Source organism: Microbacterium nanhaiense, from assembly GCF_014646015.1.
In the GTDB taxonomy this organism is placed as follows: domain Bacteria; phylum Actinomycetota; class Actinomycetes; order Actinomycetales; family Microbacteriaceae; genus Microbacterium; species Microbacterium nanhaiense.
Window position 1 is genome coordinate 1 of the sequence record NZ_BMMQ01000007.1, and the last position, 56,306, is coordinate 56,306.

Sequence of the window (56,306 nt, forward strand, 5' to 3'; positions counted from 1 at the left end):
CCGGGGCAACTTCCCTACGCCACCACCACAATCTCTCGTTTAGGCGACAAGAGACAAACTTACCGGCCCATTCTGAATGAAACCTGAAGATCATCTCTTCCGAAACCCATCTCCTCTGAAGAGGATTCTGATTTCGTGTCGCCGTCTTGGGATGGGAGCCTGTTGGCTCAACCTCACCGCTTGGCGGCGACAAGGGATTACATTACGCGGATCCCGGGACCCCAGCAAGCGGCACCCACACCGGGCGTGTCGCGATCGCGGGCCCCGCGGCCCCTCGCCTGTTTGCGAGGGACCGCTTGCCGTCATGCTCTCAGCGCGAGCCACACGGTGTTCTCACCCGGCAGGCGTCCGTCGCGTAGCTCGCCGAGCACGATCCTGTTCGCCTCTTCACCGATCTCGTGCTCCGAGGTACCGAAGTTCGTGATCACCTCCCACCCGTTGGGCCGGCGGAACCGCAGCACATCGCTCCGGCCCGTGTCGACCCATTCGAGCCCCTCGTCGGTCTGCAGGCGCCGGCGCAGACCCAGCGCCCTCCGGTAGAGCGACAGCGTCGACGACGGGTCCGCGGCCTGGACCTCGACCGCCGCATCCGCGAACCACGCCGGCTGAGGGAGGTGGCTGCGCCCGGCGCCGAAGCCGAACGACTCGCCGCTCGCCGACCAGGGCAGCGGCACGCGGCATCCGTCGCGGCCGAGACCGTCGTATTCCCCGCCCCGGAAGAACGCCGGATCCTGGCGCTCGTCCGCGGCTATGTCGGCGACCTCGTGCAGGCCGAGCTCCTCGCCCTGGTATAGGTAGGTGCTTCCCGGCAGCCCGAGGAGCAGCATCGTGGCGGCCCGCGCGCGGCGCAGGCCCGTCTCGCGGTCGAGCTGGTCCTCGGGCCCGCCCGCGCGCACCCACGCCGCGCCCTGCTTCTCTGCGCGGCCGTTCAGCGGCGGCAGGCCGTAGCGCGTCGCGTGACGGGTGACGTCGTGGTTCGACAGCACCCAGGTCGTCGAGGATCCGGTCGCCGCGGCTTGCGCGAGGTTGTCCGCGATGATGTGGCGGAATGCTTCCGCGTCGAAGTCGGCCTCGAGCAGGTCGAAGTTGAACGCCTGCCCCAGGCTCTCCGCCGACGCGTACTTCGCGCGCCGCTCCGGGGTGCGCACCCACGCTTCGGCGACGGCCGTGCGCGGCGGGTCGTAGGAGTTGAACACCGCGCGCCACTCGGCGTAGACCTCGTGCACGTCGTCCCGGTCCAGCAGCGGGTGCGCGCCGTCCTGCGGCATCGCGTCGAGTTCGGCGCGGCTCGGCAGCGGATCCGGGAAGTCCTTGGTGAGCATGTGCGCGACATCGATGCGGAAGCCGTCGACGCCCCGGTCGGACCAGAAGCGCAGGGTGGTCAGGAAGTCCTCGCGGACCTCGGGGTTCGACCAGTTGAGATCGGGCTGTTCGACCGCGAAGTGGTGGAAGTACCACTGGCCGTCGGCGACGCGCTCCCAGGCCGCGCCTCCGAAAGTCGACACCCAGTCGCTCGGGGGCAGCGATCCGTCGGGGCCCGTGCCCTCGCGGAAGATGTAACGGTCGCGCGCCGCCGAGCCGCGGCCCGCGGCGAGCGCCTCCTGGAACCAGGCGTGCTGATCCGAGGTGTGGTTCGGCACGATGTCGACGACGACGCGGATCCCGCGGGCGTGCAGGGCCGCGACCATCCGGTCGAAGTCCTCGAGCGTTCCGAGCCGCGGATCCACGTCGCGGTAGTCCGCGACGTCGTATCCGCCGTCCGCGAGCGCGGAGGGATAGAACGGGCTGAGCCAGACCGCGTCGATGCCGAGTTCGGCGAGGTAGTCGGCGCGGGAGACGATGCCGGGGATGTCTCCGATGCCGTCGCCGTTCGCGTCCGCGAAGCTGCGGGGATAGATCTGGTAGACGGCGGCCTGGCGCCACCACTCGGCCGTGTTGTGGTCTGTCATGAATTCAGAGGCTCCTTACGAGAGTGGGTCGGTGCGTCAGCCCTTGACCGCGCCCTGAGTCACGCCCGCGATCACCCAGCGCTGCGTGAACAGGTAGGCGACGATCGCGGGTGCCATGGCCATGAGGTACGAGGCGAACGAGACGTTGTAGTTGTTGCTGAACTGGTTCTGGAACAGGTTTTGCCTCACCGGGAGCGTCTGCAGGGAAGGATCGGAGATGATCAGCGACGGCATCATGAAGTCGTTCCAGGCGTAGAGGAAGGCGAAGATGCCGACCGTCGCGCTCATGGGGGCCAGGAGCGGGAAGATGATCCGCCAGAACGTCTGCCAGGTCGAGGCCCCGTCGATGCGCGCGCTCTCCTCCAATTCGAGGGGGATCGAGCGCAGGAACGCCGTGAACAACAGCACGCTGAAGCTCAGCTGGAACATCGTGGCGAGGATGATCACGCCGCCGGGGTTGTCGAGGTGCAGCCGGCCGGTCAGCTGGATCTGCGGCAGCGCCACGACGGGGAAGGGCACGAACATGGCCGCCAGCAGGTAGAAGAACGACCAGCGGAACAGGCGGCGGTCCCAGTTGCGCACGATCGCGTAGGACGCGAACGCGGCCAGGAGGATCGTGGCGATGACGGTGCCCGCCGTGACGAGGAGCGAGATGCCGGCCGCGACGGGGAACTTCGTGAGGTTCCAGGCCTCGACGAAGCCCTCGATGCTGAACGGCTGCGGGAGCGCGAACGCCTTCCCGTCGACGGCCTGCGACGTCGTCTTGAACGCCATCGAGACCGTCACGTACAGCGGCACGAGCACCGTGAGGGTGCATGCGATGAGGATGACGGTGGTCGTCCAGTTAACGCGCTCCATGCGGATGCGCGGGCGGCGCGCGCCGGGGCGGTGGGTGGTGAGCGCCCGGGTGGCGTTCACGGGTTCTGGGGAGATCGCCTGCGTCGACATCAGAGCGCGTTCCTTCCACGGGTCATGGAGAGCTGAAGGAGGGAGATGAGCACGGCCACGATGAAGAAGATCGTCGCGTTCGCCATCTGGTAGGCGTAGTCGCCGCCGTTGAAGCCGGCGATGATCGTCATGGCGACGCTGCGCGTGGCGGTACCGGGGCCGCCGTTCGTGAGGCCGACGATGATGTCGTAGGCGTTCAGGAAGTTCTTGAACCCGAGGATCATGTTGATCACGACGTATCCGGCGACGAGCGGCAGCGTGATCCTCATAAGCTGCTGGATCCGGCTGGCACCGTCGATGTCGGCGGCCTCGTATACCTCGCCGGGAACGGAGAGCAGCCCGGCGATGTAGATCAACAGGGTCCCGGGGATCGCCTGCCACGCCGTCACGGCGACGATCGCGATCCATGCGAGATCGGGGTTGGCGAGCAGGCTCTCCTGCAGCCACCCGATGCCGAGCGCCTGACCCGCCGCGGGCACCGAGTTCGAGAACAGGAAGTTGAAGACGTACGCGATGATGATGCCGGAGATCACCATGGGGATCACGAAGATCGTGCGCAGCGCGGTGCGGAAGCGGATCCTCGCGGTCAGGCCGACCGCGAGGAGGAAGGCGATCACGTTGACCACGATGACGGTCGCGATGGAGAAGCCGAAGGTGAACAGGTAGCTCTGCAGGATCGCCGGGTCGGTCATCATCGCGATGTAGTTCGTGAGCCCGTTGAAGCTCCACGTTCCGATGCCGATCGAGTCGGTGAAGCTGAACACGATGCCCGTCACCGCGGGCACGGTGATCGCGAGAGTGAACAGCGCGAGGGTCGGGATGAGGAAGAGGTAGTAGATCGGCTCGACGCGGGAGGAGCCGCCGCGGTGGAGCACGCCCCGCTTCCCTGCCTTCCCCTGCGTGACAATCGTTCCGGTTGCGCTCATCGTGCGGACTCCTTCGTCTCATCCGCGGACGTGGGCGCGGGCGCGCGGTACGCGAGCCGTGCCCAGTCGGCGTCCATCGTGCGCAGCATGCTCCTCGCACCGGTTCCGAGCGCGATCGCCTGTGCGTAGTTCATGACGGGGATCACCTTGGGGACGAGCACGCTCGGCCCCTGGTAGGTGCGCCCGGCCTCGTAGTACGGCGCCATCCCCGCCAGGCGCGGATCCTCCGGATCCGGTGCGCCGTCCAGCGGCGTGAAGCCCAGCTGCGACGCGTTGTACGCCAGGATGTTCTCCGGCTGGTAGAGGTATTCCAGGAAGTCGCGCGCGGCCCGCTGATGCGCGGAGCCCTCCGGGATCATCGCGGCCAGGTCGACGTTGATGCGCACCCTGAGGTCGTCGGGATCGTCCGTCATCGGCAGCGGGAAGGTGCCGAGGTCGAGATCGGGGTCCGTCTTCTCGATCTCGCTGAAGGCCCACGGCCCCTGCAGATACATCGCGCCCTCGCCCAGCGCAAAGGCACGGTTGCCGTCGTTGTAGGCGCGGTTGGCGGCGTCGGGGTTCGTGTACTCGTCGATGAGTGTGGCCATGCGCTCGAGCGGTTCCGCGAAGTCCTTCTCGAACGACACGGCCGAGTCCGGTCCGACGTCGGCCCCCTCCGCGGCCAGCGCATCGAAGAAGTCGAGGACGTCGATCGATCCGCCGAGGGCGTAGTCGTACCAGCCCTGACCCACCGTCCAGTCGTCCTTGAGCGTGGCGTAAAACGGGGTGACGCCGGCGGTCTGGAGGGTGTCGGCGACCTCGATGAGTTCGTCCCAGGTCGTCGGTACCTCGACGCCGTGCTCGGCGAAGATCGCCTTGTTGTAGATCACGGATGCGCCCATGATCGAGTACGGAAGCGCGCTCTGCCGCCCCTCGCAGGTGCCGTACTGGTCCATCATCGGCTGCAGGTCGTCGCGCACCTCCGCCGCGCGGGCGGTGTCGGAGAGGTCGGTGAGCGCGCACCGCTGGATGAAGCGCGCGGTCTCGTAGTTGTAGTTCGCCAGCATGATGTCGGGCGGGTTTCCGCGCACGAAGCTCGCGGAGACGACGTCGACGCCCGAGGTGTCGAGCTCGACGACGACCTCGTCCTGCGAGGAGTTGTACGCGTTCACCACCTCGGTCATGAAGTCGATCGCCTCGCGCTTGCTGAAGGTGAATCGGATGTGCTCCGGACCGGATCCCGAGCACGCGGCGAGCCCCGTGCCGACGATCACGAGGCCGAGCGTCGCGGCGGCGGCGCGCGTCGTGCGTGACTTTCTCATTCGAACCATCTCTCAGACACCGTTGTCCTTCCGACCTGTATCCCCGGTCACTAAATTTAGTGATCGAATCTATTGGATTGGAGGCTACTATGACATCGAGCGCGAGAAGGAGTCAAGCCCCATGGCAGAAATCTCCACCGACCTCGGAACGGGCCGGGCCAGCGTCGGCGCCGCCCTCGACGTCGCGTGGTCGGCGGGCGAGTTCACGGCGACCGACATGATGTCGCGCACCGGCGTGACGCGCTCGACCGCGATCGACGCGATCGACACCCTCGTCGGGGCGGGCGTGCTCGAGGAGCTGCCGAACGCGCGATCGACGGGCACCTACCGGGCCGGCCGGCCCTCCCGACGGTTCGCGCTCGCGACGGATCTCGGCGTCGTCGTCGGGATCGACGCGGGACACGCCCACCTCGCCGTGTCGGTCTCCGATCTGACCCACCGCACCCTCGCGCTGCACCGCGCGGATCTCGACCCCGTCGCGGCACCGTCCGAGCGGCTCGCGGCGATCATGACCGGCCTGGAGCTGGCGCTGGCGGGCGCCGGCGCGGACCGCGACGCCGTCCTCGCGATCTGCGCGGGCGTCGCGGCCCCCGTCGATCGCGACGGACAATCACCGCCCCACCCCGAGGGCTTCTGGGAACGAACCAACCCCGGCCTCATGGCCGCGCTCCGCGAATGGACCCCCGCGGCCGACGTCAAGAACGACGCGACCCTCGCCGCGATCGCCGAGGGCGCGGACGGCGCCGCGAACGGATCCCGCGACTACGTCGCGCTCCTCGCCGGCGAGCGCTTCGGCGGCGGCGTCGTCGTCGACGGACACATCCTCCACGGCGCGCACGGCGGCGTCGGCGAGGGTGTCGTGTTCGAGCACGTGATCGGCGTCGATTCCACGGGCGGACTGCGCCGCGCCCTCGAGCGGGGCGCCCGCGAGCTGCTCGAGACCGGCAGCGCCTCACCCGCGAGCCGGCTCGCGGCGGCCGCGCCCGGCGGGCTGGATCCGCGCACGATCCTGAGGCTCGCCGCCGACGGCGACGCCGATGCCGCGCGCGTGACCGAGCGCGTGGGCGAGATGCTCGCGCGCATCGTCGGCGTCCTCGGCAGCATGTACGACCCCGAGCGCGTGATCGTCTGCGGATCCTTCGCGGACGCGATCGGCCCCGTGCTCGAGGCGACGCGGCGCTTCCTGCCGCGCGAACTGCACCTGCCGGCGCCCGAGGTCGTGGCCTCCCCTCTCGGCGCCGAGGTCGTCACGCGCGGCGCGCTCGCGACGGCGCGCCGCTCCGCACGGCGCATCTCGGTCCCCCAGCTCGCCGCCCGCCGCCTCGGAGACTGACGGCGGCGCGCCCCGGGCGCGGGTGCCCGGGACGCGCGCCGCGCGTCAGCCCTCGAACCAGCCGGCCGGGTGGTAGTCCGCCGTCAGCGGCAGGCTCGCGCCCGAGGGAGCGGCCCAGCGCACCCCGTTGGCGAGCACGCGACGGATCTCGGGCTGGTGGTACACGGGGAACTCCTGGTCGCCGGGCGAGAAATAGAACACGCGCCCGTTCCCGCGCCGATACGTCACACCCGAACGGAACACCTCGCCGCCCGCGAAGTTCGAGATGAACACCAGTTCGTCGGGCTCGGGAATGTCGAAGAACTCGCCGTACATCTCCTGCTCGGGGATCAGGATCGGGCTCGGCACACCGGCGGCGATCGGGTGGCGCGGATCCACCGTCCACACGAGCTCGCGCTCGCCGTCGCCGCGCCACTTGAGCGAGCAGGTCGTGCCCATGAGCCGCGTGAAGATCTTCGAGTAGTGGCCGGAGTGCAGCACGAGGAGCCCCATCCCGGCGTGCACGCGGCGGTACACGCGTTCGACGGCCGCATCGGACACCTGATCGTGGCCGATGTGCCCCCACCAGAGCAGCACGTCGGTGGCATCGAGCGCCTCCTCCGACAGCCCATGCTCCGGATCCTGCAGCGTCGCCGTGCGGACGTCCGCCTCGTCGCCCAGGAGCTCGCGCAGCCCCTCGGCGATCGCCCCGTGGATTCCCTCCGGGTAGAGGCTGTTCACGTGGGCATCCCCGCGCGATTCGTGGATGTTCTCGTTCCACACGAGTACGCGGAGCGTCATGGGATCCGCACCTCCTCGACCCGGCCCGTCGCGGCGGAGCGCGCGGCGGCCTCCATCAGCGCGAGGCTGCCGAGGTTGTCGCGCCCCGAGCTCTCGGGGGCGGGACCGCCCGACACCGAGGCCGCGAAGGCCCGGAGGCCGGCCGCGCGCTCGACGAGATCCATCTCCTCGAGCTCGACGTCCGTTGCCTCGTCCTCCCCCGCACGCAGGATCGAGACGCGGTCGCCGTCGATGTTGTTCGGTCCGTCGGCGCGGCTGGTGAACGACAGCTCGCCCTCCTCGCCGTCGATGCGCCATTCCCCCGCCCACGCGGTCGGCCGGCCGCGGCTCAGCCAACTCCCGCGGTAGCTGACGAGGACCCCGGATTCGAGCTCGATGATGAACACCGCCGACGCCTCTTCGTCGTACTTGCTGAACGACGGATCCGAGGTCTTGGCGAAGACGGAGACGGCCTCCTGGCCCGTGATCATGCGGAGCAGGTCGAAGTGGTGGATCGCCATGTCGTTGATCATCGGGTGCGGGAACGCGTAGTGCGGGTGCGCGCCCTTGGGCAGGTCGTTGTCCCAGCGTCGGAAGTCGATGCTGATCGCGGAGACCTCGCCGATCGCCTTCTGCGCGAGCAGGGACCGCACGGCCCGCGGCGCCGGGAAGAAGCGGTAGTTCTGGCTCACCTGCAGCACGAGCCCGCGCTCCTCCGCGCGCCGCGTCGCGACGAGCGCCTCCTCGACGGCGTTGGCGAAGGGCTTCTCAACCAGCACGTGCAGCCCGCGATCCAGCGCCTCGAGCGCGAGCGGAACGTGCGTGACGGCGGGCGAGGTGATGACAACGGCGTCGGCGTCGACGGCGTCGAGCGCCTCGGTCAGCGACGCGAAGCCGATGCTCGCGGGGAAGCCGACGTCCTCTGCCACCGCCGCGCGCGTGGGCTCGTGCGGATCGACCGCCGCGACCAGCTCGACCTCGGCGACGGCGGGGATCACGGTGCGGGCCCAGTTGCCGCCCCAACCGCCCAGACCGACATGGATGATGCGAAGTGCCATGGTTTAAATTTCCTCATCGAATTAAATAGCCGAGCCCATTCTTGCAGAGCCTGGGCGCGGCCGCAATCACTTCGGCATGCCGATTCTCACGGGCGCAGCGCGCCCGGACGTACAGGTCGACGCCGGTCATTCTGCTGTTTTCGTGCCACCCTCGATGCGCATGATGACAAGCAAACGGCGCCTCATTTGCGCATACCGATCCTCGAGCGGAGAATCGGAGGTGTGACCACCGAGATCCCCGTGCCCCACCCCGCCCCGCAGCACTCCGTGCTCGACGATGTGCTCGGCATCCTGTGCGGCACGATCGTGGTCTCGATCGGTCTCTTCCTGCTCCGAGCGGGCGGGGTGGTCACGGGCGGCACCGCGGGCCTGACCCTCCTGCTCGACTACACCACCCCGATCCCCTTCGGCGTGTGGTTCGTCGCGATCAACCTGCCGTTCTTCGTTCTCGCCATCCGGAGCAAGGGCTGGGGCTTCGTGCTCCGCAGCGCGCTCGCGATCGGTCTCGTCTCGGCCTTCGCGTCGTTCCACGCGCTACCCGGCGTCGGCACGATCGGCGACATCGAACTCAACCCGTTCTACGCGGCCGTGACGGGATCCGTGGTCGCGTCGGTCGGCGTCATCATCCTGTTCCGCCATGGTGCGAGCATGGGCGGATTCAACATCGTCGGCCTCGTCCTGCAGGACAAGCTGGGCTGGCGAGCCGGGTACACGATGATGGTCGGCGATGCCTGCGTCGTGCTCGCCTCGCTCGCGATCTCGACCTGGCCAGTGCTGCTGGCCTCCGCGCTCGGCGTGGTCACGATGAACGTCATCATCGCCTTCAATCACCGCCCCGGCCGCTACATCGCCGTCACCGCCACCCGCCGCACCACTCCCACCACCCTCCAGCCGTTCAAATGACACGTGTGTGGGGTTAGCGGGCCCGCACACCCACCAAAGGTGTCATTTCAACGGGGAGGGGTGGGGACGTACATCACCACGTGCAGATCCGTCGCGTCCGAGGGGACGAGGCGGTGGTGCTCGAACTCGACGAGCCCCTCACTCCGGTGCCGGAAGGTGCGCCGGCGCGAGGAGAAGCGTGAGACACCGAGCTCCGACCAGTGCGCCGCGAAGTCGGGGTTCGAGGCGCGCAGCCGCTCGACGACCGCGCTGTGCCTCGGCCCGCTGAGCCGCACGCCCGCCTCCGCACGGAACTCCGCGAGGAACCGGCGCGAATCCTGCTCCCAATCGGGCAGCATCTCCCGCAGCTGGGGATCCGTGTAGACGAGCCAGAGCAGGTTGCGGTCGGCCGGATCCAGCGAGGAGATCCGCGGATACAGCCACTCGTACGCGGGGTTCCAGCCGACGATCGCCCACTCGGTCGTCACGATGAAGGACGGGAAGTCGAGCGCGTCGACCAGCCGCTGCAGGTGCTCGGGCGCGTCCTCGCGCCGGGCTACCGGATCCGCACCGCGCTCGGCGAGCCCCTCGACATACGCGGCCTCGTCGTCGCTGAGCCGCAACACGCGCGCGACGGCGTTGAGCACCTGATGGGAGACGTTGATGTCGCGCCCCTGCTCGAGCCAGGTGTACCAGGAGGCGCTCACGCCGGAGAGCGTCGCCACGTCCTCGCGGCTCAGGCCCCCGTCACCGCGGCGCGCGTGCGGCGGGAGGCCGAGTTCGGATCGCGAGGCGGAACGTCGCCGCGCGGCGAGGAACTCGCCGAGTTCCTGCCGGCGGGGCGTGCGCGGCTGGATCATGCCTCGATAGTACCCGCAGTACTGGTATCAACCACATCGCCGAATGCGCATTTCTCGCACGTGAAGAGGAGGACAATAGCAACATGCCCAGTTATCGCTCACGCACTGTCACCCACGGCCGCAACATGGCGGGCGCGCGCGCACTGATGCGCGCATCCGGCGTCGACGGCATGTCGATCGGCCGCAAGCCCATCATCGCCGTCGCGAACTCTTTCACCGAGTTCGTGCCCGGTCACACCCACCTCGCTCCGGTGGGTCGCATCGTCTCCGCGGCGATCGAGAACGCGGGCGGCATCGCCCGCGAGTTCAACACGATCGCGGTGGACGACGGCATCGCGATGGGCCACGACGGCATGCTCTACTCGCTGCCCTCGCGCGACATCATCGCCGACTCGGTCGAGTACATGGTCAACGCGCACTGCGCCGACGCCCTCGTCTGCATCTCGAACTGCGACAAGATCACCCCGGGCATGCTGCTCGCGGCGCTGCGCCTCAACATCCCGACGGTCTTCGTCTCCGGCGGCCCCATGGAGGCCGGACGCGCAACGCTCGTCGACGGCACGGTCCGTTCGCTCGACCTCGTCGACGCGATCAGCGAGGCCGTCAACGAGAACGTCTCCGACGCCGACATCCAGCGCATCGAGGAGTCGGCCTGCCCGACCTGCGGATCGTGCTCGGGCATGTTCACCGCGAACTCGATGAACTGCCTCACCGAGGCGATCGGCCTGTCGCTGCCGGGCAACGGATCCGTGCTCGCGACCCACACGGCCCGCCGCGCCCTCTACGAGAAGGCGGGTTCGCTCGTCGTCGACATCACCAAGCGCCACTACGAGGGCGACGACTACTCGGTCCTCCCGCGCGAGATCGCGACGCCGAAGGCGTTCGAGAACGCGATGGCGCTCGACATCGCCATGGGCGGATCCACGAACACGATCCTGCACCTGCTCGCCGCCGCCCACGAGGCGGGAGTCGACTTCGGCCTCAACGAGATCGACGCGGTCTCGCGTCGCGTGCCGTGCCTCGCGAAGGTCGCCCCGAACGTCGCGAACGGCCGCACGTACTACATGGAGGACGTGCACCGCGCGGGCGGCATCCCCGCCCTGCTCGGCGAGCTGCGCCGCGGCGGCCTCCTGCATGACGACGTGCACACGGTGCACGCGACGAACCTCGGCGACTGGCTCGACGAGTGGGACATCCGCGGCGGCAAGGCCTCGGCCGAGGCGGAGGAGCTGTGGCACGCCGCCCCGGGCGGCAAGCGCTCGTCGACGGCGTTCTCGCAGTCGGAGCGCTGGGCCGACCTCGATGTCGATGCGGCCGGCGGCTGCATCCGCGACGTCGCGCACGCCTACTCGAAGGACGGCGGTCTCGGTGTGCTGCGCGGCAACATCGCCGTCGACGGTGCCGTCGTCAAGACCGCGGGCGTCGACGAGTCGATCTGGACCTTCTCCGGCCCGGCCGTCGTGTGCGAGTCGCAGGACGAGGCGGTGCAGCGCATCCTCAACAAGGAGGTCAAGGAGGGCGACGTGGTCGTCATCCGCTACGAGGGCCCGAAGGGCGGACCGGGCATGCAGGAGATGCTCTACCCGACCTCGTTCCTCAAGGGCCGCGGGCTCGGCAAGGCCTGCGCCCTCATCACCGACGGCCGCTTCTCCGGCGGCACCTCGGGCCTGTCGATCGGCCACGTCTCCCCCGAGGCCGCGGCGGGCGGCGTGATCGCGCTCGTCGAAGAGGGCGACATCATCTCGATCGACATCCCCACGCGCAAGCTGCAGCTCGAGGTGTCGGACGAGGAGCTGATCCGCCGCCGCGAGGCGCTCGAGAACGCCGGCGGCTACCACCCGAAGCAGGCACGCCCCCGCAAGGTCACGGCCGCGCTGCGCGCCTACGCGCACTTTGCGCAGTCGGCCGACAAGGGCGCCGCGCGCCTGGTCCCGTAAGGGGCGCGAACACGCAAAGAGGTCCTTCCCGAAACCGGGAAGGACCTCTTTGCGTGCCGCGAGCCAACCGCGACGGAGGAGTCCTCCTCGCGACCGGAAGCCCGGCGGCTTACGGGATGGGGCAGACCGCAGCGGCCGTCACGGCCTCGTGGGCCTGCTCGGCCGTCCACGGCAGCGCCGCGTCCTCGGGCCGGTGCGAGCCCTCGGCCGTCATCGCGATCGCGGCGAGCTCGCGCGCCAGCGCCCCCGCGATGGTGCCGCCGGCCGCCGAGTTGTTGAGGGTGACCGCGACGGTCACGCCCGTGTTGATGTCGCTGTAAGCGGCCGTGCTGTATCCGAGGGTCGAGCCCTCCTGGCCGACCATCGTGCCGTAGAAGCGGTCGCCGCCGGCGACGCGGATCCACTGGTCGCCCTCGGCGTCGACGGGCAGCAGGTCGGCCCACCGCGCCGGCGGGTCCTCGAGATCGCCGATCGACCGCGCGAGGCGCGCCGTGTAGTTGCCGAGGTCGTCGATCGTCGACACGATCCCGCTGTCGGCGTATCCCATCGACGACGATGCCGTCGTGAATTCGGTGGGCGGTTCCTCGCAGCCGGCCTGGCGGCTCGCGGAGGAGGTGTAGAAGCCGGGCAGCGGCTTCGAGCCGGGCTCCGCGGGCGCCGCGCCCGGCAGCTGCGTGTTCGCCAGCCGCTGCGGGTCGGTCACGTAGTTCCGGATCAGCTCGGAGAGCGGGGTGTGGGTGGCGTTCTCGAGCGCATAGCCCAGCAGGAAGTACGAGGTATCGGAGTCGTTCCAGGCGCCGGCCGTGCCCTGACGGGACCCGAGGCCCGCCGACACGAACTCGCGCGGCGTCCACTCGCGCTCCGGGTTCGGCAGGATCTGGGCCCAGTTCAGGTCGCCCGAGGAGCGCAGGCCCGCGTCGGAGTCGCAGAGGTTCTTGAGGGTGACGTCCTCGAGCTGGGGCACGCTCGGCACGTAGGCGGTGATGGAGTCGTCGATGCGCACGGCACCGCCGTCCATGGCGTACAGCACGTCGCAGGTCATCGACCGCGTGATCGTGCCGGCCCGGAAGGTCATGTCCATCGCGGGCTTCTCGCCGTCGGGTTCGTGCTCGCCGACGCCCGACTTCCACTCTCCCGCCCAGGGCACCCAGACGCCGACGATCGCCCCGGGGGCTCCCGAGGCCGCGATCGCGTGCTCGGTCGCGTCGACGAACTGGTCGACGAGGCCCGAGGGCAGCGGATCCGCGATCTCCTCGGGCGCGGGCGTGGATCCGCCCGTGCATCCCGTCAGAGCGAGCGTGGCCACGAGTGCGGTGGCGGCGAAGCCGAGAATGCGGCGCATGGATCTCCCTAGGTCGAACCTGATGAGTCTATTAGGCCGGCCGGAGATCGGGCTGTGATCAGGCGGTGACCGCGCGCATCTGCGATCCCTGCGCCTCCCATGCGCCCTTCATGAATCGGCGCACGTCCTCGTCGACGCGGATGTCGCGCGGCCGTAGCGGGCGGGTGAGGTAGAGGCCGTCGAGCGAGCGCAGCCTCGAGAGGGCCACGTAGGTCTGCCCGGGCGCGAACGCACCGGCGCCGAGGTCGACGATGGCGCGATCGTACGTCTTGCCCTGCGACTTGTGGATCGTCACGGCCCAGGCGAGACGCAGGGGGAACTGCGTGAACTCGGCGGCGACCTCGCGAGAGAGCTTCTTCTGGAAGGGGTCGTAGGCGTAGCGGTACTTCTCCCAGACGACCGGTTCGACGTCGAACTCGTCGCCGTCGACCTCCACCCGCACGCTGTCGGCCATGATTTTCGTGACCGTGCCGATCGTGCCGTTGACCCAGCGGGGCGGTTCCCCGCCCGCCGCGGCGTCGTTGCGCAGGAACATGACCTGGGCGCCCACCTTCAGCCGCAGGTTCTCGTCGGCCGGGTAGCTGTCGCCGCGGCCGAAGTCGCCGTTGACGTCGGCGACGGCCGTCTGCTCCTTGCCGGGGAGCGCATCGAGGTGCTTCGCGTTGATCTGGTTGACGCGGTCGTTGCGGGTCGCGAGCGTGATGATGGGATCCAGCGGATCCTCGGGCGGCTTCCGCGCGCCCGCCGCGTTGAGCTTGCCCGCGATGTCGGCCGTCACGCGGCCGTACCTCACCGCGTTCAGCATCGTCTTGAACGCGTCGTCGTCCTGCCGGTGGATCTGCGTGAGCTCCCGGATGTTCAGGTGCGCGCCGTGCCGGCCCATGTCGAGCAGGCCGTCGTCGGCGCTCTCGCCCGCCCAGACCTTCGCATCGAAGAACCAGAACGAGCGGTAGTGGTCGGTGACGTACTTGGCCTCGTCGCCGCGCGGGGGCACGGGCGCGAGTTGGTACGGATCCCCGAACATCACGACCTGCACGCCGCCGAAGGGCTCGCGGCGACGCGCGCGCGCCTGGCGCAGCGAGCGGTCGATGCCGTCCATGAGGTCGGCGTTGACCATGGAGATCTCGTCGATCACGAGCGTGTCGATCGCGTTGAGGATCTTCCGGGTCGCGTCGCTCTGCTCGATGTCGCTGTCGGCGATGAGGCCGATCGGCAGCTTGAACAGCGAGTGGATCGTCTGGCCCTCGACGTTGAGCGCCGCGACGCCCGTGGGAGCGCAGATCGCGATCTGCTTCTGTGTGTTCCACGTCAGGTGGCGCAGCAGCGTCGACTTGCCGGTGCCCGCCCGGCCTGTCACGAAGACGTGCTCGTTCGTGTCCTCGATGAGCCGGAACAGCGCCTCCTGCTCGGCGGAGAGGGCGGGGTCGGGCATTCATCCAGTGTAACGACTCGGGTTCGACAGACCCCGTCACAGCTTCGCATTCCTAGACTGAGTGCATGACCCCCGGATCCGAGTCTCGCGCGCCCGCGCGCGGGCCCGCGATCCGTTGGATCGTGACCGCCGCGTTCTGCGCGGCGATCATCGCCGCGATCGTGTTCGGATCCGCGTGGTTGTACCGCACGTTCTGGGGCGCGGGGGCCTTCGTGGAGCGCTACATCAGCCGGATCGCCGTGGGCGATGCCGCGGGCGCGCTCGCGATGCCGGGCGTGACCCCCGAGTACTCGGACCTCGACAGGATCGGGCGCGGGCAGGCCTCGGAGGCCCTGCTGCGCTCGGCGACCCTGACGAGCAGCATCGACGACGTGCACGTCGTGAGCGAGACAAAGGGCGACGACGGCGCCGTGACGGTGGTGGTCGGCTACGCGCTCGACGGATCCGCGCAGCAGATGAGCTTCCGGGTCGCGAGCGACGGCTTCGACGGCCTCGTGCCGTCGTGGCGCTTCGAGACGACGCCGCTGTCGGTCATCGACCTGACGGTGCGCGGCTCGTGGCGCTTCAGCGTGAACGGCTTCGAGATGGACAAGCGCCAGCTCTCCCCCGCCGGCACCGAGGCGGATCCGCTCGAGCCGGTGTCGATGCTCACCTTCGCGCCGGGGAACTACGACGTCGCCGTCGACACGGCGGCGGTGACCGCCGACCCCGCCCGGGTGACCGCCGCGGGCCCGCTCGACGTCGTCCCCGTCGACGTGCAGACGGTGCCGACGGACCAGCTGATCGACGTCGTGCAGAAGAGCGTCGACGACTTCCTCAACGGCACGTGCACGACGCAGACCGTGCTGCAGCCGACGGGGTGCCCGTTCGGCGCGCCGAGCGACGTCTCGGGCCTCGGCATCGCGCAGGACGACGTGACCTGGACGATCGTCGACTATCCGAAGACGCGCCTCGTGCCCGACGGCGACGACTGGCAGGTCGCCCCGGCGAACGGCATGGCCAGGCTCACCGTCACGGTGAACGACTACTTCACGGGCGCCCTCGTCGAGGTGGACCGCGACGTGTACTTCACGATGGTCGCCGACGTCGACGTGCGCGAGGACGGCGACGTGCACATCACGATCGACGCGGTGTAGCCGGGCTCAGGCCTGCGGAGCCCAGCTCAGCCCTGCGCGTCGCGCTCGGCGAGCTTGCGGAGCCGTTCGTTGTAGGCCGCGAGCTCCGCGTCGCCCGTGCGATCGGCGTGGCGGTCGCGCCGCTTCTGCTTCTTCTCGTCGCTGCGGCTCCATTGGATCGCGACGGTGATGGCGGCGATGAGGGTCGGGATCTCGCCGATCGACCAGGCGATACCGCCGCCCGCGTACTGATCCTCCAGGGGCGTCGGCCCCCAGGTGCGTCCCATGGCGCCGAACCACTCGGCGACGAACAGGCCCTGGCTCGACATGATCGCGATGCCGAAGAAGGCATGCATCGCCATGGTGGTGATGAGGAGCACGAGCCGCCCGGCGTGCGGGAGCCGGTACGGCACCGGGTCGATGCCGATGAGGGTCATCGAGAACAGGTATCCCGTGATGAGGAAGTGGGTCACCATCCACTCGTGCCCGAGGTGGTTGTAGAGGCTCCACCGGAACAGGTCGGTGAAGTAGAACAGCCACAGCGAGCCAATGAACAAGGCCGCGGCGACGAAGGGATGCGTCAGCACCTTCGCGACGGGGTTGTGCACGGCCCAGAGGATCCATTCGCGCCCGCCGCGCGTGCCGTCATCGCGGCCCCGGATCGCTCGCGCCGCGAGCGTGACGGGCGCCGCGGCGACGAGGAGGAGCGGGATCGCCATCGACAGCAGCATGTGCAGCAGCATGTGCACGCTGAACAGGTAGTGGCCGTATGCGTTGAGCGGGCCAGAAGTGACCCAGATCAGCAGCAGAATGCCCGCGATCCAGAAGACGGTGCGGAAGATCGGCCACCGGTCGCCGCGGCGCGTGAGGCGCCGGACGCCCGCGACGTAGAAGAAGATGGCGAGGACCCCGAGGGTCAGCCAGAGCGGGTCGATCTCCCACTCGGTGAGGAGCCGCGCGGGCGTGAGCTCGGGCGGGAGCGGCTGGTCGTTCAGGAACTCGGCGGGGGTGACGGCCACGGCCTCGACGTCGCCCGTCGGCGGCGCGGTGCGCGCGAGCGCGGCGGCGGCGCCCGAGGCGATGCCCATGAAGACGAACTCGAGGGCGATCACGGCCCAGAACATGGCGTTCCGCGCGGCCGACTTGGCGATGAGACCGCGCCGATACCAGGCGCCGAGGCCGCCCATCGCCACGAGCATCACGACCTTGACGAGAAGGACGATGCCGTACGGGTCGGTGAACACCTCGCCGAGCGAGCGGAACGACGGCACGGAGCGCAGCAGGCCCGAGAGCGCGACGACGGCGAAGGCGAGCATCGCGATCGACGAGTATCGCTCGAGCACGAGGCGCATGCGCTCGGGCTCGAGTGTGGGCCGCACGACGACGAGCGCGAGCAGCCCGCCGAGCCACAGCGCCGACGCCACGATGTGCACGGAGATCGCGATGACCGCGAGGTGGTGGTCTTCGAGTCCCCCGGAGTGGCTCTGCGTCGCCATCGGGATGAGGCTGACGCCCGCGAGCACGGCCGTGACCGCGACGGTCAGCCACCCCCGCACGGCGAAGGCCAGCACCGTGACGGTGCCGCCGAGGATCGTCTGCAGCAGCCAGGCCCTGCCGACCTCGGTGTCGGTGAGGAAACGGCCGAGCTGCGAGCCGAACTCGTCGCCGAGCGAGAGCTGCGGGTTGAAGGTCGACAGCAGGGTGAGGAAGGTCACGGATCCGCTCGCGATCGTGAAGATCGCGGCCGAGATCGAGGCGCCGTCGAGGGCCGCGTGGAAGGCGCGTTCCTTCGGCGCGAGCGCGAACAGCGCGAGCACGAGCGAGCCGAACATCACGGATCCGGCCATGTTGACGAGCATCTTCGCCGCCGGCAGCGACCACCGGACGACGGCACCGGGATCCTGCAGCGCCTGCGCATTCGCCCCGCCGCCGACGACGAGGGTCCCGACGAGCGCGACGGCCGCAGCGACCAGAAGGATGATGGGCCCACCGGCCCGCAGCGCGCGCGGATTCACGCCCCCACCCTATTCCGCCGCGCTGAGCGCCCCATAAGAACCGTGCCGCCGCGCCCACCGGGGCCGCACCGCCCCGCGCCGGGAGCGAAGCGACCCGGCCCTCGCGGCCGCAGGCATCGGGTCTGGCGGTGAAGGATCCGCGCAGCGGATCCGAGGGGACTGCGGCCGCGAGGGCCGGGTCGCGTAGCGGCAACCCACGAGCAGACCCCATAAGCCCGGCATGCAAAAGGCGGGCCCCCGAGGGAGCCCGCCTTAGCGACGTCGTCGTCGAATTACTTGACGGCAGCCTTGAGCTTCGAACCGGCGGTCACCTTGACGCGGTGGCCGGCGGGGATCTCGATGACCTCTTCGGTGCGGGGGTTGCGGCCGGTGCGGGCAGCGGTGGCGACCTTCTCGAAAGCGATCCAACCGGGGATCGAGACCTTCGAACCCTTGGCAACGGCCTCGGAGACGGTCGTGAAGAGCGAGTCGAGCACACCGGAGACGGTGGCCTGGCTCTGGCCCGTGGCGCTGGCGATGCTTGCGACGAGCTCGGTCTTGGTGATGTTCTTGTCGGCCATGGTTTCCTCCATCGACGCGGAGCGCCGTGACGAATCGTGGGACCGAGAGCGCCCGCCCCCGGCTCGGTCATGCGACCGAGCACAAAACTAACGCCTTCCCCCCTGAATCGGCGTATTTCCGCGGTTATTCGGCGGATCCGCTCGGCGTGTCGCGGAAAATCGAGCGCTGCGGACGAAAAAGCGAGCGGGCGGGACCCTCGGAAGAGGATCCCGCCCGCTCGCGGATGCGATGCTTACCAGCTCGACTTGGTGATGCCGGGCAGCTCGCCGCGGTGAGCCATGTCGCGGAAGCGGACACGCGAGATGCCGTACTTCGTGAGGACACCGCGGGGGCGGCCGTCGATGACGTCGCGCGAGCGGACGCGCACCGGCGAGGCGTTGCGGGGCAGCTTCTGCAGGCCCACGCGAGCGGCCTCGCGTTGCTCGTCGGTCGCGTTGGGGTCGACGAGGGTCTTCTTCAGCTCGAGACGCTTCTCGGCGTAACGGGCGACGACAACCTTGCGCTGCTCGTTGCGCGCAATCTTGCTCTTCTTAGCCATGCTTAGCGCTCCTCGCGGAAGTCAACGTGCTTGCGGACGACCGGGTCGTACTTCTTGAGCACAAGGCGGTCGGGGTTGTTGCGACGGTTCTTCTTGGTCACGTACGTGAAGCCCGTGCCCGCCGTCGAACGGAGCTTGATGATCGGACGAACGTCCTGAGCCTTCTTCGCCATTAGAGCTTCACACCCTTCGCGATCAGGTCCTTGACGACCGACTCGATGCCGCGCGCGTCGATGACCTTGATGCCCTTAGCCGACACGTTCAGCGTGATCTTGCGTCCCAGCGAGGGGACAAAGTACGTCTTCTTCTGCACGTTCGGGTCGAACCGGCGCTTCGTGCGACGGTGCGAGTGCGAGACGTTGTGACCGAAACCGGGGGTGGTTCCCGTCACCTGGCACACAGCAGCCATGGTTCACTCTCCTTCAATACCGTGACCCCGGACGGGATCACCCAAGATCTCTTGTCTGCGCACCGCGTCCCCCGCCCGATATCGGGCTGTGTTCAGGGGCGTGATGCACGATCCGTGCACAGGAGTGCGCACGGCCAAAGAGAGACTCTACCAGAGGCCGGGCGTGTCGCCTCCCAGCTTCTCACCAGGGGCCGACCTCGCACCAGCTGATGTCGAAGCCGGGCCAGGTCGCGACCTCGTCGCCGGTGTCGCCGTCGTAGATGCGCGTTTCGATGCGCTCCGGGAGCGACTGCACCCCGCCGTCGTATGCGGGCCCGGTCGCGTCGGAGACGATCAGCGCGATGTACTGCGCGCTCGGTGAGGCGCACACCTGCTGCAGCACGTCCGTGTCTCTCGTCGCGGCGATCTCGCGTGCGTCGCCCTCGGGGCTGGCGATGACGATGCGGGAGGTCGTGGGGATGCCGTCCTCGAGCATCGCGTAGGAGCGCAGCGTGTCGCCGCTCGGCAGGGGCTGGATGTGCCCGAGCAGCGCGTCGCGGTCGAACTGCACCTCGGAGAGCACGCGCTGCTCGCCCGTGGCGAGGTCGAGTTCGACGAATCCCTCCTCGAAACGGTCGATCAGCGCCGTGTAGGTCGAGCGGGCGACGCCCTCGATGCCGAGGGCCGTACCGAAGGACGACACCTCGCCGTCGGGGTTCTGCCGGTCGACGAGCGTGAGGTCGCCGTCGAAGGAGTTCAGCAGCAGCGACGAGGTCTCGGGCACGAAGCGCCACCTGTCGATGCTGGGTTCGGATCCGCCGACGACGACGGGCACGGGCGCGTCGGCCGACGCGAGGGATCCCGTGAACAGGACGTTCTCGCGACCGCCCGCGGCCGAGAGGTTCGCGTCGGTGAAGGTGAAGCCGTAGAGCTGACCCCGCTCGGAGACCTGGAGCCCCGTGACCGTGCCGGGCCCGGGGAGCGGGATCTCGTGCGTCGCCCCGGAGGCCCGGTCGATGACGGTGACGTGCATGACCCCGCCGTCGACGGTCGTCGCGATGAGGTAGGCGCTCGTCGCCCGGAAGTCGTCGATCTGGGCGGCGGAGAAGACGGTGTCGTCGGTGTCGGCGCCGACCGTGCGGCTGACGATGCGGTCGTCGCCGGCCGCATCGCGCTCGAGCATGAGCACCCTCGCCTTCGGCGTCGTGAAGCTCGTCGTGAGGGTCGAGGCGGGCCCGCCGCCGAGGCCCCGCACGCCGTCGATCGTCACGGTGTAGGTGGTGTCGGCGTCGAGCGCCGTGGGGAAGCGCACGCCGACGGTGCGCCCCGCGGCGTCGAGCGTGAAGTCGGTCGCCGGTTCGACCGTGACGTCGGCCTCGTCGATCTCGGCGAGCGACTCGTTCGCGGTGAAGATGACGCGGCTTCCGGACTGCGCGACGGCGGCCTCCGGATCCTGTTGGATCTGGGTCGCACGCGGCCCCTGGGCGAGGCTGCTCGCGGCGGCCGCGCCGCCGACGACGGCGAGCGCACCGAGGGTGATCGCCAGGCCGCGCGCGAAGCGACCCCGGCCGCGCGCGATCCGCTGGCCGCGGCGCGAATCAGTACTCATACGGGTCGTCCGGTTCGTCGATCCGGGTGAGGCCGGAGGCGGAGACGACGAGGCGTCCGTCGGGGTCGACCTCGATGTCTCCCGTCACCTCGACCCAGTCGCCGGTGCTCAGGCCGTCGACGTCGCCCTCGAGCGGCAGGGTCGCGGTCTGCGCGTCGACGACGCAGTGCGTGATGACGAGGCGGCTGAGGGATCCGTCGGTCATGAAGCCCGTGAGCGTCACGGTCTCGCCGGCGTAGCGCTCGGGGTTGGTCGCGGTGGCGAACACGGCCGACCAGTCGCCGACGCCGAAGGCCGAGGTATCGACGACGCCGAGCTGCACCTCGTCGGCTCCCGCGAACAGGGGCGGGGTGCCGGTGTCGCGCTCCATCGCCAACTCCGCCGACAGCGTCGCGGGGGGCAGGATCAGCGCGCCGATCGCCACGGCGCCCGCGACGGCGCCGCCGATGCCGCCCGCGATCGCGCCGATGCGGGAGGGGGATCCGTGGTCGTGATCGTGTTCGTCGTCGGTGGTGCGGATCGCGACCGCGGCGATGGATCCGATCAGGATGAGCACGGCCATGCCGCACGCGAACCAGGCCTGGCTCGTGTTGATGTAAAGCTGCAGGCGCCCCGTGACGGTGAGCGTGAGCGTGAGGACCGAGAGCGCGGCCGCGAGGACGACGCCGAGGTACTTAGAGAACAAGGTTCATCACCGCCCCGATGGCGAAGGCGGCGAGCACGACGACGGCGACGATCACGCCGATCGCGCGCACCGTGAAGGTCGTGCGCAGCAGGGAGATCATCTTGATGTCGACGACCGGGCCGACCAGCAGGAAGGCGACGATCGAGCCCGTCGTGAAGGTCGACGCGAGGCTCAGCGCGAAGAAGCTGTCGACGTTGGAGCACAGCGAGACGGTGATCGCGAGGATCATCATCGCGACGATCGACAGCACGGGGTTCGAGCCGATCGCCACGAGCGCGGAGCGCGGCACGATCACCTGGACCGCCCCGGCGAGGGCCGAGCCGATGATGAGCGCCGGCATCACGGCGCGGAGCTCGACCGTGAACTGCGAGACGCTGCGCTCGAGCCTGCTGCCGTGGGCGTCGTGCGCGTGGTCGCACGCGACGCGGAACCGCTCGGTGAGGAGGCGATCCGGATCCGGGTGCCGGCTGAACAGCCACCCGATGAGCACAGCGATCGCGTAGCCGCCGAGCAAGCGGGCGACGAGGATGCCGCCGGACATTCCGAAGGCCTGGTGGGTCGTGATGATCACGATGGGGTTGACGATCGGCGCCGCGACGAGGAAAGCCAGCGTGTCGGCGGGCCCGATGCCTCGCATCATGAGGCCGCGGGCGAAGGGCACGTTGCCGCACTCGCACACGGGTATGAGCATGCCGAGGGCCGCGAGGGCGAGTCGGCGTGGCCATGCCCGGGTCGGCAGCACGCGGTGGATGAACGACGCGGGCACCCATACCTGGATCGCGATCGAGAGGATCACACCGAGAGCGACGAAGGGTAGCGACTCGATGAGCACGCTGAATGTGAGCGTGAGGCCGTCCTGCGCGCGGGCGGGAAGCGGCTCGTCGAAGAGCCCGGGGAGGAAGGCGTTCACGGCGAAGAGCGCCGCGACGATCGCGACGCCGACGGCGGCGCCGCGCGCCCATCCGGCGGTGGATCCACGCCGGCTCGCGCGCGTGACGGACGTCATGCGTTTACTCGCCCTTTGCCGCGCACTCGGCGCACACGCCGAAGATGTCGACGACGTGCTCCGCGTCGCGGAAGCCGTTCTCGGCCGCGACGTCGTGCGCCCAGCTCTCGACGGCCCCCGCCTCGATCTCGACCGTCTTACCGCATCGACGGCAGATCAGGTGGTGGTGGTGCCCGGTCGAGGCGCACGCGCGGAAGAGGTTCTCGCCGTCGGGGCTCTGCAGGCTGTCCGCCTCACCCGACTTGGCGAAGTTCGCGAGGGTGCGATACACCGTCGCGAGGCCGATGCCGGTCTCGTCGCGAAGCCGCGCGTGAAGATCCTGCGCGCTCACGAAACCGGCGCTTTCGGCGAGCGCCTCGCGCACCGCTTCGCGCTGCCACGTGTTCCGCTGAATAGCCATACCCCGAGCCTACTTCGCGCGCGTCTGGGTGGCCCGTCCGCGCTGCCAGGAGATCAACCGGCAGACCACGTAGATCGCGAACGAGATCGTGGTGATGTAGGGGCTGACCGGCAGCGTGCCCGCGATGGCGAGCAGGATCCCGCCCGCCGCCGAGACGAGCCCGAACAGCGCCGAGAGCAGCGGAACCGACAGCGGGCCGTGCGTCACGCGCATCGCGGCCGCCGCGGGCGTGACGAGCAGGGCCATGACGAGCAGGGCTCCGATGATGTGCACGGCGGCGGCGACGATCGCGCCGAGGAGAAGCATGAACACGAGGCTCAGCCCCTGCACCGGCAGGCCGCGCGCCTCGGCCGACTGCGGATCCATCGAATCGAAGCGCAGCGGGTTCCACACCACGATCAGGCCGATGAAGACCACCGCGCAGATGCCCACGAGCCACCACATGTCGGCGTCGGACACCGCGACGATCTGGCCGGTGAGGAGGCTGAATCGGTTGGCGGAGCGCCCCTCGTAAAGCGAGAGGAAGAGGATGCCGAGGCCGAGACCGAACGGCATGAGGACTCCGACGATCGAGTTGCGATCCCGCGCCCTCGCCCCCAGGAGTCCGATGATCATGGCCGCGACGATCGCGCCCGCGAGGGATCCGATCACGAGGGATCCGCCAAGGAGGAGCGCGAGCGCGGCGCCGGCAAAGGAGAGCTCGCTGATGCCGTGCACGGCGAAGGCCATGTCACGCTGCATGACGAAGGTGCCGATGAGGCCGCCGACGATGCCGAGCGCGATCGCAACGATGAGCGGGTTCCGCATGAGCACGAGCAGCTCGCCGTAGTCATCGAACGAGAACACGTCGGACCAGGCGATGGCGGGGCGGATCAGCATGTCCATCAGAACCCCTCGCGCTCGTCGTCGTCGTGGTCGTGGTCGTGATGCGGGTGGTGGGGTTCGCCCTCCGGGATGCCCGCGACGAGGAGGCGGCCGGCCGTGCGGACGACCTCGACGGGCGCGCCGTAGAGATCGCTCAGCACCTCGCTGCGCAGCACCTCGTCGGGGGTGCCGAGCCGGAATCGCCCGCCGGCGATGTACAGGATCCGGTCGACGACGCCGAGGACGGGGTTGATGTCGTGCGTGACGAAGACCACGCCCGCGCCCGTGGCGGCGCGCTGCTCGTCGATGATGCCGACCACCGCGCGCTGATTCTTCAGGTCGAGGCTCGACAGCGGCTCGTCGCAGAGCAACAGCGAAGGCCGGTCGGCGAGCGCCTGCCCGATGCGCAGGCGCTGCTGCTCGCCGCCGGACAGCGACCCGACCGGGTCGTCGGCGTAGGAGGCCGCGCCGACGGCGCCCAGCAGCTCGTCGACCCGGGCGCGGTCGCCGCGACGCGGCACGGGGACGCCGAAGCGTGTGCCGTTGACGCCGAGTGCGACGAGGTCTCGGGCCCGCAGGCTCGTGCCGAGCGGGAACGGCCGCTGCTGGGGGATGTACCCGACGCGCTTGTTGCCGCGGCGAACGGGGCGCCCATCGACGTGGATCCGCCCCTCGCTGAGCTGGCGCAGCCCGAGGATCGCGCGCAGCAGCGTCGTCTTGCCCGATCCCGAGGGGCCGAGCACGGCGATGAACTCGCCGGGGTCGACCGTCAGATCGAGGCCGCTCCAGAGCTCCCTCCCCCGCAGCCGCAGCGCGGCGCCGGAGATGTCGAGAACGGGATCTGTCATCGGGCCATCCTATTCGGGATCGATTATCGATTGCTTTGCGGGCACGCGAAAGCCGTGCGGAGCCGGCCCCATCCGGCCCCGCACGGCGGGTCTCGCGTCTAGCCGAGGGCGCCCGCGAGGGCCTCGGCGTTGTCGGTCATCCACCCGAAGTAGTCGGATCCGTCCGGGATCGTCTCGGTGAACTCGATGACGGGCACGCCCGCGTTCTCGGCGGCCTGGATGACGCGCTCGGTCTCGGATCCACCGGTCTGGGCGTTTGCGACGAGGACCGAGACCTCGCCGCCCTCGATCGCCTTGATCGCGCTGTTCAGGGTCGCGGGGGCCACGTCCTCACCGTGCTCGACCGCCTCCGCGAAGCCCTCCGTCGTGACGTCCGTCAGGCCGGCGGCCTCCGCGAAGTAGGCGCCGACGGGCTCGGTGAAGAAGACGGTCGCGCCCGCGTGCGCGTCCGAGATCGCCTCGAGTTCGCCCTCGAGCTCACCGATCCGGTCGAGGACGCCCTGCGCGCCGCTCTCGATCTCGTCGGCGGCGTCCGGGATCAGCTCGGTGAGCTCGTCGCGCAGCGCCTCGGTGAAGTGCTCGATCGTGTGCGGGTCGTACCAGACGTGCTCGTTGAAGCCCTCGATGTGGTCATGGCCGTCCTCGTCCGCGTGGTCGTGGGCGTGGTCGTGCTCCTCCTCGGCGTGGTCGTGGTCGCCCTCGGCCTCCGCTCCGGGGTAGGCGTGCGAGTACTCGACGACGCTCATCACGTGCTCGACCTCGGCGGTCGAGAGGAGGTCCTCCATGAAGTGGTCGTAGCCGCCGCCGTTCATGATCGCCAGATCGGCGTCCTGCACCGCGAGGCCATCGCGGGCCGTCGCCTCGTAGTCGTGCGGGTCGACCGATGCCGAGTCGATCACGGCGCCGACCGACGCCGCATCGCCGACGACCTGCCGCGCGATGTCGGCGTAGACGGTGGTCGAGGTGACGATCCGGAAGGCGCTGTCTCCGCCCGACGAGTCCCCCGTGGCGTCCGCATCGCTCGACGCGCATCCGGCAAGCAGGATCGCAGGCGCGGCGACGAGGGACAGGGCAAGCAGGGCACGGCGGTTTCGCATGGACCCACTGTACCTAAATGACAATCGTTATCAAAATCGGCGTTATCGAAACCGCGCGTTCGGGCCAGAGCCCGCCGGGTCAGTCCGCGCTCGCCCCGTCGGGCGTTTCGAGATCGGAGGCCATCTCGCGCAGGAAACGGATCACGATCTCGCGTTCGGCCGCATCGAGGCGCGCCGCGGCATGGAACCGCCGCGCCTGCTGCCGCCCCACGCTCTCCCGAGCGGCGCGGTGAGTCTCGGGCGTGATCGACACCGTCAGGGCGCGGCGGTCGGTGGGATGGGGAGCGCGCACGATGTGCGCCCCGCGCTCCAGGCGGTCCAGCAGCTTCGTCGTCGAGGCCGTCGAGATTCCGAGGTGCTGGGCGAGCTGACCGGGCGTGACGAGCTCGCCGCGGTACCCCGTCACGATGAGGAAGTGCAGCGCGCGCATGTCGGTCTCGTTGAGGCGCATGTAGCGCTGCGCGGCCTCGCTGAGGCGGCGCTCCGCCGCGCGCAGTTCACCCAGTGCGTTCATGAGCTCGCCGATCTGACGCAGCTCGTCCTCGCCGATCGACGAGCGGTCGATCAGCGACGCATCGGGGTCGTTCGACACGAGGTCGAACATCGATCGAGCGCCGGCCGAATCGGAGGGGTGGTCCTGCATTCGGGCATTCTAACCTCTTCAAGAATCACACTAAGTTGATTTCTCGCTTGTCTAGCAATAGGCTCGGACGCAACGTTCCAGAAGAGGAGGCCACCGTGTCACGTGTCCGCACCGTCCTGCGTGTCGTCATCCCGGCGCTGCTCATCGTCGCATGGCTCGCCGGCGCCTCCTTCGGAGGCCCGCTGTTCGGAAAGATCGACGAGGTCTCCTCCAACGACCAGACGGCGTATCTGCCCTCGTCAGCGGAGGCAACCGAGGTCCAGCAACGCCTCGACGAGTTCCGCGACTCCGACAAGATCCCCGCGATCGCCGTGTTCACCTCGGCGGACCCGATCGACGAGGAAGCGCAGGGCACGATCGGCGACGCGGTCGCGGCCGTGAGCGACGAGGCCTCCCCCGCCCTCCTCTCCGAAGACGGGCTCGCGATGCAGGTTTTCATCCCGCTCGATTCGCCCGACGAGGTTCCGGCGCTCGGAGATACCCTGCGCGCCGACGCGCCGGACGGCGTGACGGTGCAGATCACGGGCCCCGCCGGCTTCTCAGCAGACCTCAAGTCGGGCTTCGCGGGCATCGACGGCCTGCTCCTCGGCGTGGCGCTCGGCGCCGTCCTCGTGATCCTCGTGCTCGTGTATCGATCGGTGCTCCTCCCCGTCGTCGTCCTCGCGACGAGCCTGTTCGCACTGTGCGTCGCGCTGCTCGTGGTCTGGTGGCTCGCGAAGTGGGGCGTCCTGCTGCTGAGCGGCCAGACGCAGGGAATCCTCTTCATCCTCGTCATCGGCGCCGCCACCGACTACGCCCTGCTCTTCGTCTCGCGATTCCGCGAAGCGCTGCGGCACACGGACGATCGAGGCGCCGCGATCCGCACGGCGTGGAAGGGCTCGCTCGAGCCGATCCTCGCGTCCGGCGGCACGGTCATCGCGGGCCTGCTCTGCCTGCTCCTCAGCGACCTCAAGTCGAACAGCACGCTCGGACCGGTCGCCGCGATCGGCATCGCCTTTGCGATGCTCGCCGCGCTCACCCTCCTTCCCGCCCTGCTGTACGCATTCGGGCGGGCGGCGTTCTGGCCGCGCCGGCCAGAGCTCGTGCGCGAGCGGCCGCTGGAGAAAGCCGCGGCGGCGGATCCGAGCTCCGCTGCGGAGCACGCGTTGCGCAGGGACGCGACGTCGGGCGGCCGGATCCCCGCCGCGCGCCCCCTTCCCGCGCCGCGCGTGTCCGCGGATCCGCAACCCAGCGGACTGTGGGGACGCCTCGGATCCCTCATCTCGCGCCGCCCGCGGGTGATCTGGATCGCGACGACGCTCGTGCTCCTCGCGGGAGTTGCGGCCGTGCCCCAGCTAAAGGCAGACGGCGTGCCGCAGTCGGACCTCGTGCTCGGCGCCTCAGAGGCGCGAGACGGTCAGGCCGCGCTCGGCGAGCACTTCCCCGGCGGATCCGGCAGCCCCGCTTCGATCGTCGTGTCCGAGGACGCCTGGCAGGAGGCGGCGGACATCCTGCTCGCATCCGACGGCGTCTCCGACGTGTCGATCGCGGCGGCGGATTCACCGAGCGGAACCGCACCCGTGACCGAGGACGGCATCACCGGCTTCGGCGGGCCCGCACCCGAACCGACCGTGTCGGGCGGAGACGTGCTGCTGCAGGCAACCCTCGCTGACGCGGCCGACTCCGAGGCCGCCGCCGAAACGGTGCGCGAGCTCCGCGAGTCCTTGCACCCCACCGGCGCGATCGTCGGCGGCGTCACCGCGACCGCGATCGACACCAACGATGCCTCCATCCACGATCGCAACCTGATCATCCCCGTGGTGCTCGGCGTGATCCTCGTGATCCTCATGCTGCTGCTGCGCTCGATCCTCGCCCCGATCCTGCTGATCCTCACGACCGTGCTGTCGTTCGGCACCGCGATGGGCGTGTCCGCGCTCGTCTTCAACCACGTGCTCGGCTTCCCCGGCGCGGACCCGGCGGTGCCGCTCTACGGCTTCGTCTTCCTCGTCGCCCTCGGAATCGACTACAACATCTTCCTCATGACGCGCGTACGCGAGGAGTCGCTGGCGCACGGGACCCGGTCCGGCATCCTGCGGGGCCTGTCCGCGACCGGCGGGGTGATCACCTCCGCGGGCATCGTGCTCGCGGCGACCTTCGCGGCGCTCGGCGTGATCCCGATCCTGTTCCTCGCGCAGCTGGCCTTCATCGTCGCCTTCGGTGTGCTTCTCGACACCTTCGTGGTGCGCTCGCTGCTGGTCCCCGCGCTGGCGTACGACATCGGCCGGAAGGTGTGGTGGCCCGCGAAGATGCGGTGACGCGCGCGCTCGCCCGACCGGGGCGCATCCCCTGCGGACGCGCGGCCCGCCATGCGGAGATGACCCGGAAGTGCGGATCGAATCACCCCACGGATCCGCGCTTCCGGGTCATCTCCGCAGTTTCGGATCCTTCCCTCGCGCGTCGCGCCGGGGCATGCCACGATGAAGCCATGGCCGTCATCGAGAACGCGAAGGTAACCGTCGTCGGAGCGGGAGCGGTCGGATCCGCCACCGCATACGCCCTTCTGATCCGCGGGTCCGCCCGCGAGGTCGTCCTCTACGACATCGACGCGGCGCGGGCGGAGGCCGAGGCCCTCGATCTCGCCCACGGCGCCATGTTCACCGGCGCGAGCGAGGTCGTGGGCACGAGCGACGTCGGCCGCACGGCGGGATCGCACGTCATCGTCGTCACCGCCGGTGCCGCGCAGCGCCCCGGCCAGACGCGCCTCGAGCTTGTCGAGACGAACGCCCGCATCATGGCCTCCCTCATCCCGAACCTCCTCGAGGCGTCGCCGCGCGCGATCCTGATCATCGTGACCAATCCCTGCGACGTGCTCGCCACCCTCGCCGTCGAGCAGACGGGCGCGGATCCGGCGCGCGTTTTCGCGTCGGGTTGCGTGCTCGATACCTCGCGCCTGCGGCTCGCGCTCGCGCACCGCGCGGGCGTGGATCCGCGCTCGGTGCACGCGCACATCATCGGCGAGCACGGAGACTCCGAGTTCCCGCTCTGGTCGAGCGCGCGCATCGGGCCGCTCCCCGTCGCCGAATGGGATGCCTCGTTCACCCCGGCCGAGCTCGACGCCATCGCGACCGAGGTGCGCACGGCCGCCTACAAGATCATCGAGGGCAAGGGCGCGACGAACTACGCCATCGGCCTGTCGTCGACCCGCATCGTCGAGGCGGTTCTGCGCGATGAGCGCGCGATCCTGCCCGTCTCGACGGTGCTCTCCGGCACGCTCGGCGTCGACGGCATCGCGCTGTCGCTCCCGTCGATCGTCGGATCAGACGGCGCCGTGCCGCTCGACCGGATCCAGCTCTCGGACAGCGAGCAGGAGCTGCTCGCCCGCTCGGCGGCGACGCTCGCGGAGACAGCGGCCTCGGTGCGCGCACTGCTGTAGCGCCTTCGTTTGTCAGACGACCTCTCTAGGGTCGTTGCATGACCTCCATTCGGCTCACCGAGGCGCTCGTCGACTCCCTCTTCACGGAGGAGGATGCGGGTGACGGCCGGGCGATCCTGTCGAGCCTGCCCGTGCGGGTCCTTCGGGCGGAGACGGGTCGCGAGTTCTCGGCGGCCCTCGTGAGCGTCGGCTCGTTGAACATCGAGATCGAGATGGACGACGCGGGCCGGGTGAACACCTGGTGCACGCACGATTCGCGCGCCCTGTGCGCCCACGCCGCCGCGGCGCTCTATGCCCTCGCCGAGTCCGAGCGACCGTCCGGTGTCGGCGGCGTCGGCCGCGCGCCCCGGGCCGCACGCCAGGACGAGCCCTGGGAGCGCGCGCTCCGCGGGCTCCTCACGCCGCGCACCGACCTCGACGACGCGGATCCGCCGGGCGCGCTCGCGCTCCTCTTCGCGGTGCGCCCGCCGGGGCCGGGCGACCCCGCGGGCGCGGGCGTCGCGATCCGCCCGGCCGTCCGCGGTTCCCGCGGATCCGCGGGCAGCTGGGTGCGCAGCGGCATCGGCTGGCGCGAGATCGCCGCCTCGCAGAACCCGGATCCGCGCTGGCGCGCGCTCGCGGACGTCGTCGGGCTCCACGAGGGGCGGCACAACTTCGCGGCGTCCGGCGAGCGGATCCGCGCCCGGAACGGCAGCTTCGATCCGGGCTGGGGCCTCCGCGACTGGATCCGCCTGGATGCGACGCCCTCGCCCGGGTTGTGGGACGCGCTGCTCGCGGCGCACGACGCGGGCGTCGAGTTCGTGGCCGACGATGCACGACAGACCGACGTCGGGGTCGAGCAGGCCGTCCGCGAGGCGATCGTCGACCTCCGGTACGTCGGAGAGAGGTTGTGGGTCGAGGCGGGGCTGAGCGATCTCGGCGCCGACGCCGCCCTGCTGCCGATCGGGGCGCCGACGACCGCCATGGCCGTCCTCGCGGGCGATCGGATCGACACGATCCTCCCCCTCGCGCGCCCGGCGACGAGCGAGTGGGACGCGCTGTTCGTGAAGGGGCATCTGTCGATCCCGGCGACGCGCATCGCCGATTTCGCGAACGACTACCTGCCGGGCCTGCGCGAGATCGCGCCGCTCGCGTCGAGCGACGGCAGCTTCGCCGTCCCGGCCGCACCGCGCCCCGAGCTCGTGCTCGTCCTCTCGAACGCCGGCCCCGTCGCCCGCCTGTACTGGGAATGGGAGTACCCGCACGGCGCGCGCCGCGACCGCGCCGCCGAGCGATCGCTGATCCAGGACGTCGAGCGCGCCGCCGGCCGCTGGGCCGCCCTGCTGCGCCGCCGACGCAGCGACCCCATCTTCCCCGCGATCGACCTCGACGGCGACCAGACGGTCGAGTTCCTCGCCCACGTGTTGCCGGGGCTGCGAGACGTCGAGGGGCTGCGCATCGAGGCGCACGACGAGGTTCCGGCCCTCGAGTTCGCGACCGAGGCGCCCGAGATCCGCTTCGGTGTGAGCCCCTCGGGCGAGGACTGGTTCGAGCTCGACATCGTCGTGACGATCCAGGGCGAGCCGGTCTCCTCCAGCGAGCTCATCCGCGCCCTCTCCCGCGGCCAGACCTACTTCCGGCTGCTGAGCGGCACGGTGTTTCCGCTCACCGACGAGCGCTTCGCGCGGCTCCGAGACGTCCTCACGGAGGCGAAGGCTCTCCGCGACGAGCCCTCGGGGAACCCGTCGATCCCGCGCACCCAGTTCGACCTCTGGTACGAGCTCGCCGAGATCGGCATCCTCGACGCGCAGCACGCCGCGTGGCTCGACTCGATGCGCGCGCTCGGCGACGACGCGGCCGGCCTCGTCGCCCCGCCCGCCACCTTCCGCGCAACACTGCGCGACTACCAGCACGCCGGATACAGCTGGCTCGACTTCCTGCGCCGCAACCGGCTCGGTGGCATCCTCGCCGACGACATGGGCCTCGGCAAGACCGTGCAGATCCTGGCGGCGCTCGACCGGGCGAGGATCGACGAGCCCGATGCCCGTTTCCTCGTCGTCACCCCCACGAGCGTCGTCGGTCATTGGCTTTCCGAGGCGGCGCGCTTCGCCCCGGAGCTCGCGACCGTCGGGCTCACGACGACGAGCGCGAAGCGCGGCTCGAGCGTCGCCGAGGCCGCCGCGGGCGCGCGGCTCATCGTCACGAGCTACGCGATTTTGCGGCTCGACGCCGAGCAGTTCCGCGCCCTCGGCGTGCGCGTTCTCGTTCTCGACGAGGCGCAGAACGTCAAGAACTCCGCCTCGAAGGGCTACGCCGCCGCGAAGCTCATCGGATCCCCGACGGTGTTCGCCGTCAGCGGCACCCCGCTCGAGAACAACCTCATGGAGCTGTACGCGCTCGCCTCGCTCGTCGCCCCCGGCCTGCTCGGCACGCGCGAGTCCTTCCGCGAGCAGTTCGCGAAGGCGATCAGCAAGGACTCGAACGCGCACCGGCTCGCGCTGTTGCGGAAGCGGATCCGCCCGTTCCTCCTGCGGCGCACGAAGGAGGAGGTCGCACCCGAGCTCCCGCCCAAGACCGTGCAGGTGCTCGAGATCCCCCTGCACCCCACCCACCTGCGCGCCTACGAACGGCGCTTCCGTCGCGAACAGCAGAAGCTGCTCGGCCTGCTCGACGACGTGAAGAAGAACCAGATCCAGATCCTCGCCTCGCTCACAAGGCTGCGCCGCGAGGCGCTGGATCCCGCGTTCGGCGACGCCGCCGAGGTACCAGGCGTGAGCTCCGCGAAGCTCGTGGCGCTCGCCGATCTCCTCGACGAGATCACGGCCGACGGCCACCGCGCCCTCGTGTTCAGCCAGTTCACCGACTTCCTCGGCCGCGCCGCCGAGGTCGCGGAGAAGAAGGGGCTGCGCTTCTCCTACCTCGACGGTTCCACGACCGCCGCCCAGCGCTCGCGCATGGTCGAGCGCTTCACGAACGGCGAGGATCCGGCCTTCTTCATCTCGCTGAAGGCCGGCGGCACGGGGCTCAACCTCACGGCCGCCGACTATGTGATCCTGCTCGACCCGTGGTGGAACCCCGCCGCCGAGGAACAGGCAATCGACCGCGCCCACCGCATCGGGCAGGACAAGCCGGTCATGGTCTACCGGCTCATCTCGGCCGGCACGATCGAGCAGAAGGTCCGCGAGCTGCAGGAGAAGAAGCGCCGGCTCTTCGACGACGTCCTGGGCGGCGACGTCACCTCGCTCCTGACGAGCGACGATTACCGGGCCCTCGTCGACTGATATCTCCGTCACGGTCCGGTCACCTCTCACCGCAATCGTTGACGGTCGCAACAATGTCGGCTAGACAGAAAGCGCCTCTCAATGCTGAGCGGCGCCCTGCGGCGATGCATTTCGCCACGGTTCAACGACGAACGACGGTCGGAAGGACCCGGCCGGTGGGAAGGAAGCAGCATGTCTTCGAATACTTTCAGCTCGGGGTTCTCCCGGCGTGGGTTCCTCTCGCTCGCGGGCGGCGTCGCCGCGGCGGCGGTGCTGGTCGCGTGCTCGTCCGACGGGGGTTCGGGCGGCGGGAGCGGCGGCGGAAATACGCTCAAGTTCTGGAACATGCCGTGGGGCACGCCCGAGTTCACGAGCCTCGATAAGCAGATCGCCGAGGCCTGGAAGCCCACCTCGGGCGATTGGAAGGTCGAGAAGCAGGAGATCCAGTGGGCGAACTTCACCCAGACGTTCTCCTCCGCCGTGGCCAGCGGTACGGGCCCCGCGATCTCGTCCGGCGGCGGCACGCAGGCCTTCCTCTTCGAGTCGCAGGGCAAGATCGCCTACGCCGATGCCCTCATCGAGAAGTGGAAGTCGAACGGCCTCTACGACGACTTCCTCCCCGGCCTCTTCGACGCGATGAAGGTCGAGGGCGGCTACGCGGCCATCCCCTACAACCTCGACATGCGCGTGCTGTGGATGAACAAGGCCCTGCTCGAGAAGGCCGGGGCCGACGTGCCAACCGACTGGGACAGCTACCTCGCCACGTCCGAGAAGCTCAAGAAGATCGGCGCCTACTCCTTCGGCGTCGGCGCGGGCGCGGGTTCCTTCACGGGCAGCCACATCCTCACGAGCTTCATGTTCAACAACGGCGGCGGTATCTTCAACGAGAACCAGGAGCCCGACCTCCTCACGGATCGGAACATCGAGGCGATGGAATTCGTTCTCGAGATGGTCGAGAAGGGCTACGTCGACCCGGGCACCGTCAGCTACACCGCCGACAACGTGGACGACCAGTGGCGCGCGAGGACCTTCGGGATGGGCTGGAGCACCTCCGGTCAGGCGGCCAACGTCGGCGGCGACGTGCAGGCCGAGATGGAGGTCATCAGCCCCCTCACGGGCCCGCACGGTGACAAGGGTGCGATCTACTTCCCGAACAACATCATGATGTACACGGACTCGCCCGATCAGGCCGCGACGGAAGACTTCGCGACGTACTACTACCAGAACATGGCGCCGCTGTGGAAGCAGCACACCGGCATCGGTCTGCCACCGCTGAAGTCGATCGCCGAGACGCCCGAGTTCCGCGAAGACCCGAACGCCGTCAAGATCATCGACGAGTGGCAGCCCATCGCTCAGACGTGGGGCGGCAAGTCGCTGTTCCTCGACGTCACCAAGGTCGACGGCACGCCGGCCATGAACAACTTCACACAGTCGATCTACTCCGGTGCCACCGATGCGAAGACGGCGCTCGAGAGCCTGCAGTCCGCGCTCGAGGCGGCATAAGGCACACGATGACTTCCACTCCCGTTTCGGAGTCGATCAGCCGCGCCCGGCGCGGCGTCGGCGTCGGCGGTTCCGGGCGTCCGGCCCGGGACGCGCGACGCGGCATCGCGCCGGGCCGCGCCCGCACGCTCACGCTGCTGGTCCTCCCCTCCATCGTTCTCGTCCTCCTCCTCAACGCCTATCCGGTCATCTACGCGGGCGTGCAGTCGATGCGCAACGGCGACCTGATCGCCGCCGGCGACTTCATTGGCTTCGACAACTACGTCCAGGTGTTGTCGGATCCGGGCTTCTGGAAATCCGCGCGCTTCACGGTGATCTTCTCGCTCGTGGGCGTCTTCGGCAGCTGGGCCGTGGGCCTCGGCATCGCCCTGCTGCTGCGCGGCAAGGTGCCGGGCGGCGGCATCATGAAGGTGCTGCTCCTCCTGCCGTGGGTCGTCCCGACGGTCGTGTCGGCGACCTCGTGGAACTGGCTCGTCGCGACCCCGCAGAGTCCGCTCCCCGTGATCGCGAAGGCGCTCGGCTTCGAGCAGGTCCTGTTCCTCGCCAACCCGCTATCGGCGCAGATCATTGTCTGCATCTTCAAGGTGTGGATCAGCTTCCCGTTCATGATGATGATGATGAGCGCCGCCCTGGCATCCGTCGACACCAACGTGTACGAGGCGGCGCGCGTGGACGGCGCGTCGAGGTGGCAGCAGTTCCGCCACATGACGTTGCCGCTCACGGCCCGCTCGACCTACATCAGCTGGATCCTCATGACGATCTTCTGCGTCAACGACTTCCCGACGATCTTCCTGCTCACGCAGGGCGGCCCGGTCGGCGCGACCCAGTCGCTCGTCGTGAAGGCATACCAGACGGTGTTCCTCGAGTACCGCACCGGTCCCGGTGTCGCGATCGCGTTCCTCATGACGCTCGTGCTCGTGATCATCTCGGTGGTGCTGTTCAAGCGCGTGCAGAAGGCGGCGATCGAATGACTGCAACACAGACCCTCACGGTTCCCGCGTCGAGGCGGCGCAGAAGCGGCACGAGCGATGAGATGCGCGGACGCTGGTGGAAGTTCACCGGCCTGCTGCTCATCACGCTCATCGTCATCGTGCCGATCGCGGCCGTCGTGTACCTGTCGCTCCAACCAGGACTCGGCAGCCAGGCGTCGACCGTCACCCTCGAGAACTACGCGAACATCTTCTCGCAGACGAACGTGCTCCCGTGGCTCCGCAACAGCCTCACCGTCACACTGTCGACCGTCGTCGTGGCCGTCGCGGTCGCGGCGCCCGCGGGCTATGTGCTCTCCCGCGGCCGCGGCAAGCTCGTCTCGGGTTACTCGCTGCTACTGTTCGTCATCCAGTCGCTGCCGGTCGTCACGGCGGTCATCCCGCTGTTCATCCTCTTCGCGAAGATGAACCTCGTCGACAACCTGGTGGGCCTCACGATCATCTACGTCGGCTCGACGATGTCGGTCGCGATCTGGATGATGGCGGCCTACTACGACTCGATCCCGATCGCGCTCGAGGAGGCGGCATGGATCGATGGGGCGAGCCTCTTCGGCGGATTCCTGCGGATCGTCCTGCGCAACTCGCTCCCCGGCATCCTCTCGACGGCGATCTTCTCGTTCCTGCTCGCCTGGAACGACTATCTCGTCGTGCTCGTGTTCATCCGTTCGGATTCGAGCTTCACCCTCTCGGTCGGTCTCCAGACGTTCTTCCAGCAGAACGCGACCAACTGGGGCCTCGTCATGGCGGTCGCCGTCATCGCGATGCTGCCGCCGGTGCTGCTCTTCGCCTTCCTGAACAAGTACTTCAGCGTCGGCGGCATCGGCGGGTCCCTTGCGGGCCGCTGAGGCCGCGCTGCGCGCAGCCGTCGACCGGATCATCCCGGCCGACGGCTGGCGCGCGGGCTGGGACGGCGGCGTCGGCGCGTATCTCGCGGATCCGATCGCGCGGCGCGACCTCGCGGGCGCGCTCTCGAGGCTCGACGCGTTCGCGATGTGGCTCGAACGGCGCGGCTTCGCGGATCTGCCCGAGGCGGCGCAGGACGAGGTCCTGCGCGAGGCCGACGAGGATCCGGCCGTCTCGGCCGACTTCGCCGCCCTGCGGCGGGTCTGCTGGGAGGGCTACTACGCGCTCCGTCCGCAGCTCGAACCCGAGGGCATCCGCATGGTCGGGTACCGCGCCGTCCCGGACGGAGTCGTGCCCGTCGAGCCCGCCCCGCTCCCCGATATCGGATCCTCGCGCGTCGCGCCGAGCTACGACGCGATCGTGATCGGCGCCGGTCCGGGAGGCGGATCCGCGGCGCGCGTGCTCGCCGCCGCGGGCAGGAGCGTGCTCGTCGTGGAGCGCGCGCCCGCGCGGACGAACGCGGAGCTGCGGGGCGATCATCTGCACGGCAAGCGCAACGCGCTCTACTGGCCGACGGTCGGGCCGGGCCCCGGTCATCCCCGCGAGCTGCGGGACGAGGGCGACGGATCCCTGCTGGTGGACGGCACGGGAGACGCGGGGCCATACGGGCTCAACGCCGATGTCCTCGGCGGCGGCACGCGCGTGTGGCAGGGCATGGCGTGGCGCTTCCTGCCCGAGGACTTCCGCATGGCGACGACGTACGGGGTGCCGGAGGGCTCCAGCCTCGCCGACTGGCCCGTCGACTACGACGAGATGGAGCCGTTCTACTCGCGGGCCGAGTGGGAGCTCGGCGTCTCGGGCGAGGAGGGCGCGCTCACGCGCCGCACCCGCCGCACCCGCGGCTACCCCATGCCGGCCATGGGATCCGAACCCGCCCGCGAGCTTCTCGCCGCGAGCGCGGAGAAGCTCGGCTGGGGGTGGGGCCCGATCCCGCTGTCGATCAACTCCGTGCCGCACGATGGCCGCCCGGCCTGCGTGCGCTGCCCGCAGTGCGTCGGCCACGCGTGCCCCGTGAACGCGAAGAACGGCGCCCACAACACGCTCCTCGCCCGCGCCGTCGCCGACGGGGCGCAGGTCTTGCAGGACGCCGAGGCGATCGAGGTGCGCGACGGATCCGGAGCGGCCGAGGTGGTCCTCATGGTCGATGCCTCGACGGATCACCCCCGCGAGGTGACGGTGCGCGCCGAGGTGGTCGTTGTCTCGGCCGGGGCGGTCGAGACGCCGCGCCTGCTGCTCGCGAGCGGCCTCGGCAACGAGTGGCTGGGCCAGGGGCTGCACGACCACCGCTTCACGACGGTCTTCGGCGACGTGGCCGAGCCCGTGAAGCCGTTCATCGGCCCCGGGCACTCCGTCGCAACGCTCGATCACGTGCACGGATCGACGATCGGCTACGGCGGCGGAGTGCTCGTCGACATCATGGGCTTCCTGCCGCTGACGTCGGCGGGCGCTCCCGCGCCGGGCGTTCCGCCGTGGGGCGCGGGCCACAAGGAGTGGATGAGGGTCGGCCGCGCACACCTGTTCGGGGTGTTCGGCATGGGTCAGGAGATCCCGGCGATCGGATCCGCCGTCGGCCTCTCGGATCGCGCCCGCGACCGCTGGGGACGCCCCGGCGCGAGCCTGCGCAAGCTCTCGCACCCGATCTCCTACGACATCGAGCGGGGCATGGGCGAGCAGGGCGCCCTGTGGCTCGAAGCGGCGGGTGCGAGCAACGTGCGCGTGCAGGCTACGGGCGGCCGGACCCGCGCAACGGTCTCGGCGGCGGGCGAGCACTCGTGCGGCACGGCGCGGATGGCCGCCTCCCCCGCCGCCGGCGCCACGGATCCGGAGGGCCGACTCTACGGCGCGAAGCGCGTCGTCGTGTGCGACTCGTCGCTGCACCCGACTAACGGGTCCGTGAACCCCACGCTCACGATCGTGGCCAACAGCCTGCGCGTGGCGACGAGACTCACCGAGCGCTGGCCGACCCCCTAAACACCCCCCTTGGAACGACACTTTTGCGGGGTCGCGAGTACTCGCGACCCCGCAAAAGTGTCATATGAACGGGTTTGGGTCAGTCGAGGAGGAGGGCGGGCTCCTCGAGGACCGCGGCGACGTCCGCGACGAAGCGGCTGATCTTGTCGCCGTCGACGATGCGGTGGTCGAAGGATCCCGACACCGTCGTCACCCAGGCGGGGCGCACCTCGCCGTCGACGACCCACGGCTTCTGCCGGATGGCGCCCATCGCGATGATGGCGGCCTCACCGGGGTTGAGGATCGGCGTGCCCGCGTCCATCCCGAAGACACCGATGTTGGTGATCGTGATGGTGCCGCCCGCGAGGTCGGAGGGCTGCGTCTTCCCGTCGCGGGCCGTGAAGGTCAGGTCCTGCAGGGCGCTCGCAAGCTCGCGGATCGAGAGGTCCTGCGCGTCCTTGATGTTCGGCACGAGGAGGCCACGGGGCGTAGCCGCCGCGATGCCGAGGTTGACGTAGTTGCGCAGCTGGATCTCGGCGCCGTCCTCGGTTTCGATCCAGGTCGAGTTGATCTCGGGGGTGCGCTGGGCGGCCCAGATCACGGCGCGCGCGTAGACGAGCAGCGGCGAGATCTTGATGTCGGCGAACTGCGGCTGCTTCTTCAGCCGCGCGACGAACTCCATCGTGCGGGTCGCGTCGACGTCCGTCCAGACCGACACGTGCGGGGCCGTATAGGCGGACCCGACCATCGCGTTCGCGGTCGCCTTGCGCACGCCCTTGACGGGCACGGCGTCGTAGCGCGGATCGACGTTGGCGGGACGCGCGGGGACGGTGCGCTCGCGCTCGGTCGGCCAGGCGGGGGTCGACAGGTTGCGGAACACGGAGGCCTGGTCGGCGTGCCGCACGACGTCGTCGCGCGTGACCTCGCCCGCGGGGCCGGTGCCCGTCACCTCGGTGAGGTTCACGCCCAGGTCGCGCGCCAGCTTGCGCACCGGCGGCTTCGTGATGACCCCGATGGAGCTCGTGAGCACCTTCTCGTGCGTCTTCGGCGCGCGCCGGGTCTTCTCCTCGCCGCCGTTGCCGTAGCCGACGAGCACGGAGGTGTCGCTCGTGTCGGCGGGCGCCTCGGGCGTCGCTCCGCCCTCGGCGACCGGCGCCGGATCCGAGGATCCTTCGGCATCGACGGTGAGGATCGCGGCCCCGACGTCGACCGTGTCGCCCTCGCTCACGAGCAGCTCCCGCACGACGCCCGCATAGGGCGAGGGCAGCTCGACGATGCTCTTCGCCGTTTCGATGTCGGCGATCGTGTCGTTGACCTTGATCGTGTCGCCCGGCTTCACGCGCCATTCGACGAGCTCGGCCTCGGTCAGCCCCTCGCCCACATCGGGAAGGTGGAACGTCTGCATGGCGGATCCTCTCAGTACGCGAACGCGCGGTCGACGGCCTCGAGCACGCGGTCGGCGTCGGGCAGGTACGTGCCCTCAAGTTTGGCAGGCGGGAACGGCGTATCGAAGCCCGTCACGCGCATGATGGGCGCCTCGAGCGAGTAGAACGCGCGCTCGGCGACGGTCGCGGCGATCTCGCCGCCGATGCTGGTGTTGCCGGGCGCTTCCTGGGCCCACACCATGCGCCCCGTCTGCCGCACCGACTCGACGATCGGGTCGTAGTCGATGGGCGACAGCGAGCGGATGTCGATGACCTCGCAGCTGCGCCCCTCGCCCTCGGCGATCGCCGCGGCCTGCAGCAGCACCGACACCATGGCGCCGTGCCCGACGAGGGTCACGTCGGTGCCCTTGCGCACGACGCGGCTCGCGTGCAGCGGGGCCCCGCGTCGCTCCGTGTCGACCTCGCCCTTCTGCCAGTAACGGCTCTTCGGCTCCATGAAGATCACGGGATCGTTCGAGGCGATCGCGTCCTGGATCATCCAGTACGCGTCGTTCGGCGTCGACGGGCTCACCACGCGCAGGCCCGAGGTGTGCGTGAAGTACGCCTCCGGGCTCTCCTGGTGGTGCTCGACCGCGCCGATGTGCCCGCCGTAGGGAATGCGGATCACGACGGGCATCTGCAGCGCGCCCTCGTGGCGGTTGGTGAGCTTCGCCAGCTGCGTCGTGATCTGGTCGAACGCCGGGAACACGAAGCCGTCGAACTGGATCTCCACGACGGGGCGGAAGCCTGCCATCGCCAGGCCGATCGCCGTGCCCACCAGGCCGGACTCGGCGAGCGGGGTGTCGAGCACTCGGTCTTCGCCGAAGTCGCGCTGCAGGTGCTCCGTGACGCGGAAGACGCCGCCGAGCTTGCCGATGTCCTCACCCATGAGCAGGACGCGGCCGTCCTCCTCCATCGCGCGCCGGAGGCCGGCGTTCATCGCCCGAACGAAGGGCATCGTCTCGAGCGTCATGCGGCGTCTCCTTCGAACGAGGCCTCGTATTCGGCCAGCCAGGCCGCCTGCTGCTCGACGAGCGCGTGCGGCTCCGAATACACGTGGGCGAACATGCTCGCCGGATCCGGGTTCGGCAGCGTCGCGACGCGCTCGCGGGCGTCGGCGGCGAGCGCCTCGCCCTCCGCGTCGACGTCGGCGAAGAAGGCCTCGCTCGCGCCGCGCCCGAGCAGGAACGCGCGCATCCGCGCGATCGGGTCGCGGCGAGCCCACGATTCCTCTTCCTCGCGGGTGCGGTACTTCGTCGGGTCGTCGCTCGTGGTGTGCGCGCCCATGCGGTAGGTGACGGCCTCGATCGCACGCGGACCGCCGCCCGCGCGCGCCTCCTCCAGGTACATGCGGCTCGCGGCATACGACGCGAGCACGTCGTTGCCGTCGATGCGCATCGTGGGGATTCCGTAACCGGCGGAGCGGTTCGCGAGCGGCCCGGTGGCCTGCGTCTTCACCGGCACCGAGATCGCCCACTGGTTGTTCTGCAGGAAGAACAGCTGCGGGGTGTTATAGCTCGCGGCGAACACCATCGCCTCGTGCACGTCGCCCTCGCTCGCGGAACCGTCGCCGTAGTAGACGACAACCGCCTCGTCCTTGTCCGGGTTGCCGGTCGCCGTGCGGCCGTCGAAGTTCAGGCCCATGGCGAAACCGGTCGCGTGCAGCGTCTGCGTGCCCAGTACGAGGGTGTATAGGCGGGTGTTGCCGTTCTTCGGGTCGGTCGGGTCCCACCCGCCGTGGGTCGTGCCGCGCATCAGCGCGAGGATCGCCACGGGGTCGACGCCGCGGATCTTCGCGACGACGTGCTCGCGGTAGGACGGGAAGAGCGTGTCCTGCGGGCGCGCCGCGCGGGCGGATCCGACCTGCGCGGCCTCCTGGCCGAGCGACGGCGGCCACAGGGCCAGCTGCCCCTGTCGCTGCAGCATCGTCGCCTGCTGGTCGAAGGCGCGGATGACCGCCATGTCGCGGTAGAGCTGCTCGAGCATCGCGTCGTCGAGCGAATCGACGATCTCGCGCAGCGGCTCCGCCTCGGGAGTGGGCGCGAACGAGCCGTCGGGCTCGAGGAAGCGCACGAGAGGTGTTTCTGACGAGGTCACGATCCCACGCTATGCCGAATCGCGTATGTGCGGGCCGTGACGCGCTCGACAACGCTTCGGGCAATCTGGTTGTGGTTTCCTACATCGCCCGCCCCGAGGACTTCCGCGGGCTAGGGCGCGATCGCCCGAGCAACGGCGAGCACCCGCTCGAGCGATTCCTCCTCGCCGACCGAGATGCGAACGCCGTCCGGGAAGGGGCGCACGATGAGCCCGGCGGCCTCGAAGGCCTCCGTCACCGCGGAGGAGGCGGTGGGCAGCCACACGAAGTTGCTCTGCGCATCCGGCACATCCCAGCCCGCGTCGCGAAGGCCCGCGACGAGACGTTCGCGGCGCGCGACGAGTTCGGCGACGCGGGCGCGCAGCTCCGGCTCGCGCTCGAGGCTCGCGAGCGCGGCGTCCTCGGCCTGGGCCGTGACGGAGAGAGGGATCTGGGTCGCCCGCGCGGCGTCCAGCACGCGCCGGTGGCCGATCGCGTAGCCGACGCGGAGCGCCGCGAGCCCATAGGCCTTCGAGAAGGTGCGCAGCACGACGACGTTCGGGTGCGCCTCGAAGACGCGCTCGCCGAGGCCGTCCACGGCGTCGTCCGCCGTGACGAATTCGGCATAGGCCTCGTCGAGCAGGAGCAGCACCTCTCGCGGCACCCGCTCCACGAACGCGGCGAACTCCGCGGAGGTCACGATCGGCCCCGTCGGGTTGTTGGGCGTGCAGACGACGACGACGCGGGTCTTGTCGGTGACCGCGGCCGCCAGCGCGTCGAGGTCGTGCCGCCCGTCGGCGAGGTTCGGCACCTGCACGCCCGTCGCGCCCGCGACGAGCACGAGCCCGGGGTATGCCTCGAACGAGCGCCACGGGTACACGACCTCGTCGCCGTGCCCGGCCGCCGCCTGGATGAACGCCGCGATCAGCGCGACGCTTCCGGCGCCGACGAGTACCTCGTCCGCGTCGACGCCGTAGCGCTCGCCGAGCGCCGCCCGCAGGCGGCCCGCCGTCGCGTCGGGATAGCGGTTGAGGTTGACGCTCGACCGAACCGCCTCGACCACGCCCGGCAGGGGCCCGAAGGGGTTCTCGTTGCTCGAGAGCTTGAAGCCGTCGGGGGCCGCCGGCTTGCCCTGCTTGTACGGCGGCAGGGCCGCGATCTCGGGGCGGACTCGGGGCAGAACGGGTTCGGTCGTCACGCAACGATCCTATTGCGGCCTGACAGGTGGCTCCGAACGGACGCTTTCCGCCGCAAAGAATGTGAGAATCACGGCATGGGTTTCATCGTGCGTTCGGTCGTCAACGGCTTCGCCCTCTGGGTGCTGTCGCTGATCCACCTGCTCCAGGTCTCGATCACGCCGTTCTCGCCGGGCCGCGACCTGCAGCTCGTCCTGACGCTCGTCGCCCTCGGCGCGCTGTTCGGCCTGGTCAACTCGATCATCGGCACCGTCATCAAGATCGTCGCCTTCCCGCTGTTCGTCCTGACCCTCGGCCTCGTCTCGCTGCTGATGAACGGCATCCTGCTGATGATCACCGCGTGGATCACGAGCGGCTGGGGCTGGGGTCTCGACGTCGGCGCGTTCTGGCCGGGCGTACTCGCGGGCATCCTGCTCAGCCTCATCAACTGGGTCTTCGGCATCATCCTTCGTCCGCAGAAGAAGCGCCGCCGTTGAGCCTGCCGAGCGGTTCGTCCGGCACCTCGTAGGAGAAGCTCTCGACGAGCGTCGCCCGCGACAGCTCCTCGAAATAGGCACGCACCTCGTCGCCGCGCGAATCCCCCGATTCCTCGAAGATCCGCGCGGTATCGGCATAGGCGCTCACGCGGTGGGCGTTCACGCTCCACTTCTCGAGGCCGCGGGCGGTGTCGTCGAAGGTGCGCGTGACGAGCAGGCTGTCGTCGTCGCCGAGCCGCATCGGCGAACCGCCGTCACTCAGCGCCGCCACGGGGTCGTCGTCGTGGGCGAGCGTCAGCGACGTCACCTCATCGCCCATCGGAACATGCAGGGGCGCCCCGATCGTGGTGACCCGCTGCACGTCGAAGTCGCTGTCGGTCGCGAGTCGCTGCGCCAGCATGCTCCCCTGCGAGAAGCCGTTCACGTCGACGACGGATCCCGCCCCGGCGCCCGCGCGCTCGAGCGCCTCGAGCACGAAGTCGTACCCCGCCGAGTGCGGCTCGCCGACGTAGAGGCCGACGTTGTTCGACCACGAGAACGGGTCTCTCGTCTGCCACGGCATTTCGCGCGACCCGCTGAGGTAGGCGACGAACTTCTCGGAGCCATCGGCCAAGCGGTACTTCTCGATCCGCACGCGGGCGCGGTCCGAGAGGTCGGTGCTCTCGCCGCTCGGGATCCGCATGAGCGACGCCGCCAGAGTCGGCGGCGCACCGCGTTCCCGCACCCGCGTGACGTCCATCGGCACGAAGCGGTTCGAGGTCCCGGGAACCCGCCCGGCCCGCGCGGCGACCCGCGCCGGTACGCCGAGCGATCCGCGCCCGAGCCCCGTGCGCGTGCGGGCACGCACGAGCTGGCTGACGAAGACCGCCATCACGAGGCCGGCGTGCGCGCCCGATTCCGCCCAGTTGTCGACGAGCTCGGAGCCCGTGAGGCTGTGCCACGCGCGCCACAGGTGATCGGCCATCTCACGGGATTCGGGGTACGGGAGGTACAGGCTGTCCATGCTGCGCGCGATCGCGGGATCCCCCGCGCCGCCCATCGCCTCAAGGGTGCGCAACTCGACGAGCTCGTACGTGTCGGCCGCGAGCCTCAGCCCGCGGGCGAGTGCCGAGGCCTCCTCGTGCAGCGCGCGGCAGTCCTCGAAGACGCCGATGCCGCACGGCCACATGCCATGCAGTTCCGGGATCGGGGTGTCGCGCTGCAGCGCGTCGGCGGCGCTCACCTCGGCCATCGCCGACGAGGCGTGAAACGCCGCCTTCTCGATGCGGGTGGCGACCAGCCTCAGCTCGTCGGGATCCACCGCGACGACCGCGCCCTGCGTCACGTCGATGCTCATCGTTCCGCCAGATAGTTGCCGATCGCGAGGAGGGTGTCGGCGGCGATGTCGCACCGGTTCGCGAGGCCCTCCGAGCCCGCGACGACCTCGTCGGCGCGGGCAGCGAACTGCTCCGCCGCGCGCGAACGCCACTGCATCTGCCCCTCGGCCTCGAGCAGCACCCCGCGCGCGGCCCGCACGTCGATCGCCGCGCGATACATGTGATCCCTCGCCTGCCACGCGACGCGGGCGAGCTCGAAATGGTTCGTCGTCATGCCCGCCAGCTTGCCGCGCGCCCGCCCGCCGCGGAGCGCGTTTCGGCGGATCCGTGGACAAGTTCGAGAGAAATCGCGTTGTGGACGCGTTGGGGAGAATGTCGGCAGTTCGCAATAGGCTGGTCTGGCCCGAACGCCCCTCATCACGGAGGTCCACGTGAACGCTCTTCCTCCCCAGCCGCTGAGCCCCCTCGACGGTCGGTACAGCTCCGCCGTCTCCTCGCTCGCCGAGCACCTGTCCGAGGCCGGCCTCAACCGCGCCCGCATCGAGGTCGAGGTCGAGTGGATCATCCACCTGACCAACAACCGCCTCTTCGGCACCTCGCCGCTGCCGACCACCACTCAGGACAGGCTGCGCCTGGCGTACCTCGACTTCGGCCAGGCCGAGATCGACTGGCTCGCCGAGAAGGAGCGCACGACGCGCCACGACGTCAAGGCCGTCGAATACCTGGTGCGCGACCGTCTCGCGCAGCTCGAGCTCGACCACCTCGCCGAGCTGACGCACTTCGCGCTCACGAGCGAGGACGTCAACTCGACCTCGTATGCTCTCACCGTCAAGCGCGCCGTCACGGAGACCTGGCTCCCCGCCTTCCGCGGCGTCATCGAGAAGCTCCGCAGCATGTCGCTCGACATGGCCGACGCCGCGATGCTCTCGCGCACGCACGGCCAGCCCGCGACCCCCACGACGATGGGCAAGGAGTTCGGCGTCTTCGTGTGGCGCCTCGAGCGGGTGCTGAAGCGCATCGAGGCCACCGAGTACATGGCGAAGTTCTCCGGCGCGACGGGCACCTGGTCGGCGCACCTGGCGGCCGACCCTCAGGTCGCCTGGCCGAACATCACGCGCGAGTTCGTCGAGGGCCCGCTGGGTCTGACCTTCAACCCGCTCACGACGCAGATCGAGTCGCACGACTGGCAGGCCGAGCTCTACGACCACGTCAAGCACGCCGGCGCGATCCTGCACAACCTCGCGCAGGACATCTGGACGTACATCTCGCTCGGCTTCTTCACGCAGATCCCCGTCGCCGGCGCGACAGGATCCTCGACGATGCCGCACAAGATCAACCCGATCAAGTTCGAGAACGCCGAGGCAAACTTCGAGATCGCGGGGGGCCTGTTCGCCACGCTCGCACAGACCCTCGTCACCTCGCGCATGCAGCGCGACCTCACCGACTCGACCACGCAGCGCAACATCGGCGTCGCGTTCGGCCACTCGCTCCTCGCCCTCACGAACCTGTCGGGCGGCCTCGATCAGATCTCGCTGTCGCGCGAGACGCTCCTCGCCGATCTCGATGGCAACTGGGAGGTCCTCGCCGAGGCCATCCAGACCGTGATCCGCGCCGAGGTCGTCGCCGGCCGCTCGCAGATCTCCGACCCCTACGCGCTCCTGAAGGACCTCACGCGCGGCAACAAGCTCGGTGCCGCCGAGCTCGCCGAGTTCGTGTCGGGTCTCGACATCGGTGACGACGCGAAGGCGCGCCTGACGGCGCTCACGCCCGCGACGTACACGGGCCTCGCCGAGAAGGTCGTCCGCGCGAAGCTCGAGAAGTAGGCGCGAAAAAGCGGGCGGGCCGATCGGCCCGCCCGCTTCTTCGTGAGATCACTCGGTCTCGTCGTCCTTCTTCTCCGGCAGCAGCACGCCCGTGTCGCGCTCCTTGGTCACCTCGCGGGGATCCACGGCGAGCAGCAGCAGCGCCAGGCTCAGCACGACGACGATGAACGTGACCCCGGCGACGATCGCCGAGACCCGCCAGGCGTTGGCGACGATGTCGCCGCCCGCGTCGGTGAAGGCGCCCATCGCCATCGCCGTGACGAAACCGGCGAAGACGGCGGCGGCGAACGACCAGCCGAGCAGGTGCACGGGCTTCATCAGGTCGCGGCGGGTGGGGTTCTTCTCAGTCATGCGGCGTCCTTCGCGACGGTGTTCGTCGGCGCCGGCGAGAACGCGCCGATGCCGAGGTAGACGGCGACGATAGCGGCCCAGCCCCCGAAGAGGCCGACGCCGACGATCGTGCCCGTCAGGGTGAAGCTCTGGCCCGCTTCCTCGACGAAGTAGTCGAGCGCGTACTCGGGAGAGACGATGAGGCTCGCGAGCGCGAGCACGCAGGTGAGCGCGCCGATCGTGATCTGGTCGCGCGCATCCGCCGCGCCCCGACGGCGGCCAAGGAGCCCCCCGACGAGCTCGATGATGCCCGCCGCGGCGGCCCACACGAGCAGCGCCAGGTGGAAGCGCGCGTCCGGCGATCCGGGCAGCACCAGCGCGAGCACGGCACCGGCCAGGGCGACGAGCCCCAGGAGCACGCGCGTCGGGTTCAGCCCGCGCACGAGCGTCTCGGCCACGAAATAGGCGAGGCTCGCGATGAGGAAGCCCTCCAGCGCGGCGACGGCGAACTCGCCCGGGCGGTTCTGCACGAACGTCACGACGATCGCGGCGACGGCGGCGATCAGTGCTCGAACGATCATCAGAATGCGCGTGGCACGCGGTGTCACGGTCTGCGGCATGCGGATCCTCGGGACGGCGGGTGGGATGCCTCCATCCTAGGGGCGGCGGGCTGAGAGCGGCCCGCTCAGCGCGTGGCCACGCGCCTCCCGTGCGCGAGGTGCACGATGCGGTCGGCGGCCGCCACGTCCTCCTCGTCGTGGGTGACCCATCCGATCGCGCGCCCGCACGCGGCCTCGACCGCGAGGATCTCGCGCGTGCGGCGCCTGCTCGCCACGTCGAGCCCGGCGGCGGGCTCGTCGAGCAGGAGGATCTCCGCATCGCGGGCGATGCCCTGGGCGATGAGCGCCCGCTGGCGCTGCCCGCCCGAGAGGGCGTGGATCGACCGGTGCGCGAAGCCCGTCATCCCCACGCGCTCGAGCGCGACGTCGACGGCCTGCGCGATGCTCCTCCGCGAGCGGCGGCGATTCCACGTGCCCATGGCGACGGTGTCGCGCACTGTCATGGGCAGGGTCGCCGGAATCTGCGGGCGCTGCACGACGAGCGCGACATCTCCCGCGCGCTCCACCGATCCGGAGCTCGGCTGGCGCACGCCCGCCATGAGCTCGATGAGGGTCGATTTTCCCGCGCCGTTCGGGCCGATGATCGCGGTGACCCGGCCGGCGACGAGCTCGGCGTCGACGCCGTGAAGCACCTCCGCACCGGCGTAGGAGTAGCACAGAGCGGTCGCGCGCAGAGGAATCGCCATGCGTCAACTGTAATTGATAATCGTTCCTATTTGCATATAGGCTCCTGTTTCATGTCCTGGCTCCTCTCGCCCTTCACCGCCGAGTTCATGCTCCGCGCGCTCGCCTCCGGCGTGCTGATCGCTGGTATCTGCGCCGTCGTCGGGACGTGGGTGGTCGTGCGCGGCATGGCGTTCCTCGGCGAGGCGATCAGCCACGGCATGCTGCCCGGCGTCGCCGTGGCCACGCTCATCGGCGCGCCCGTCGTCCTCGGCGCCGCGGCGAGCGCGGTCGTCATGAGCGGCGCGATCGGGATCCTGCAGCGACGCGGGCGCCTGTCGTACGACACGAGCATCGGGCTGCTCTTCGTCGGGATGCTCTCGCTCGGCGTCATCATCGTGTCGCACTCCTCCAGCTTCGCGACCGACGCCACGGCGATGCTCTTCGGCGATGTGCTCGCGGTCTCCCGGGGCGACATCGCGATGCTCGCCGTCGCCCTTCTCATCACGGTCGCCGTGGCGGCGTGGCTTCATCGATCCTTCGTCGCCGCGGCCTTCGACGAGCGGCTCGCGCAGACCCTCGGTCTGCGTCCCCGCCTCGCCCACGTCGCCCTCACGGGCCTCGTCACGCTCGCGGTCGTCGCCTCGTACCAGGCCGTCGGCACGCTGCTCGTCGTCGGCATGCTGATCGCCCCGGCCGTCGCGGCCGGCCGCTGGACGCGCTCGATCCCGTCGACGATGCTGCTCGCCGCCGCGTTCGGCACCGCCGCCGTCGTCACGGGGCTCCTCGTCTCCTGGCACGCCGGCACGGCCGCAGGGCCGTCGATCGCGGGATCCGCCGTGCTCCTCGCCGCCGCCTCCGCGGCCTCGGCGAGCGCCGCCCGCCGCATCGCCGGCTGGCATGCGTGCCCCGAACCGCTCACGCGCCTTCTCCGCCTCGAGAACGCACCGCACACCGCCGTCACGGAAAGCAGGTCATGATCCGCCGCCCCCTTCTCCTCCTCGCCACGTCCCTCTTCCTCGTCACCGGGTGCGCCGCCGGCTCCCCCGAGCCCGAGGCATCCCCCGTCGCTGACGACTCCCCCACCGCCGAAGGCCACGGCTCCCACGCCGGAGCCGAGGAACTCGGCGAGCCGCAGTCGGCGATCCTCGCCATCGCCGCGGACGGCACGGCCTCGCTCCTCGACCTCGCCACGGGCGAGGAGAGCGCCGTCGGCGCGACCGGCGCCCCTACGTCGCTCGCGAGCGACGGCCGATACGCGTTCGTCACCACCGGATCCGGCGTCGACATCGTCGACGGCGGCGCCTGGAGCTGGGATCACGGCGACCACTTCCACTTCTACCGGGCCGAACCGCGCGTATCGGGCTCGATCGCCGGCTCCGGCGCCGTCCACATCACCACGCCCCCGCTCGCGACGCGCGGCGCCACGGGGCTGTTCTTCGCCGACGGCACCGCCGTCGCCGTGGACATGGCGGCGCTCGACCGCGGCGAGATCGACGAATGGTTCCGCATCGACACCGGCGCCGAGTCCGGCGTCGTCGCACCCGCCGGCGCCTACGCCATCGTCGCGGCGAACGACGAGGCACGGGTCTACGACGACTCCGGCGAAGCCGTGGGCGAACCGGTCGCCTGCGCGGAGCCGTCGGGCGCGATCACCACGCGCGTGGGAACGGTGATCGGCTGCGCCGACGGCGCGCTCCTCGCGACCACCGACGCCGGCCCCGTCGATATCGAGCGCATCCCGGCGCCGGAGGGCGAGCGTGCGACCGGCTTCGACGGACGCAAGGGCCGCCCCACCGTGTCGGCCGTCTCCGGGGAGAACGCCTTCTGGCTCCTCGACACGCGCGCCCGCTCCTGGGAGCGCGTCGAGGTCGACGCCCGCCTGACCCACGTCACCGCCGCGGACGATCGCGACGGCAACGTCGTAGCGATCGACGCCGAGGGCCGCGTTCGGGTCTACGGCCCCGACGGATCCGACCGCGGCGCGACCGAGCCGATCGCCGGCGAGGGTGCGACGCTCGTGGTCGACACCTCGCGCGCCTACCTCACGGACCCCGCGAGCGACACCGTCTACGAGATCGACTACGCCGACGGCGCCCGGATCGCGCGCGAGCTGTCGCCCGGCACCGATCTCGCCGCCGCGACGGTGGTGGGGCGATGAACCGCGCCCTCCCCGCGGCCGTGCTGCTCGCTGCGGTCGCCCTGACCGGATGCGCCGCGACCGACGCCGACGAGCGCCCGCACGTCGTCGTGACGACGAACATCCTGGGTGACGTCACGGAGCAGATCGTCGGCTCCGCCGCGACCGTGACGACCCTCATGAAACCCAACGCGGATCCGCACTCGTTCGGCATCTCGGCCCGGGAGGCGGCGACGCTGCAATCCGCCGACCTCGTCGTCTCCAGCGGCTTCGGGCTGGAGGAGGGCATCGAGCAGCACCTCGAGTCGGCCGCCGACGCCGGGGCCCCGCGCTTCGTCGCCACCGATCACATCGACCCCGTCGCCTACACGGGCGACGCGAGCGGACCGGATCCGCACTTCTGGACGGATCCGGAGCGGATGATCGACGTCGTTCACGCGCTCGAGGACGCCCTCGGCTCGGCGGGGATCGAGGTCTCCGCCGACGACTACATCGGCGAGCTCGAGCGGCTCGACGCCGATATGGCCGCCGCCTTCGCGGCGATCCCCGCCGAGCACCGCGCGCTCGTGACCAACCATCACGTGTTTGGCTACCTCGCCGACCGTTACGGCTTCGAGCTGATCGGCGCCGTGATCCCGGGCGGATCCACGCTCGCGTCGCCGTCCGCGTCCGACCTCGAAGACCTCGCGACCGCGATCGAGACGAGCGGCGTGCCCGCCATCTTCGCCGAATCGTCACAGCCCGACCGGCTCATGCAGGTGCTGCGCTCGGAAGCGCAGATCGAGGTCGACGTCGTCGAGCTCTTCACCGAGTCGCTCACAGAGCCCGGCGGCGGCGCCGACACCTACCTCACCATGATGCGCGAGAACACCGAGCGCATCGCCACAGCACTGAGCCGCTGACGCGGCCAGAACCGAAAGGACGACATGACAACCCTTCAGAACCGAATCCTCGCGGGCGGCGCGCTCGCGGCCGTCGCCGTGATCGCGGCCGGCTGCGCGAGCGCCGACACGGAAGCGCCGGCACCGGCGGCGTCGGAATCGGCGCCGGCGTCCCAGGCGGCGGCCGACGTCGCGCCGGGTTCGCGCGTCGCCGTCTCGCTCGAGGGCGAGGTGGCGGTGCTCGACGCGGCGACGCTCGAGATCATCGACACCTTCCCATCCGAGGAGTTCACGCGAGTGAACGCCGTCGGCGACGGGCGCAATGTCCTCGTGACGACGAGCGAGGGCTTCCAGGTGCTCGACACGATCGATCCCGCCCTCACGGACACCGTCTTCGAGGCGGACGCCGCGGGGCACGTCGTGCGTCACGGCGGGAAGACCGTGCTGTACTCGGACGGCTGGGGCGAGACGACCATCTTCGACACCGACGCACTGCTCTCCTCCGACGGCGCACTGCCCGAGGTTCAGCAGTACGAGGCCGAGGAGGCGCACCACGGTGTCTCCATCGTGATGAGCGACGGCACGCTCGTCACGACGGTCGGCTCGGCCGACGGACGCTCCGGCGCCGTCGCGCTCGAACCGCACGACGACCACTACCACGAGCTCGCGATCTCGGATCAGTGCCCCGAGATCCACGGCGAGGGCACGACCGCCGGCGAGGTCGCGGTCTTCGGCTGCCAGAACGGCGCCCTCATGTTCAAGAACGGCGAGTTCATCAAGCTCGACGCCCCGGACGAGTTCGGCCGCATGGGCAACGCCTACGTGTCGGAGGAGAGCCCGATCGCGGTCGGCGACTACAAGAACGACCCCGACTACGAGGGCTACCTGCTCAACAACATCGCCCTGATCGACACGGAGGCCGAGACCTACGACGTCGTGAGCCTCGGCGACGTCGAGTTCACGTGGCGCGGCGCCGGCCGTGGCCCCGACGGCCTGTTCTACATGCTCTCGACCGACGGCGCGATCCACGAGTTCGACCCCGCCACGGGCGAGTTCACCGGTGAGGCGTTCCCCGTCGTCGACCCGTGGGAGGGCCCGGCCGACTGGCAGACGCCCCACCCCGGCTTGATCACCGCGGGCGACGTGGCCTACGTCGCCGATGTCGAGAACCAGCGGCTCGTGTCGGTCGACCTGACGACCGGCGAGATCCTCGCGGAGGGCGAGGAGCTGCCCTCGTTCCCCAACGAGATCGCCGTCAACCTCTGATGCACGACCGGGGCGGGCTCGCGGCCCGCCCCGGAACTCACGCTTCGGCGCGGACCGCCCACGGGTGGTCCGCGCCGAGCGCCGTGAGAAGGGCCTGCGACTTCGCGATCGTCTCGTCGAGTTCGGCCCCCGGGTCGCTGTCGATCGTGATCGCGCCGCCCGTGCCGATCGTGGCCGCGCCGCCCTCGAGCACCGCCGTGCGGATGACGACCGAGAGGTCGACGGACCCGTCGCGCGAGAAGTACCCGATCGCTCCCGAGTACACCCCGCGCGAATCGGGCTCGAGAGCGTCGAGCAGCTCGCAGGTGCGCTTCTTCGGCGCCCCCGTCATCGATCCGGGCGGGAACAGCGCCTCCGCCGCCCGCACCCCGCCGACGAGGATCCGCGAGCGCACCGTCGTGACGAGCTGGTGCACCGTCGCGAAGCTCTCGACGGCCATGAGCTCCGGCACCTCGACCGAGCCGGGAGCGCTGATGCGCCCGAGGTCGTTGCGCAGCAGGTCGACGATCATCAGGTTCTCGGCCCGCGTCTTCGGATCCGCGGCGAGCGCCGCCGCGATCCCCGCGTCGCGCGCGGGGTCGCGCAGGGCGTCGCGCCGCGCGGTGCCCTTGATCGGCTTGGTCTCGGCCGTCTCGCCCCGAACCGTGAGGAACCGCTCGGGCGAGCACGACAGGATCTGCCTCTCGCCGAGCCGCAGATAGGCGGCGTAGGGCGCGGGGTTCGCCCGTCGCAGCCGCCGGTAGGCGCCCAGGCCGTCGTCCTCGACGGGCAGGCGCAGGCGATAGGTGTAGCAGGCCTCATAGGAATCGCCCGCGAGCAGCCAGTCGCGCACCTCGCCGAGATCGGCGAGGTACTGCTCGCGCGTGACGCTCGCCTCGGCGACGACGGCCGGGCGCGCGGCCAGCGTCGGATCCTCGACGGGCCGCCCGGCGGCGCCGCGCAGCGCCCGGATCGTCGAGCGGATCCAGGCGCGCGACGCCTCGGCATCGGGCCCGACCGCGACGACGTGGGTGACGCCCTCCGCGTGGTCGACGACGAGGAAGCGGCTCAGGTGCACGAGGTGCACGGCCGCCGGGCGGCCGATCTCGGCGCCGTACTCGATGGCGCCGACGTAGCCGCCGACGAACGGCAGCGCCGGATCCGGATCCACGGGGTGCGCCGCCAGAGCCTCCTCGATGTCGCGCCACGATCCGCGCAGTTCGTCATCGAGCGGGCCGTCGGGCGCGCCGAGGATCGAGTACCGCCCCATGCCGTACGCCCGCTGCGCGCTGTCGAGCCAGACGGCGGTGGGAGCGCCCGCGTACAGCGCGAGGAACGCGCCCTCCGCGTCGTCGAGCGCGATGCTCTCGCGGTGCACGGCCCAGCGCGGCGGGGCAGCGGGATCCGGCGCGACGGCCGCGGGCGCGGCTGGCGCGGCCGGCGCCTCGGTGGCGCCCAGGCCGAGGAAGTTCGCGAGCATCCGCGCGCCGTCGGGCGTCGCGATCGATTCGGGGTGGAACTGCACGCCGCTCCAGCGACGCGCGGCGTCGACGCCCGCCATGGGGAGGCCGTCGGGGGTGCGCGCCGTGACGCGGAACGGCGCGGGCTCGGTGACCGCGAGCGAGTGGTAGCGCACCGCCTCGAACCGCTCCGGCACCCCGTCGAACATCGCGGATCCGTCGTGGGCGACGACATCGACGAGCCCGTGCGCGGGGCGCGGGGCGCGGCGGACGGATCCGCCCGCCGCGACGGCCATCTGCTGGAAGCCGAAGCACACGCCGAACACCGGCACCCGCGCGCGGCGGAGGATCTCCAGCCCGCGGCCGGAATCGGAGGGCTCGTGCGGGTCTCCGGGCCCGGGGCCCAGCACGATGTGGCTGTAGCGGTCGAGCGCCTCGAGGTCGACGTCCTCGCTCTGCACGAGCTCGGGGCGCACGCCCGACACCTGCCACAGCAGCTGTTCGATGCTGCCGGTGTAGGAGTCGTGGTTATCGACGAGAAGAACCCGCATGCTCCTATTCTCGATACATGGAGCTGATGGATGGCCTGCCCGCGGACCCCGGCGCGATCAGGGCGCTCGCGTTCACCGGTCTGGCGCACTTCACGACCGTGCTCGTGGACAACGGCGGCGTGCGCGGGCTCGACCGCCACCTCGCGCGCCTCGTCACCGATGCGCGCGCCCTCTTCGACGCGGAGCTCGACCCCGGGCTCGTGCGGCGGCGGATCCGCGAGGCGATCGCCGACGAACCCGCGCGGGTCGTCGTGCGGGTGACGCTCTTCGACCCCGCGCTCACGCTCGAGCGGCCGGGGGCCGACGCGCACCCGCGGATCCTCGTCTCGCCGCGGCCGGCGGGATCCGGCGCCCCGCGCCCCCTCCGCGTGCGCTCCGCCCGCTTCGGGCGGCAGCATCCCGAGATCAAGCACACGGGTCTCTTCGGCGCGCTCTACGCCCGCCGCCTCGCGCAGCGCGCGGGCTTCGACGACGCGGTGTTCGTCGACGACGGCGGCGCCTTCTCCGAGGGCCCGACCTGGAACCTCGGCTTCGCGGGCGCCGACGGCGGCCTCGTCTGGCCCGACGGCGACGCCCTGGACGGCGTCACCCGCGAGCTCATCGCGGGCGTCGTGCCGGGCACCGTGCGCCGCGTGAGCGCGCTAGACGGCATCGCGGCGGCGTTCGCGACCGGATCCGGGGTGGGGATCCGCCCGATCGCGAGCATCGACGACGTCGAACTCGACACGGCCCATCCGCTGCTGGCGAGGATCCGCGAGGCGTACGCGGCCATCCCGCCGCAGGCGCTGTGACGGTGCTCAGCCGGCGGTGAACTGCTCCGTCACCGCCGCCACGAGCGGCCGCGCGATGACGACGAGGAACGAGATCCACACGACCTGGAACAGCCACAGCGCCGCCTCGCTCGTCACGAGCACGAGGCCCGCCGCGACGATCAGCAGCGCGAGCGTGCCGAGCGAGACCGCCCAGCGGCGCCCGAGGAAGTAGACCGCGAGCCGTGCCGTGTCGCGCCACCGGAACGAGAACACCGTCGCGATGACGAGCGCGTTGACGCCCCAGATGGTGACGATGACGCCGATGCCGACGAGCACCCCCGCGTAGGCGCCGGGCAGCCCCGCCGGTCGCAGCGCCACGATCGCACCCGCCACCACGGCCAGCACGACCATGGGGACGGCCCACGCGCGCAGCGAGTCCGCCCAGCCGAGCCGCAGACCGCGCAGGAACTCGCGGGCGGGGGCGAGATCGGCGGATCCCGCCCGCGCGCGCATCGCGAAGATACCCGCCGAGAGCACGGGCGCGAGCGGGATGAGGCACAGCGGGACGAGTGCCGCGTTCGCCGCCGTGCGCCCCAGGAAGAACAGCAGCGCCACGACGGGCAGCTCGGCGACGCACATCAGCACGCCGACAACGAGGTGCCAGTACACGAACGCCGCGGCGCGAGACAGCACACCGGATCCCATGGCGCTGTCGCCCGCCCGGTGCGCCGTCTCGCGCGACATCAGGAGCTCACCCCCGCGGCCTCGTTGATCGTGGCGACGTACTCGTCCATGCCCGCGGCGCGGAGCTCCTCGACGTACGCGTCCCACTCGCTGAGCGGCCGATCGCCGCGCAGGAACTG

General features: G+C 70.2%; 52 protein-coding genes (1 of these 52 running past the window's edge). 18 read left to right on the plus strand and 34 right to left on the minus strand.

Features of this window, described 5'->3' with window-relative positions; genetic code table 11:
• Positions 1-302 precede the first annotated feature (302 nt).
• Genes IEX05_RS11120 through IEX05_RS11135 form a run of 4 tightly spaced genes read right to left on the minus strand, consistent with a single transcriptional unit; the run spans position 303 to position 5,124 of the window.
• Positions 303-1,949, minus strand: a complete 1,647-nt coding sequence (locus IEX05_RS11120) for a glycoside hydrolase family 13 protein (RefSeq protein ID WP_188701867.1) — start codon at positions 1,947-1,949, stop codon at positions 303-305.
• Positions 1,950-1,985: 36 nt separating this feature from the next.
• Positions 1,986-2,897, minus strand: a complete 912-nt coding sequence (locus tag IEX05_RS11125; protein ID WP_188701868.1) for a carbohydrate ABC transporter permease — start codon at positions 2,895-2,897, stop codon at positions 1,986-1,988.
• On the minus strand, positions 2,897-3,823 hold the full coding sequence (locus IEX05_RS11130) for a carbohydrate ABC transporter permease (RefSeq protein WP_188701870.1): 927 nt from the start codon (positions 3,821-3,823) through the stop codon (positions 2,897-2,899). Before IEX05_RS11130 ends, IEX05_RS11125 begins: the two co-directional genes overlap by 1 nt.
• Positions 3,820-5,124 carry an ABC transporter substrate-binding protein gene (locus IEX05_RS11135; protein WP_229661271.1) on the minus strand — a complete coding sequence of 435 codons (1,305 nt, stop codon included), beginning with the start codon at positions 5,122-5,124 and terminating at the stop codon, positions 3,820-3,822. The genes IEX05_RS11130 and IEX05_RS11135 overlap by 4 nt, the downstream gene beginning before the upstream one ends.
• 121 nt (positions 5,125-5,245) lie before the next feature.
• On the opposite strand from IEX05_RS11135, the gene IEX05_RS11140 reads away from it, so the two are divergent.
• Positions 5,246-6,457 (plus strand): ROK family protein, encoded by a 1,212-nt coding sequence (locus tag IEX05_RS11140; protein WP_188701875.1) that lies wholly within the window; start codon positions 5,246-5,248, stop codon positions 6,455-6,457.
• A 45-nt stretch (positions 6,458-6,502) separates the two neighbouring features.
• Here the strand turns inward: IEX05_RS11140 and IEX05_RS11145 are convergent, their stop codons facing one another.
• Positions 6,503-7,237 (minus strand): ThuA domain-containing protein, encoded by a 735-nt coding sequence (locus IEX05_RS11145; RefSeq protein WP_188701877.1) that lies wholly within the window; start codon positions 7,235-7,237, stop codon positions 6,503-6,505.
• The gene (locus IEX05_RS11150) at positions 7,234-8,274 is read right to left on the minus strand and encodes a Gfo/Idh/MocA family protein (RefSeq protein WP_188701879.1); all 1,041 of its coding nucleotides are present in this window, start codon (positions 8,272-8,274) and stop codon (positions 7,234-7,236) included. The genes IEX05_RS11145 and IEX05_RS11150 overlap by 4 nt, the downstream gene beginning before the upstream one ends.
• 222 nt (positions 8,275-8,496) lie before the next feature.
• Here IEX05_RS11150 and IEX05_RS11155 point away from each other — a divergent pair, with 222 nt between their 5' ends.
• Entirely contained in the window at positions 8,497-9,177 is a 681-nt protein-coding gene (locus IEX05_RS11155; RefSeq protein WP_229661272.1) for a YitT family protein, read from the plus strand.
• 47 nt (positions 9,178-9,224) lie between these two features.
• On the opposite strand, the gene IEX05_RS11160 is transcribed toward IEX05_RS11155, so the two are convergent.
• Complete coding sequence (locus IEX05_RS11160) at positions 9,225-10,016, minus strand: helix-turn-helix transcriptional regulator (protein WP_188701883.1); 792 nt, start codon at positions 10,014-10,016, stop codon at positions 9,225-9,227.
• An 83-nt stretch (positions 10,017-10,099) separates the two neighbouring features.
• Here IEX05_RS11160 and ilvD point away from each other — a divergent pair, with 83 nt between their 5' ends.
• Complete coding sequence (gene ilvD / locus IEX05_RS11165; protein WP_188701885.1) at positions 10,100-11,953, plus strand: dihydroxy-acid dehydratase; 1,854 nt, start codon at positions 10,100-10,102, stop codon at positions 11,951-11,953.
• Positions 11,954-12,062: 109 nt separating this feature from the next.
• Here the strand turns inward: ilvD and IEX05_RS11170 are convergent, their stop codons facing one another.
• Positions 12,063-13,295: a serine hydrolase domain-containing protein gene (locus tag IEX05_RS11170; RefSeq protein ID WP_188701887.1), complete on the minus strand. Its 1,233-nt coding sequence runs from the start codon at positions 13,293-13,295 to the stop codon at positions 12,063-12,065.
• Between the two features lie 58 nt (positions 13,296-13,353).
• Entirely contained in the window at positions 13,354-14,727 is a 1,374-nt protein-coding gene (locus IEX05_RS11175; RefSeq protein ID WP_188701889.1) for an ATP-dependent DNA helicase, read from the minus strand.
• 65 nt (positions 14,728-14,792) lie between these two features.
• Between IEX05_RS11175 and IEX05_RS11180 the strand changes: the two genes are divergently transcribed.
• Positions 14,793-15,863: a hypothetical protein gene (locus tag IEX05_RS11180; protein ID WP_188701892.1), complete on the plus strand. Its 1,071-nt coding sequence runs from the start codon at positions 14,793-14,795 to the stop codon at positions 15,861-15,863.
• 26 nt (positions 15,864-15,889) lie between these two features.
• On the opposite strand, the gene IEX05_RS11185 is transcribed toward IEX05_RS11180, so the two are convergent.
• The 13 genes from IEX05_RS11185 to IEX05_RS11245 form a co-directional block, all read right to left on the minus strand.
• Entirely contained in the window at positions 15,890-17,857 is a 1,968-nt protein-coding gene (locus IEX05_RS11185) for a bifunctional copper resistance protein CopD/cytochrome c oxidase assembly protein (RefSeq protein WP_229661273.1), read from the minus strand.
• A 272-nt stretch (positions 17,858-18,129) separates the two neighbouring features.
• The gene (locus IEX05_RS11190; protein WP_114118874.1) at positions 18,130-18,417 is read right to left on the minus strand and encodes an HU family DNA-binding protein; all 288 of its coding nucleotides are present in this window, start codon (positions 18,415-18,417) and stop codon (positions 18,130-18,132) included.
• A gap of 233 nt (positions 18,418-18,650) precedes the next feature.
• Complete coding sequence (gene rpsN, locus IEX05_RS11195; RefSeq protein WP_188701900.1) at positions 18,651-18,956, minus strand: 30S ribosomal protein S14; 306 nt, start codon at positions 18,954-18,956, stop codon at positions 18,651-18,653.
• 2 nt (positions 18,957-18,958) lie between these two features.
• Positions 18,959-19,129: a 50S ribosomal protein L33 gene (gene rpmG / locus IEX05_RS11200; protein ID WP_188701903.1), complete on the minus strand. Its 171-nt coding sequence runs from the start codon at positions 19,127-19,129 to the stop codon at positions 18,959-18,961.
• Positions 19,129-19,365 carry a 50S ribosomal protein L28 gene (gene rpmB, locus IEX05_RS11205; RefSeq protein WP_110589931.1) on the minus strand — a complete coding sequence of 79 codons (237 nt, stop codon included), beginning with the start codon at positions 19,363-19,365 and terminating at the stop codon, positions 19,129-19,131. The genes rpmG and rpmB overlap by 1 nt, the downstream gene beginning before the upstream one ends.
• 181 nt (positions 19,366-19,546) lie before the next feature.
• The gene (locus IEX05_RS11210; RefSeq protein WP_188701904.1) at positions 19,547-20,953 is read right to left on the minus strand and encodes a prolyl oligopeptidase family protein; all 1,407 of its coding nucleotides are present in this window, start codon (positions 20,951-20,953) and stop codon (positions 19,547-19,549) included.
• A complete protein-coding gene (locus tag IEX05_RS11215; protein WP_188701906.1) occupies positions 20,943-21,638 on the minus strand; it encodes a TIGR03943 family putative permease subunit in 696 nt (231 codons plus the stop codon). Before IEX05_RS11215 ends, IEX05_RS11210 begins: the two co-directional genes overlap by 11 nt.
• Complete coding sequence (locus IEX05_RS11220) at positions 21,628-22,644, minus strand: permease (RefSeq protein ID WP_188701909.1); 1,017 nt, start codon at positions 22,642-22,644, stop codon at positions 21,628-21,630. Before IEX05_RS11220 ends, IEX05_RS11215 begins: the two co-directional genes overlap by 11 nt.
• A 4-nt stretch (positions 22,645-22,648) precedes the next feature.
• Positions 22,649-23,044, minus strand: coding sequence for a Fur family transcriptional regulator (locus IEX05_RS11225; protein ID WP_188701910.1), 396 nt, complete (start codon positions 23,042-23,044; stop codon positions 22,649-22,651).
• Between the two features lie 9 nt (positions 23,045-23,053).
• A complete protein-coding gene (locus IEX05_RS11230; protein ID WP_229661274.1) occupies positions 23,054-23,929 on the minus strand; it encodes a metal ABC transporter permease in 876 nt (291 codons plus the stop codon).
• Complete coding sequence (locus IEX05_RS11235; RefSeq protein ID WP_188701912.1) at positions 23,929-24,756, minus strand: metal ABC transporter ATP-binding protein; 828 nt, start codon at positions 24,754-24,756, stop codon at positions 23,929-23,931. Before IEX05_RS11235 ends, IEX05_RS11230 begins: the two co-directional genes overlap by 1 nt.
• A gap of 98 nt (positions 24,757-24,854) precedes the next feature.
• Positions 24,855-25,853: a metal ABC transporter solute-binding protein, Zn/Mn family gene (locus tag IEX05_RS11240; protein ID WP_188701922.1), complete on the minus strand. Its 999-nt coding sequence runs from the start codon at positions 25,851-25,853 to the stop codon at positions 24,855-24,857.
• A 79-nt stretch (positions 25,854-25,932) separates the two neighbouring features.
• A complete protein-coding gene (locus tag IEX05_RS11245; RefSeq protein ID WP_188701924.1) occupies positions 25,933-26,496 on the minus strand; it encodes a MarR family winged helix-turn-helix transcriptional regulator in 564 nt (187 codons plus the stop codon).
• A gap of 95 nt (positions 26,497-26,591) precedes the next feature.
• Here IEX05_RS11245 and IEX05_RS11250 point away from each other — a divergent pair, with 95 nt between their 5' ends.
• The 7 genes from IEX05_RS11250 (at position 26,592) to IEX05_RS11280 (ending at position 38,513) form a co-directional block, all read left to right on the plus strand.
• The gene (locus IEX05_RS11250) at positions 26,592-28,790 is read left to right on the plus strand and encodes an MMPL family transporter (protein ID WP_229661275.1); all 2,199 of its coding nucleotides are present in this window, start codon (positions 26,592-26,594) and stop codon (positions 28,788-28,790) included.
• A 170-nt stretch (positions 28,791-28,960) separates the two neighbouring features.
• Positions 28,961-29,908: an L-lactate dehydrogenase gene (locus tag IEX05_RS11255; protein ID WP_188701927.1), complete on the plus strand. Its 948-nt coding sequence runs from the start codon at positions 28,961-28,963 to the stop codon at positions 29,906-29,908.
• A gap of 38 nt (positions 29,909-29,946) precedes the next feature.
• Positions 29,947-33,168 carry a DEAD/DEAH box helicase gene (locus tag IEX05_RS11260; protein ID WP_188701928.1) on the plus strand — a complete coding sequence of 1,074 codons (3,222 nt, stop codon included), beginning with the start codon at positions 29,947-29,949 and terminating at the stop codon, positions 33,166-33,168.
• Between the two features lie 171 nt (positions 33,169-33,339).
• On the plus strand, positions 33,340-34,650 hold the full coding sequence (locus tag IEX05_RS11265) for an ABC transporter substrate-binding protein (RefSeq protein WP_188701930.1): 1,311 nt from the start codon (positions 33,340-33,342) through the stop codon (positions 34,648-34,650).
• A gap of 8 nt (positions 34,651-34,658) precedes the next feature.
• A complete protein-coding gene (locus IEX05_RS11270) occupies positions 34,659-35,621 on the plus strand; it encodes a carbohydrate ABC transporter permease (protein WP_188701932.1) in 963 nt (320 codons plus the stop codon).
• Positions 35,618-36,484 carry a carbohydrate ABC transporter permease gene (locus IEX05_RS11275; RefSeq protein ID WP_188701934.1) on the plus strand — a complete coding sequence of 289 codons (867 nt, stop codon included), beginning with the start codon at positions 35,618-35,620 and terminating at the stop codon, positions 36,482-36,484. The genes IEX05_RS11270 and IEX05_RS11275 overlap by 4 nt, the downstream gene beginning before the upstream one ends.
• Entirely contained in the window at positions 36,471-38,513 is a 2,043-nt protein-coding gene (locus tag IEX05_RS11280) for a GMC family oxidoreductase N-terminal domain-containing protein (RefSeq protein WP_188701936.1), read from the plus strand. Before IEX05_RS11275 ends, IEX05_RS11280 begins: the two co-directional genes overlap by 14 nt.
• Before the next feature lie 79 nt (positions 38,514-38,592).
• Here IEX05_RS11280 and IEX05_RS11285 read toward each other — a convergent pair whose 3' ends face one another.
• From IEX05_RS11285 to IEX05_RS11300, 4 genes are all read right to left on the minus strand, one after another.
• Complete coding sequence (locus IEX05_RS11285; protein WP_188701938.1) at positions 38,593-39,897, minus strand: dihydrolipoamide acetyltransferase family protein; 1,305 nt, start codon at positions 39,895-39,897, stop codon at positions 38,593-38,595.
• A gap of 11 nt (positions 39,898-39,908) precedes the next feature.
• On the minus strand, positions 39,909-40,889 hold the full coding sequence (locus IEX05_RS11290) for an alpha-ketoacid dehydrogenase subunit beta (RefSeq protein ID WP_188701940.1): 981 nt from the start codon (positions 40,887-40,889) through the stop codon (positions 39,909-39,911).
• Positions 40,886-42,016, minus strand: a complete 1,131-nt coding sequence (locus IEX05_RS11295) for a thiamine pyrophosphate-dependent dehydrogenase E1 component subunit alpha (RefSeq protein WP_373286303.1) — start codon at positions 42,014-42,016, stop codon at positions 40,886-40,888. The genes IEX05_RS11290 and IEX05_RS11295 overlap by 4 nt, the downstream gene beginning before the upstream one ends.
• Positions 42,017-42,123: 107 nt before the next feature.
• Entirely contained in the window at positions 42,124-43,188 is a 1,065-nt protein-coding gene (locus tag IEX05_RS11300) for a histidinol-phosphate transaminase (protein ID WP_188701942.1), read from the minus strand.
• A 75-nt stretch (positions 43,189-43,263) separates the two neighbouring features.
• Here IEX05_RS11300 and IEX05_RS11305 point away from each other — a divergent pair, with 75 nt between their 5' ends.
• Positions 43,264-43,662, plus strand: a complete 399-nt coding sequence (locus tag IEX05_RS11305) for a phage holin family protein (RefSeq protein WP_188701943.1) — start codon at positions 43,264-43,266, stop codon at positions 43,660-43,662.
• On the opposite strand, the gene IEX05_RS11310 is transcribed toward IEX05_RS11305, so the two are convergent.
• A complete protein-coding gene (locus IEX05_RS11310; RefSeq protein ID WP_188701945.1) occupies positions 43,628-44,998 on the minus strand; it encodes a hypothetical protein in 1,371 nt (456 codons plus the stop codon). The two genes, IEX05_RS11305 and IEX05_RS11310, sit on opposite strands and share 35 nt — an antisense overlap.
• Positions 44,995-45,252: a hypothetical protein gene (locus tag IEX05_RS11315; protein WP_188701948.1), complete on the minus strand. Its 258-nt coding sequence runs from the start codon at positions 45,250-45,252 to the stop codon at positions 44,995-44,997. Before IEX05_RS11315 ends, IEX05_RS11310 begins: the two co-directional genes overlap by 4 nt.
• 157 nt (positions 45,253-45,409) lie before the next feature.
• Between IEX05_RS11315 and purB the strand changes: the two genes are divergently transcribed.
• Positions 45,410-46,801: an adenylosuccinate lyase gene (purB, locus tag IEX05_RS11320; RefSeq protein ID WP_188701950.1), complete on the plus strand. Its 1,392-nt coding sequence runs from the start codon at positions 45,410-45,412 to the stop codon at positions 46,799-46,801.
• A 48-nt stretch (positions 46,802-46,849) separates the two neighbouring features.
• On the opposite strand, the gene IEX05_RS11325 is transcribed toward purB, so the two are convergent.
• From IEX05_RS11325 to aztA, 3 genes are all read right to left on the minus strand, one after another.
• Positions 46,850-47,152, minus strand: coding sequence for an amino acid transporter (locus IEX05_RS11325; protein WP_188701952.1), 303 nt, complete (start codon positions 47,150-47,152; stop codon positions 46,850-46,852).
• Complete coding sequence (locus tag IEX05_RS11330) at positions 47,149-47,751, minus strand: acyl-CoA synthetase (RefSeq protein ID WP_188701953.1); 603 nt, start codon at positions 47,749-47,751, stop codon at positions 47,149-47,151. Before IEX05_RS11330 ends, IEX05_RS11325 begins: the two co-directional genes overlap by 4 nt.
• A 65-nt stretch (positions 47,752-47,816) precedes the next feature.
• Positions 47,817-48,437 (minus strand): zinc ABC transporter ATP-binding protein AztA, encoded by a 621-nt coding sequence (aztA, locus tag IEX05_RS11335; RefSeq protein WP_188701955.1) that lies wholly within the window; start codon positions 48,435-48,437, stop codon positions 47,817-47,819.
• A gap of 51 nt (positions 48,438-48,488) precedes the next feature.
• Here aztA and aztB point away from each other — a divergent pair, with 51 nt between their 5' ends.
• Genes aztB through IEX05_RS11355 form a run of 4 tightly spaced genes read left to right on the plus strand, consistent with a single transcriptional unit; the run spans position 48,489 to position 52,701 of the window.
• A complete protein-coding gene (aztB, locus tag IEX05_RS11340; RefSeq protein WP_188701956.1) occupies positions 48,489-49,394 on the plus strand; it encodes a zinc ABC transporter permease AztB in 906 nt (301 codons plus the stop codon).
• A complete protein-coding gene (locus tag IEX05_RS11345; protein ID WP_188701958.1) occupies positions 49,391-50,575 on the plus strand; it encodes an ABC transporter in 1,185 nt (394 codons plus the stop codon). Before aztB ends, IEX05_RS11345 begins: the two co-directional genes overlap by 4 nt.
• The gene (aztC, locus tag IEX05_RS11350; protein ID WP_188701959.1) at positions 50,572-51,456 is read left to right on the plus strand and encodes a zinc ABC transporter substrate-binding protein AztC; all 885 of its coding nucleotides are present in this window, start codon (positions 50,572-50,574) and stop codon (positions 51,454-51,456) included. Before IEX05_RS11345 ends, aztC begins: the two co-directional genes overlap by 4 nt.
• Positions 51,457-51,480: 24 nt before the next feature.
• The gene (locus tag IEX05_RS11355; RefSeq protein WP_188701961.1) at positions 51,481-52,701 is read left to right on the plus strand and encodes a hypothetical protein; all 1,221 of its coding nucleotides are present in this window, start codon (positions 51,481-51,483) and stop codon (positions 52,699-52,701) included.
• Between the two features lie 37 nt (positions 52,702-52,738).
• Here the strand turns inward: IEX05_RS11355 and IEX05_RS11360 are convergent, their stop codons facing one another.
• On the minus strand, positions 52,739-54,691 hold the full coding sequence (locus IEX05_RS11360) for a chorismate-binding protein (RefSeq protein WP_188701963.1): 1,953 nt from the start codon (positions 54,689-54,691) through the stop codon (positions 52,739-52,741).
• A 17-nt stretch (positions 54,692-54,708) separates the two neighbouring features.
• Between IEX05_RS11360 and IEX05_RS11365 the strand changes: the two genes are divergently transcribed.
• Positions 54,709-55,482, plus strand: a complete 774-nt coding sequence (locus IEX05_RS11365) for an aminotransferase class IV (RefSeq protein WP_188701965.1) — start codon at positions 54,709-54,711, stop codon at positions 55,480-55,482.
• A gap of 6 nt (positions 55,483-55,488) precedes the next feature.
• On the opposite strand, the gene IEX05_RS11370 is transcribed toward IEX05_RS11365, so the two are convergent.
• Entirely contained in the window at positions 55,489-56,187 is a 699-nt protein-coding gene (locus IEX05_RS11370; RefSeq protein ID WP_188701966.1) for a glycosyltransferase, read from the minus strand.
• A protein-coding gene (locus tag IEX05_RS11375) for an extracellular solute-binding protein (protein WP_188701969.1) crosses the window boundary here: on the minus strand, positions 56,187-56,306 show its 3' portion. The gene runs 1,548 nt beyond the window's last position; the window shows 120 of its 1,668 coding nt (coding positions 1,549-1,668); its start codon lies beyond the right edge, outside the window; its stop codon occupies positions 56,187-56,189. Before IEX05_RS11375 ends, IEX05_RS11370 begins: the two co-directional genes overlap by 1 nt.

Excerpts from the sequence above, each read along its gene's own strand:
- IEX05_RS11120 (WP_188701867.1), bottom strand. The coding sequence starts at position 1,949 with ATGACAGACCACAACACGGCCGAGTGGTGGCGCCAGGCCGCCGTCTAC.
- IEX05_RS11125 (WP_188701868.1), bottom strand. The coding sequence starts at position 2,897 with ATGTCGACGCAGGCGATCTCCCCAGAACCCGTGAACGCCACCCGGGCG.
- IEX05_RS11130 (WP_188701870.1), bottom strand. The coding sequence starts at position 3,823 with ATGAGCGCAACCGGAACGATTGTCACGCAGGGGAAGGCAGGGAAGCGG.
- IEX05_RS11135 (WP_229661271.1), bottom strand. The coding sequence starts at position 5,124 with ATGAGAAAGTCACGCACGACGCGCGCCGCCGCCGCGACGCTCGGCCTC.
- IEX05_RS11140 (WP_188701875.1), top strand. The coding sequence starts at position 5,246 with ATGGCAGAAATCTCCACCGACCTCGGAACGGGCCGGGCCAGCGTCGGC.
- IEX05_RS11145 (WP_188701877.1), bottom strand. The coding sequence starts at position 7,237 with ATGACGCTCCGCGTACTCGTGTGGAACGAGAACATCCACGAATCGCGC.
- IEX05_RS11150 (WP_188701879.1), bottom strand. The coding sequence starts at position 8,274 with ATGGCACTTCGCATCATCCATGTCGGTCTGGGCGGTTGGGGCGGCAAC.
- IEX05_RS11160 (WP_188701883.1), bottom strand. The coding sequence starts at position 10,016 with ATGATCCAGCCGCGCACGCCCCGCCGGCAGGAACTCGGCGAGTTCCTC.
- ilvD (WP_188701885.1), top strand. The coding sequence starts at position 10,100 with ATGCCCAGTTATCGCTCACGCACTGTCACCCACGGCCGCAACATGGCG.
- IEX05_RS11170 (WP_188701887.1), bottom strand. The coding sequence starts at position 13,295 with ATGCGCCGCATTCTCGGCTTCGCCGCCACCGCACTCGTGGCCACGCTC.
- IEX05_RS11175 (WP_188701889.1), bottom strand. The coding sequence starts at position 14,727 with ATGCCCGACCCCGCCCTCTCCGCCGAGCAGGAGGCGCTGTTCCGGCTC.
- IEX05_RS11180 (WP_188701892.1), top strand. The coding sequence starts at position 14,793 with ATGACCCCCGGATCCGAGTCTCGCGCGCCCGCGCGCGGGCCCGCGATC.
- IEX05_RS11190 (WP_114118874.1), bottom strand. The coding sequence starts at position 18,417 with ATGGCCGACAAGAACATCACCAAGACCGAGCTCGTCGCAAGCATCGCC.
- rpsN (WP_188701900.1), bottom strand. The coding sequence starts at position 18,956 with ATGGCTAAGAAGAGCAAGATTGCGCGCAACGAGCAGCGCAAGGTTGTC.
- rpmG (WP_188701903.1), bottom strand. The coding sequence starts at position 19,129 with ATGGCGAAGAAGGCTCAGGACGTTCGTCCGATCATCAAGCTCCGTTCG.
- rpmB (WP_110589931.1), bottom strand. The coding sequence starts at position 19,365 with ATGGCTGCTGTGTGCCAGGTGACGGGAACCACCCCCGGTTTCGGTCAC.
- IEX05_RS11210 (WP_188701904.1), bottom strand. The coding sequence starts at position 20,953 with ATGAGTACTGATTCGCGCCGCGGCCAGCGGATCGCGCGCGGCCGGGGT.
- IEX05_RS11220 (WP_188701909.1), bottom strand. The coding sequence starts at position 22,644 with ATGACGTCCGTCACGCGCGCGAGCCGGCGTGGATCCACCGCCGGATGG.
- IEX05_RS11225 (WP_188701910.1), bottom strand. The coding sequence starts at position 23,044 with ATGGCTATTCAGCGGAACACGTGGCAGCGCGAAGCGGTGCGCGAGGCG.
- IEX05_RS11230 (WP_229661274.1), bottom strand. The coding sequence starts at position 23,929 with ATGGACATGCTGATCCGCCCCGCCATCGCCTGGTCCGACGTGTTCTCG.
- IEX05_RS11235 (WP_188701912.1), bottom strand. The coding sequence starts at position 24,756 with ATGACAGATCCCGTTCTCGACATCTCCGGCGCCGCGCTGCGGCTGCGG.
- IEX05_RS11240 (WP_188701922.1), bottom strand. The coding sequence starts at position 25,853 with ATGCGAAACCGCCGTGCCCTGCTTGCCCTGTCCCTCGTCGCCGCGCCT.
- IEX05_RS11245 (WP_188701924.1), bottom strand. The coding sequence starts at position 26,496 with ATGCAGGACCACCCCTCCGATTCGGCCGGCGCTCGATCGATGTTCGAC.
- IEX05_RS11255 (WP_188701927.1), top strand. The coding sequence starts at position 28,961 with ATGGCCGTCATCGAGAACGCGAAGGTAACCGTCGTCGGAGCGGGAGCG.
- IEX05_RS11260 (WP_188701928.1), top strand. The coding sequence starts at position 29,947 with ATGACCTCCATTCGGCTCACCGAGGCGCTCGTCGACTCCCTCTTCACG.
- IEX05_RS11265 (WP_188701930.1), top strand. The coding sequence starts at position 33,340 with ATGTCTTCGAATACTTTCAGCTCGGGGTTCTCCCGGCGTGGGTTCCTC.
- IEX05_RS11270 (WP_188701932.1), top strand. The coding sequence starts at position 34,659 with ATGACTTCCACTCCCGTTTCGGAGTCGATCAGCCGCGCCCGGCGCGGC.
- IEX05_RS11275 (WP_188701934.1), top strand. The coding sequence starts at position 35,618 with ATGACTGCAACACAGACCCTCACGGTTCCCGCGTCGAGGCGGCGCAGA.
- IEX05_RS11285 (WP_188701938.1), bottom strand. The coding sequence starts at position 39,897 with ATGCAGACGTTCCACCTTCCCGATGTGGGCGAGGGGCTGACCGAGGCC.
- IEX05_RS11290 (WP_188701940.1), bottom strand. The coding sequence starts at position 40,889 with ATGACGCTCGAGACGATGCCCTTCGTTCGGGCGATGAACGCCGGCCTC.
- IEX05_RS11305 (WP_188701943.1), top strand. The coding sequence starts at position 43,264 with ATGGGTTTCATCGTGCGTTCGGTCGTCAACGGCTTCGCCCTCTGGGTG.
- IEX05_RS11310 (WP_188701945.1), bottom strand. The coding sequence starts at position 44,998 with ATGAGCATCGACGTGACGCAGGGCGCGGTCGTCGCGGTGGATCCCGAC.
- IEX05_RS11315 (WP_188701948.1), bottom strand. The coding sequence starts at position 45,252 with ATGACGACGAACCATTTCGAGCTCGCCCGCGTCGCGTGGCAGGCGAGG.
- IEX05_RS11325 (WP_188701952.1), bottom strand. The coding sequence starts at position 47,152 with ATGACTGAGAAGAACCCCACCCGCCGCGACCTGATGAAGCCCGTGCAC.
- IEX05_RS11330 (WP_188701953.1), bottom strand. The coding sequence starts at position 47,751 with ATGCCGCAGACCGTGACACCGCGTGCCACGCGCATTCTGATGATCGTT.
- aztA (WP_188701955.1), bottom strand. The coding sequence starts at position 48,437 with ATGGCGATTCCTCTGCGCGCGACCGCTCTGTGCTACTCCTACGCCGGT.
- aztB (WP_188701956.1), top strand. The coding sequence starts at position 48,489 with ATGTCCTGGCTCCTCTCGCCCTTCACCGCCGAGTTCATGCTCCGCGCG.
- IEX05_RS11345 (WP_188701958.1), top strand. The coding sequence starts at position 49,391 with ATGATCCGCCGCCCCCTTCTCCTCCTCGCCACGTCCCTCTTCCTCGTC.
- aztC (WP_188701959.1), top strand. The coding sequence starts at position 50,572 with ATGAACCGCGCCCTCCCCGCGGCCGTGCTGCTCGCTGCGGTCGCCCTG.
- IEX05_RS11355 (WP_188701961.1), top strand. The coding sequence starts at position 51,481 with ATGACAACCCTTCAGAACCGAATCCTCGCGGGCGGCGCGCTCGCGGCC.
- IEX05_RS11360 (WP_188701963.1), bottom strand. The coding sequence starts at position 54,691 with ATGCGGGTTCTTCTCGTCGATAACCACGACTCCTACACCGGCAGCATC.
- IEX05_RS11365 (WP_188701965.1), top strand. The coding sequence starts at position 54,709 with ATGGAGCTGATGGATGGCCTGCCCGCGGACCCCGGCGCGATCAGGGCG.
- IEX05_RS11370 (WP_188701966.1), bottom strand. The coding sequence starts at position 56,187 with ATGTCGCGCGAGACGGCGCACCGGGCGGGCGACAGCGCCATGGGATCC.